Source organism: Pedobacter polysacchareus (assembly GCF_019802255.1).
GTDB lineage: Bacteria > Bacteroidota > Bacteroidia > Sphingobacteriales > Sphingobacteriaceae > Pedobacter > Pedobacter polysacchareus.
In genome coordinates this window covers 692,058-749,728 of sequence record NZ_JAHYSS010000003.1, presented here as the reverse complement: position 1 = coordinate 749,728, position 57,671 = coordinate 692,058, and the positions used below count along the sequence as shown (strand labels likewise).

Annotated in this window: 57 protein-coding genes and 1 pseudogene (2 of these 58 cut by a window edge); 45 read left to right on the top strand and 13 right to left on the bottom strand. The window is 37.3% G+C overall.

The features are described 5' to 3' along the window. Positions 1-206 carry the 3' portion of a hypothetical protein gene (locus tag K7X70_RS10865; protein ID WP_222537084.1) on the top strand. 25 nt of this gene lie to the left of the window's left edge, so the window shows 206 of its 231 coding nt (coding positions 26-231); the start codon falls outside the window, past its left edge; it ends in the stop codon at positions 204-206. 33 nt (positions 207-239) lie between these two features. On the opposite strand, the gene K7X70_RS10860 is transcribed toward K7X70_RS10865, so the two are convergent. Next, complete coding sequence (locus K7X70_RS10860; protein ID WP_222537083.1) at positions 240-587, bottom strand: helix-turn-helix domain-containing protein; 348 nt, start codon at positions 585-587, stop codon at positions 240-242. A gap of 244 nt (positions 588-831) precedes the next feature. Here K7X70_RS10860 and K7X70_RS10855 point away from each other — a divergent pair, with 244 nt between their 5' ends. After that, entirely contained in the window at positions 832-1,221 is a 390-nt protein-coding gene (locus tag K7X70_RS10855) for an amidohydrolase family protein (RefSeq protein ID WP_222537082.1), read from the top strand. A gap of 190 nt (positions 1,222-1,411) precedes the next feature. Here the strand turns inward: K7X70_RS10855 and K7X70_RS24595 are convergent. Then, positions 1,412-1,799: pseudogene (locus K7X70_RS24595) on the bottom strand (transposase); the annotation flags it as partial. Positions 1,800-2,824: 1,025 nt separating this feature from the next. On the opposite strand from K7X70_RS24595, the gene K7X70_RS10845 reads away from it, so the two are divergent. The 3 genes from K7X70_RS10845 to K7X70_RS24550 all read left to right on the top strand — a co-directional run bounded on the left by K7X70_RS10845 (position 2,825) and on the right by K7X70_RS24550 (position 4,797). Next, the gene (locus K7X70_RS10845) at positions 2,825-3,049 is read left to right on the top strand and encodes a hypothetical protein (RefSeq protein WP_222537080.1); all 225 of its coding nucleotides are present in this window, start codon (positions 2,825-2,827) and stop codon (positions 3,047-3,049) included. 603 nt (positions 3,050-3,652) lie between these two features. Further along, positions 3,653-3,811, top strand: a complete 159-nt coding sequence (locus tag K7X70_RS10840; protein WP_222537079.1) for a histidine kinase dimerization/phospho-acceptor domain-containing protein — start codon at positions 3,653-3,655, stop codon at positions 3,809-3,811. Between the two features lie 269 nt (positions 3,812-4,080). Then, positions 4,081-4,797 (top strand): ATP-binding response regulator, encoded by a 717-nt coding sequence (locus K7X70_RS24550; RefSeq protein ID WP_368388688.1) that lies wholly within the window; start codon positions 4,081-4,083, stop codon positions 4,795-4,797. A gap of 11 nt (positions 4,798-4,808) precedes the next feature. Here K7X70_RS24550 and K7X70_RS10830 read toward each other — a convergent pair whose 3' ends face one another. Next, a complete protein-coding gene (locus tag K7X70_RS10830; protein ID WP_222537077.1) occupies positions 4,809-6,257 on the bottom strand; it encodes a sensor histidine kinase in 1,449 nt (482 codons plus the stop codon). Between the two features lie 436 nt (positions 6,258-6,693). Next, on the bottom strand, positions 6,694-6,885 hold the full coding sequence (locus K7X70_RS10825; RefSeq protein WP_222537076.1) for a cold-shock protein: 192 nt from the start codon (positions 6,883-6,885) through the stop codon (positions 6,694-6,696). A 614-nt stretch (positions 6,886-7,499) separates the two neighbouring features. Here K7X70_RS10825 and K7X70_RS10820 point away from each other — a divergent pair. The 8 genes from K7X70_RS10820 to mobC all read left to right on the top strand — a co-directional run bounded on the left by K7X70_RS10820 (position 7,500) and on the right by mobC (position 16,336). Further along, positions 7,500-8,867, top strand: a complete 1,368-nt coding sequence (locus tag K7X70_RS10820; RefSeq protein WP_222537075.1) for a PAS domain-containing protein — start codon at positions 7,500-7,502, stop codon at positions 8,865-8,867. 470 nt (positions 8,868-9,337) lie between these two features. Continuing rightward, positions 9,338-9,778, top strand: coding sequence for a potassium channel family protein (locus tag K7X70_RS10815; RefSeq protein ID WP_222537074.1), 441 nt, complete (start codon positions 9,338-9,340; stop codon positions 9,776-9,778). Then, a complete protein-coding gene (locus K7X70_RS10810; protein ID WP_222537073.1) occupies positions 9,778-10,092 on the top strand; it encodes a helix-turn-helix transcriptional regulator in 315 nt (104 codons plus the stop codon). Before K7X70_RS10815 ends, K7X70_RS10810 begins: the two co-directional genes overlap by 1 nt. 243 nt (positions 10,093-10,335) lie before the next feature. Continuing rightward, entirely contained in the window at positions 10,336-11,673 is a 1,338-nt protein-coding gene (locus tag K7X70_RS10805) for a metal-dependent hydrolase family protein (RefSeq protein ID WP_222537072.1), read from the top strand. Positions 11,674-12,142: 469 nt separating this feature from the next. Continuing rightward, positions 12,143-12,505: a hypothetical protein gene (locus K7X70_RS10800; RefSeq protein WP_222537071.1), complete on the top strand. Its 363-nt coding sequence runs from the start codon at positions 12,143-12,145 to the stop codon at positions 12,503-12,505. A gap of 207 nt (positions 12,506-12,712) precedes the next feature. Then, on the top strand, positions 12,713-13,291 hold the full coding sequence (locus K7X70_RS10795) for a BfmA/BtgA family mobilization protein (RefSeq protein ID WP_222537070.1): 579 nt from the start codon (positions 12,713-12,715) through the stop codon (positions 13,289-13,291). 11 nt (positions 13,292-13,302) lie between these two features. Then, positions 13,303-14,247: a DUF5712 family protein gene (locus K7X70_RS10790; RefSeq protein WP_222537069.1), complete on the top strand. Its 945-nt coding sequence runs from the start codon at positions 13,303-13,305 to the stop codon at positions 14,245-14,247. Positions 14,248-14,275: 28 nt separating this feature from the next. Further along, the gene (mobC, locus tag K7X70_RS10785; protein WP_222537068.1) at positions 14,276-16,336 is read left to right on the top strand and encodes a conjugal transfer protein MobC; all 2,061 of its coding nucleotides are present in this window, start codon (positions 14,276-14,278) and stop codon (positions 16,334-16,336) included. A gap of 248 nt (positions 16,337-16,584) precedes the next feature. Here mobC and uraH read toward each other — a convergent pair whose 3' ends face one another. From uraH to K7X70_RS10770, 3 genes are all read right to left on the bottom strand, one after another. Next, positions 16,585-16,998, bottom strand: coding sequence for a hydroxyisourate hydrolase (uraH, locus tag K7X70_RS10780; RefSeq protein ID WP_222537067.1), 414 nt, complete (start codon positions 16,996-16,998; stop codon positions 16,585-16,587). 29 nt (positions 16,999-17,027) lie between these two features. Continuing rightward, positions 17,028-17,576, bottom strand: coding sequence for a heme-binding protein (locus K7X70_RS10775; protein ID WP_222537066.1), 549 nt, complete (start codon positions 17,574-17,576; stop codon positions 17,028-17,030). A 63-nt stretch (positions 17,577-17,639) separates the two neighbouring features. Then, positions 17,640-18,209, bottom strand: a complete 570-nt coding sequence (locus tag K7X70_RS10770; RefSeq protein ID WP_222537065.1) for a Crp/Fnr family transcriptional regulator — start codon at positions 18,207-18,209, stop codon at positions 17,640-17,642. 331 nt (positions 18,210-18,540) lie between these two features. Between K7X70_RS10770 and K7X70_RS10765 the strand changes: the two genes are divergently transcribed. From K7X70_RS10765 to K7X70_RS10745, 5 genes are read left to right on the top strand one after another with little or no spacing between them, the layout of a single operon-like run. Next, positions 18,541-19,812, top strand: a complete 1,272-nt coding sequence (locus K7X70_RS10765) for an aminotransferase class I/II-fold pyridoxal phosphate-dependent enzyme (RefSeq protein ID WP_222537064.1) — start codon at positions 18,541-18,543, stop codon at positions 19,810-19,812. Further along, positions 19,793-20,464 carry a TetR/AcrR family transcriptional regulator gene (locus K7X70_RS10760; protein ID WP_222537063.1) on the top strand — a complete coding sequence of 224 codons (672 nt, stop codon included), beginning with the start codon at positions 19,793-19,795 and terminating at the stop codon, positions 20,462-20,464. Before K7X70_RS10765 ends, K7X70_RS10760 begins: the two co-directional genes overlap by 20 nt. 36 nt (positions 20,465-20,500) lie before the next feature. After that, complete coding sequence (locus K7X70_RS10755; RefSeq protein WP_222537062.1) at positions 20,501-21,073, top strand: GNAT family N-acetyltransferase; 573 nt, start codon at positions 20,501-20,503, stop codon at positions 21,071-21,073. 27 nt (positions 21,074-21,100) lie between these two features. Next, the gene (locus K7X70_RS10750) at positions 21,101-22,060 is read left to right on the top strand and encodes a helix-turn-helix transcriptional regulator (protein ID WP_222537061.1); all 960 of its coding nucleotides are present in this window, start codon (positions 21,101-21,103) and stop codon (positions 22,058-22,060) included. Continuing rightward, complete coding sequence (locus tag K7X70_RS10745) at positions 22,057-22,650, top strand: cyclic nucleotide-binding domain-containing protein (RefSeq protein ID WP_222537060.1); 594 nt, start codon at positions 22,057-22,059, stop codon at positions 22,648-22,650. The genes K7X70_RS10750 and K7X70_RS10745 overlap by 4 nt, the downstream gene beginning before the upstream one ends. A gap of 397 nt (positions 22,651-23,047) precedes the next feature. Here K7X70_RS10745 and K7X70_RS10740 read toward each other — a convergent pair whose 3' ends face one another. From K7X70_RS10740 to K7X70_RS10730, 3 genes are all read right to left on the bottom strand, one after another. After that, a complete protein-coding gene (locus tag K7X70_RS10740) occupies positions 23,048-23,458 on the bottom strand; it encodes a hypothetical protein (protein WP_222537059.1) in 411 nt (136 codons plus the stop codon). Between the two features lie 10 nt (positions 23,459-23,468). Beyond that, positions 23,469-23,876: a hypothetical protein gene (locus tag K7X70_RS10735; RefSeq protein WP_222537058.1), complete on the bottom strand. Its 408-nt coding sequence runs from the start codon at positions 23,874-23,876 to the stop codon at positions 23,469-23,471. Positions 23,877-23,952: 76 nt separating this feature from the next. Beyond that, positions 23,953-24,366 (bottom strand): hypothetical protein, encoded by a 414-nt coding sequence (locus tag K7X70_RS10730; RefSeq protein WP_222537057.1) that lies wholly within the window; start codon positions 24,364-24,366, stop codon positions 23,953-23,955. A gap of 345 nt (positions 24,367-24,711) precedes the next feature. On the opposite strand from K7X70_RS10730, the gene K7X70_RS10725 reads away from it, so the two are divergent. Then, positions 24,712-25,188: a MauE/DoxX family redox-associated membrane protein gene (locus K7X70_RS10725; RefSeq protein ID WP_222537056.1), complete on the top strand. Its 477-nt coding sequence runs from the start codon at positions 24,712-24,714 to the stop codon at positions 25,186-25,188. A gap of 18 nt (positions 25,189-25,206) precedes the next feature. Next, the gene (locus K7X70_RS10720) at positions 25,207-25,539 is read left to right on the top strand and encodes a hypothetical protein (RefSeq protein ID WP_222537055.1); all 333 of its coding nucleotides are present in this window, start codon (positions 25,207-25,209) and stop codon (positions 25,537-25,539) included. Between the two features lie 67 nt (positions 25,540-25,606). Here K7X70_RS10720 and K7X70_RS10715 read toward each other — a convergent pair whose 3' ends face one another. Genes K7X70_RS10715 through K7X70_RS10705 form a run of 3 tightly spaced genes read right to left on the bottom strand, consistent with a single transcriptional unit; the run spans position 25,607 to position 31,685 of the window. Further along, complete coding sequence (locus K7X70_RS10715; RefSeq protein WP_222537054.1) at positions 25,607-27,094, bottom strand: TlpA family protein disulfide reductase; 1,488 nt, start codon at positions 27,092-27,094, stop codon at positions 25,607-25,609. Between the two features lies 1 nt (position 27,095). Further along, positions 27,096-28,475: a RagB/SusD family nutrient uptake outer membrane protein gene (locus K7X70_RS10710; RefSeq protein ID WP_222537053.1), complete on the bottom strand. Its 1,380-nt coding sequence runs from the start codon at positions 28,473-28,475 to the stop codon at positions 27,096-27,098. Between the two features lie 12 nt (positions 28,476-28,487). Further along, complete coding sequence (locus K7X70_RS10705) at positions 28,488-31,685, bottom strand: SusC/RagA family TonB-linked outer membrane protein (RefSeq protein ID WP_222537052.1); 3,198 nt, start codon at positions 31,683-31,685, stop codon at positions 28,488-28,490. A 604-nt stretch (positions 31,686-32,289) separates the two neighbouring features. Here K7X70_RS10705 and K7X70_RS10700 point away from each other — a divergent pair. The 25 genes from K7X70_RS10700 to K7X70_RS10580 form a co-directional block, all read left to right on the top strand. Beyond that, positions 32,290-32,775: a hypothetical protein gene (locus K7X70_RS10700; RefSeq protein WP_222537051.1), complete on the top strand. Its 486-nt coding sequence runs from the start codon at positions 32,290-32,292 to the stop codon at positions 32,773-32,775. A 443-nt stretch (positions 32,776-33,218) separates the two neighbouring features. Continuing rightward, on the top strand, positions 33,219-34,100 hold the full coding sequence (locus K7X70_RS10695) for an RteC domain-containing protein (RefSeq protein ID WP_222537050.1): 882 nt from the start codon (positions 33,219-33,221) through the stop codon (positions 34,098-34,100). A 95-nt stretch (positions 34,101-34,195) separates the two neighbouring features. Next, complete coding sequence (locus tag K7X70_RS10690) at positions 34,196-34,519, top strand: hypothetical protein (RefSeq protein WP_222537049.1); 324 nt, start codon at positions 34,196-34,198, stop codon at positions 34,517-34,519. Between the two features lie 115 nt (positions 34,520-34,634). Beyond that, entirely contained in the window at positions 34,635-34,925 is a 291-nt protein-coding gene (locus K7X70_RS10685) for a DUF4134 domain-containing protein (protein ID WP_255607097.1), read from the top strand. 2 nt (positions 34,926-34,927) lie between these two features. After that, a complete protein-coding gene (locus K7X70_RS10680) occupies positions 34,928-35,278 on the top strand; it encodes a DUF4133 domain-containing protein (RefSeq protein ID WP_222537048.1) in 351 nt (116 codons plus the stop codon). Then, entirely contained in the window at positions 35,272-37,743 is a 2,472-nt protein-coding gene (locus tag K7X70_RS10675; protein WP_222537047.1) for a TraG family conjugative transposon ATPase, read from the top strand. Before K7X70_RS10680 ends, K7X70_RS10675 begins: the two co-directional genes overlap by 7 nt. Before the next feature lie 46 nt (positions 37,744-37,789). After that, the gene (locus K7X70_RS10670) at positions 37,790-38,473 is read left to right on the top strand and encodes a conjugal transfer protein TraI (protein WP_255607074.1); all 684 of its coding nucleotides are present in this window, start codon (positions 37,790-37,792) and stop codon (positions 38,471-38,473) included. Beyond that, positions 38,457-39,113, top strand: coding sequence for a hypothetical protein (locus K7X70_RS10665; RefSeq protein ID WP_222537045.1), 657 nt, complete (start codon positions 38,457-38,459; stop codon positions 39,111-39,113). The genes K7X70_RS10670 and K7X70_RS10665 overlap by 17 nt, the downstream gene beginning before the upstream one ends. Continuing rightward, positions 39,097-39,744 carry a TerB family tellurite resistance protein gene (locus tag K7X70_RS10660; protein WP_222537044.1) on the top strand — a complete coding sequence of 216 codons (648 nt, stop codon included), beginning with the start codon at positions 39,097-39,099 and terminating at the stop codon, positions 39,742-39,744. Before K7X70_RS10665 ends, K7X70_RS10660 begins: the two co-directional genes overlap by 17 nt. 9 nt (positions 39,745-39,753) lie before the next feature. Further along, positions 39,754-40,950, top strand: a complete 1,197-nt coding sequence (gene traJ / locus K7X70_RS10655) for a conjugative transposon protein TraJ (RefSeq protein ID WP_222537043.1) — start codon at positions 39,754-39,756, stop codon at positions 40,948-40,950. Positions 40,951-40,979: 29 nt separating this feature from the next. Next, complete coding sequence (gene traK / locus K7X70_RS10650; RefSeq protein WP_182952635.1) at positions 40,980-41,597, top strand: conjugative transposon protein TraK; 618 nt, start codon at positions 40,980-40,982, stop codon at positions 41,595-41,597. A 257-nt stretch (positions 41,598-41,854) separates the two neighbouring features. After that, a complete protein-coding gene (gene traM, locus K7X70_RS10645; protein WP_222537042.1) occupies positions 41,855-42,919 on the top strand; it encodes a conjugative transposon protein TraM in 1,065 nt (354 codons plus the stop codon). A 12-nt stretch (positions 42,920-42,931) separates the two neighbouring features. Further along, positions 42,932-43,921: a hypothetical protein gene (locus K7X70_RS10640; protein WP_222537041.1), complete on the top strand. Its 990-nt coding sequence runs from the start codon at positions 42,932-42,934 to the stop codon at positions 43,919-43,921. A gap of 51 nt (positions 43,922-43,972) precedes the next feature. Continuing rightward, entirely contained in the window at positions 43,973-44,149 is a 177-nt protein-coding gene (locus K7X70_RS10635; RefSeq protein WP_222537040.1) for a BF3379 family histone-like protein, read from the top strand. Positions 44,150-44,502: 353 nt separating this feature from the next. Then, positions 44,503-44,976 carry a JAB domain-containing protein gene (locus K7X70_RS10630; protein ID WP_222537039.1) on the top strand — a complete coding sequence of 158 codons (474 nt, stop codon included), beginning with the start codon at positions 44,503-44,505 and terminating at the stop codon, positions 44,974-44,976. 103 nt (positions 44,977-45,079) lie between these two features. Next, positions 45,080-45,436: a hypothetical protein gene (locus tag K7X70_RS10625; protein ID WP_222537038.1), complete on the top strand. Its 357-nt coding sequence runs from the start codon at positions 45,080-45,082 to the stop codon at positions 45,434-45,436. 19 nt (positions 45,437-45,455) lie between these two features. Then, the gene (locus K7X70_RS10620; protein WP_222537037.1) at positions 45,456-45,905 is read left to right on the top strand and encodes a hypothetical protein; all 450 of its coding nucleotides are present in this window, start codon (positions 45,456-45,458) and stop codon (positions 45,903-45,905) included. A 10-nt stretch (positions 45,906-45,915) separates the two neighbouring features. Continuing rightward, the gene (locus K7X70_RS10615) at positions 45,916-46,626 is read left to right on the top strand and encodes an SOS response-associated peptidase (protein ID WP_222537036.1); all 711 of its coding nucleotides are present in this window, start codon (positions 45,916-45,918) and stop codon (positions 46,624-46,626) included. Positions 46,627-47,405: 779 nt separating this feature from the next. After that, a complete protein-coding gene (locus K7X70_RS10610) occupies positions 47,406-48,968 on the top strand; it encodes a type I restriction-modification system subunit M (RefSeq protein ID WP_222537035.1) in 1,563 nt (520 codons plus the stop codon). Position 48,969: 1 nt separating this feature from the next. Further along, entirely contained in the window at positions 48,970-50,190 is a 1,221-nt protein-coding gene (locus K7X70_RS10605; protein ID WP_222537034.1) for a restriction endonuclease subunit S, read from the top strand. Between the two features lie 15 nt (positions 50,191-50,205). Beyond that, the gene (locus tag K7X70_RS10600) at positions 50,206-53,073 is read left to right on the top strand and encodes a type I restriction endonuclease subunit R (RefSeq protein WP_222537033.1); all 2,868 of its coding nucleotides are present in this window, start codon (positions 50,206-50,208) and stop codon (positions 53,071-53,073) included. 37 nt (positions 53,074-53,110) lie between these two features. Then, on the top strand, positions 53,111-54,019 hold the full coding sequence (locus tag K7X70_RS10595) for a DUF5655 domain-containing protein (protein WP_222537032.1): 909 nt from the start codon (positions 53,111-53,113) through the stop codon (positions 54,017-54,019). 122 nt (positions 54,020-54,141) lie between these two features. Beyond that, entirely contained in the window at positions 54,142-54,594 is a 453-nt protein-coding gene (locus tag K7X70_RS10590; RefSeq protein ID WP_222537031.1) for a hypothetical protein, read from the top strand. A gap of 153 nt (positions 54,595-54,747) precedes the next feature. Then, positions 54,748-55,893 (top strand): hypothetical protein, encoded by a 1,146-nt coding sequence (locus K7X70_RS10585; RefSeq protein ID WP_222537030.1) that lies wholly within the window; start codon positions 54,748-54,750, stop codon positions 55,891-55,893. After that, positions 55,890-57,671, top strand: partial view of a phospholipase D-like domain-containing protein gene (locus K7X70_RS10580; protein WP_222537029.1) — the 5' portion only. The gene runs 180 nt beyond the window's last position; 1,782 of the gene's 1,962 nt are visible here — the first part of the coding sequence; its start codon is at positions 55,890-55,892; the stop codon falls past the right edge of the window. Before K7X70_RS10585 ends, K7X70_RS10580 begins: the two co-directional genes overlap by 4 nt.

The following is a 57,671-nucleotide window of genomic DNA, read 5'->3' as shown; positions in this document are numbered from 1 at the left end:
TTGATGAAAAGGATTATACCTACATTATTATTACCAAGGGGATAACCAAAGAAACCAGTGAAATCCAGATTAACTTGGATGGTATGGAGTATCAGCTAGTTTGCAATGTAAAGGGGGATTGGGATGTTGTTGATGCGACTATAAAGGATCATCCTGGGCTATTTAAAGCTATAGGAAGAAATATCAAACTTCGGTATCGGTTGTAAAAGCGAACAGAATCGTTGATCTTTTGAGATAGGTCAAATAAAGTTTTTATGCTTATTGAGCATTTTCATCTGCTCTTCAGCTTCTTTTCTGATTTCCATGGCTGTCTTTTTTCTTGAAGCTATGATCCATTTCTTTAACTCAGTTTTATTGAAGTATAACCTTTTGCCTGGTTTGCTTACCGGGATCTCGTGTCTGCTTACTTTTGTATATAAGGCGGGTACAGTGACCTTCAGAAATTCGGCAGCTTCATGAATCGTTAAAAGCTCATTTTCGTTGGGGGGCTGCGGCTGTAAATCCTGAAGTAATTCTTCAATGTGCTCTACTTTTTCAAATAGGATTCTGATCACTTCGGGAAGTTTTTCAAAACTAAATGGTTCCATAGGCAGATTTCTTCCTTTTCGTTTTTATTGTCAATTGAGTTGATTACAATGATTATCAATTTAAAAGATAAGAAGTCCCATATGGGATAAATAAGTTAGATTCTTGCTGTTGCATACAATTAAATTCTCGATTTGCGATTTACGGAATAGTTTTGAAGTATTAAAGTACAACATGGGAGTATGCGATCGCATGATGCATAATCCTTTGATGATTATCTCTTTAAGGAAAATAATTGGGTAAGCAATGGTATTTCTTTTTAGTTCTTCTGAGTTTCTTGATGCTTACAACCTTGCAAAGAAATATAAGGTGAATCTTGCTTGGGGGAGTGATCTTCTTTTTCAACCACAAAAAAATACTGAACAGAGTCAATTTGTAGTCAAAATGTCGCAGTGGTTTACGCCTTTCGAAATACTTAAAATGATTACATACGATAATGCCCAAATGTTGTTATTAAGTGGTGAGCGAAATCCCTACAAACAGGGTAAGCTGGGAGTTTTAGAAGAAGGGGCTTATGCAGATATGATTTTGGTCGACGGAAATCCTTTGAAAGACCTGAACCTGATCGGAGATCCGAAAAAGAATTTTGTGCTGATTATTAAAGATTGCTTGATCTATAAAGATTCAATTAAATAGAAACAATTGTTTTGTTATAATTATAGCCTGAAACAATATTTAAAAAGGCCGCTTTAAAAAAAAAAATAAAAATAATTCAAAAACTTCTATGGATGAACTTAAACCTTAAAAACGGATATTAATAATTCCCAGGTGTATGTAGAATAAACTTTCAAGGTGGTGATTCATTAGAATTACCGCCTTGGTCATTTTAATTCAAATGTAGCACCATCCGGTCAGGAAACCAAATTGCAAGTTTTTGTGCAGTAACACCCCAATTATTTAATGGCATTGTCCACTTCTGGCTGATGTTATTACGAGCCAGGTAAATTAGTTTTAGTAATGTCATATCAAAAGTAAATGCTCGCTTGGTTCTAGTCACCTTTCGAACCTGTTGGTAAAATCCTTCAATGGTCTTGGTGGTGTAAACAATCTGTGAATCGGAGCATCATATCGACATTAGCTGGTTAATTTTGGCCAATTATTCCTATAGGACTCGATTACCTTTTCATATTTCTTACCCCATTTAGCCTAGCCTCCAGATCATCCACTCTAAGTTCGGCCTGTTCAAGGGTGTCAGCTTTATTAACAGGCTTCAAGGCCCACCATAATGGTCGGGATTGCAATTCCTTTACTTCCGGAATAATCTTGTCTGTAATGTCCGATAACGTCGTTTGACTGATACCTATATCCATAGTTTTCTTAAGCCATTAACCTCGTTCAGTTTCCAAGAGCTCATCATAATTACACTCTATGAATTCAGAAACAGGATTGGCTGGAGTAATAGCTTGTTCATAAGCTATAGGTTATTGGCTCAAGCATTACTTTCCTGTAATGCTTGAATAAGCATCACTTCAGATGACTTTGTCTGATCTAATTAATGAAAAACTGATAAAAGCAGGGTTTGAAATCACTGATTTCGAGAGGTACAATATATAAGATGATCTGAAACACTGATTTCTATACGTTGGAAAGAATAACCTTGTTTACGTTAAAAAGTGTAGGTAATCATGAAGGCAGCTTTACTTCTGAGGTAAAGCTCTGCAGCTCAGGTTAGCTGGTGGATTAGTCTATATTAAAAATATTCATAGATATTTGCTATATTAAAGATAGTATAATGATTTCACTTTCACATGCCCACACTAAACACGAGAATTGTCGCCCAAATGTTGGCTAGAGAACTACATCCAAAGGGATGGCAGATAGGAGTTGGCGAACCGAATTGCATAATACTTTATCAACCTGTAGGTGTAAACCTTTCTACCCCTAAGCATTTCAAATACTTTTTGTTTAAGATAGTAACTGAATCGAAGATCAAGATAAATGAGAAAATGGAATTTCACTTCTATAAGGAAGGATCCTTATTGGGTGGAATTGTTTTAGATCCAGCAGAGATTCCAGGTAGGGATTACTCAATTAATTAAAGTTGATTCAAAAGTAGGTATCCAACTTAGGATTTCTAATTACTTATCCGAGCATGTAACCCTGCATTTTAAACGAATTATGTTTATTAATTTTATTATATTAGTAATAACTAAATTAACCTCCTCAAAACTTAGTTTGTTTTAGTTGGCAGATATAGAAGTCATTTTTAGAAGTGCAATACTATTTATAATCTAACGCTATGAATAATCAAAGATCACTACTAGAAGAATTGCAATATGATTGCTCATTAAAAGCTATGAATGTTAAAACAGCAACTGAAACCGCTGTACATGATGGGTTTAATAATAATTGGGTAATTAATAATTATATGTCCTGCTTAAAGGAAAGTGAACAAAGCATTAAAAGGTTGCAGGAACATTTAGAACAACGATCCACCGGTAAAGAAGACTCAGTCGAAAACTAATCTTGTTTCATTTAGTATTTATATTAATGGTGTAGGTATTATGATATTGTTTATTAAATTTAGGGGAGCGTTAAAGGGTGTACCGTAAGGTACGCTCTTTTTTTTTGAGAAAATGGTTGAGGCAGTTGCTTGATTCCATCATTGATTCATAAGGTTAACTATGGTTAAAAGCCGTTAAACCCATCTTACCTTATAAATGGTCGCGTTGGACTGCTCATAACTACCAATGTAATCAAATCCAATATCCACAATATGAACCTTTCCCTTACTTGAAGCAATTAAAACAAAACATGGATATTACCATATGGTGTCTGCTAACGAGAATCCAAATTTATAATATCTGTCATCATTAATACAACTTTTTTCTAGTTGTATTAATGATGACATGCCGCCCGCAGGGCTTTATACTCCATCGGAGTTTTACCATTAAGCGCCTCATGTGGTCTGGAGTAATTATAATCCTACATCCATTCTTCGGCTAATATTTGTACCTGCATCATATCCTCAAATCATCATTATTTTTTTCGTGCATTTAAGAAGACTAGCCGTAAGGAGCGGTTGTTGAATGCCAATCTTAAGAAATCGCTGCTTACGGCAGAAAAGATGGCAGCAGCGAAAACTAATTTCCTGACTACGATGTCTCATGAACTTCGCACCCCTTTAAATGTAGTGATTGGGATGACTAATATATTACTGGAAGACAATCCAAGTGATCGTCAAAGGAAAAATCTAAACATCTTAAGTTTTTCAGCAGAAACCTGATATAAACTGTTAATAATATACTGAGCTTTAATCTCTTGGATGCTGGAATGGAACAGCTGGAAAATACAAATTTTCGCCTGGACTTTTTATTAAGTAATGTGTATGGGACGCTAAAATTGCGGATTTTGAATAGTGATTTAGCCTTTTAGCTTGATATGGATGATCGGATTAAGGAGAAGTTAGTGATGGGGGATCAGATCAGGTTGACTCAAATATTATTTAATCTTGTGGGAAATGCCATAAAATTTATAAAATCAGGGTTTGTTTAAATTAAGGCTATTGATGTATCGGCCGATTCGGCTATACTTAGCATTAGATTTGAAATTGAGAATTCTGGGATCGGCATTGCTGAGACGCAGCAAGCTCGTGTTTTTGAACCTTATTTTCGCGCTGAACATCAAATCTTTAAGCAGTTCCAGGGTACTGATTTTGGCCTAAGCATTGCCCGAAGACTTGTGGAGCTTCATGCAGGGATGTTGAGCTTTAAATCTGAACAGGGGTTGGGAACGCTCTTTAGTTTTGAACTCTCCTTTGCTGAGCTTGTTAATAAAGGGCATCAGGTTATGTCGGATGAAGTCAGTATCGAAATTGGGCATTTGCGAATTTTGATTGCTGAGGATAATCCTGTTAACGCGATGGTGTTGCAAAAAACGCTGGCCAGATGGGGGCTGGTTGCTGATGTTGCAACAAAAGGCAAGCTTGCCCTTGACGCTGTAATAGCGAATTGTTATGATTTAATATTTATGGACACTAATATGCCTGTGATTAGTGGCTTTGATGTCAGTAGGAGGATTCGTGAATTGAGCGATCCACAAAAAAGCCAAGTCTGTATCATTGCACTTATTGCTTCAATCTGGATATCCTTAGAGGAACATCCTGAGCTGCGTTATTTGGATGATTTTTTGGTGAAGCCATTTTCTGTTGAGCAGCTGAAAGAAAAGCTAGAGCAAATTGTAAGAATGGGGCAGAGTAATTTCCAGGCTTAACAGTAACATATTTAAATCACATCTAGGTCAAAATAGAATATGGAGCCATTTTCTCCATCACTGATGATGCTTATTTGACTCTTGTGTGCTTTTATGATCTCCTGCGAGAGATATAAGCCCATGCCAAAACCATCTATGTTTCTGGCTTTTGTATGATTTGATCTTGAAAAACGCTTGAAAAGTTCTTGTTGATTTTTAAGAGAAATACCTATGCCGTAATCCTGAACTGATAGTCTTACAGTTTTTTTGCTTTCATCTACCTGTAGATTAAGGTTTATGATGTCCGCATCAGGGGAGTATTTTATGGCATTAGTTATTAAATTGGTGATCGCCTGAGCGATGCGAGCGCGATCTGCCATTACTCTGACGTCGCTGATTTCCTGAAGGATGATCTGATGATTGGCGTTTTCAGTTATTTCAGCAGCGATCTCCAGGACCAGTTCTAACAATACAAATGGTGCTTTATTTAGACTAATATTTCCAGCGTTAAAAGCGGAAACATCCAGCAGCAGTGAGGTAAGCTTATTGAGCTGGTCAGATTGATGAAGAATGCGTTTGAGAATTTTGCTGACCCGATCATTGCTTTTTCCTTTAAGTTCCAGACCTAGTAATTGTGTATAGGAGCGGATCACTGAGATGGGGGTTTTGAGTTCGTGGCTGGCGATGTTCATGAAATCTTCTTTCGCCTGTTCGAGTTTGCGTGCAAATGTGACGTCTTCAAATGTGAGTAGAAATTGGCCGATTGATTTGAAAGTTTGAAAAACCTTACGGCTGGAAACCAGTAGTATATGCTCTTCATCAGTCTCTTTTTGAGGATAAACTAGTTCTAGGTTTTCGAAACTGTCATAACTCTGCATTTGCTGTTGCAGCGCCTGGGGATCGAGCGATCTGGATAACACCTCAAATAGGTTTAGATTTTCGACCTCGGATTTGTCTAAATTAAAAAGCTTAAAAAAGGATTTACTGGCCGAATTGATACTCAAATCTGAATTTAATATGAGAATAGGTTCTTTAGAGGTTTCAACAATACTTTGTGCATATTTTCTGGCTTCTAAGACCTCTTCTTCTGCCTGCTTGCGGTTACTGAGGTTTCTGAGGATTTTGGTAAAACCAATATGCTTTTGGTCATTGTCATATAAAGGAAAAACTAGTCCGCTGGCCCAAAACAAACTTCCATCTTTTCTTTGATGATAACGCTCGTCCTGACCTCTACCTTTTTCCATTGCCTCTGTGAATTCATGCTCTGGAATTTCATTCTTGCGATCCTCATCGGTGAAGATGATCCTGGCAGACTGGCCGCATATTTCCTGTTCGGAATAGCCGAGCACATTTTCGGCTCCTTTATTCCAACTAGTCACAATTCCTTGTTTATCAGTAGTAAATACACCATAATCTTCCAGACTTTCTAAAATGTTTTTATGAAAATCAAGGCTGAAATGCGGATAGTTTATTGTGCTCATAGTTGTTTTTATAAATGAAGGCAGAAAATGGTCATACGATGTCCATTTTTCGCAAAAATACCGTTTTTATTTGATTCTTTCGCAGTAGCGGATTATGAGTCTTTGGCGATTTGGAATGCTAAAATTTCATTGGGTCTTCTGGATGGGTTAAAATGATTCCTCAAAGTTGAAAGAGATAATTTTTGAGCCCGTTCGCATTCTATTGTCAATATTGGTATTAGATGCTTTATTGAATTTCAGGCGGAGTTGGTTCCAGCGGTAACATGGTTGATTTCAGCAAGTATTTTTCCTGAATTTTGCGCATTAACCTCACAGGGCAACAGCACGATGGTAATCCCAGTTATTACCCCGAGATCTAAGTGTCTCATATATAATTAAACAAAAAAACACCCACCTGTAAAGGTGGGTGTTCTACTTATCTATGAAGAAAAGCTAATTAGCTAATTTTAACATTAATAGCATTCAAGCCTTTTCTACCTTGCTCGATGTCATAGCTTACTGAATCGTTTTCACGAATTTCTTCCATTAAGCTTGAAGAATGAACAAAGATTTCACCATCACCATTTGTTGGTACGATAAATGAAAAACCTTTTATCTCATTGAAAAATTTTACTATTCCTTGTTGCATTATATTGTATTTAAATTATACGCATATATAATAAAATCTATTGGAATGTCAAATAGAATTCTTTAAATCGAATATTTTTTAAAATAAAATTCGACAAATTTTTAAAATATAAAATTATTTTTTGCACAGGTGCTGTTTGGCTGTTCATTATTAACTGCCAGGAGGCGGGTTAGGGGCCTATTTAGAACAGGTCCTTGAAGACAGGTTTTGGCTCGGATAAAGTCTTTGATTGGCTACAAAAATTGTCTTAGCATCAATGGTACCAACGATTTATTATTTTAAGCCAATTTACCGCTTTTTAGCAACAAAGGTTCTTAACAATATAAAAATGTTGATGTTATTTGATTAAAACAAGAATGTGTGGGCCGATTTCTGAATTAAATTGCGCCTGTTAAAACAGAACAAAGATGTTCTATTCTAGATTTATTTTTAGGATAGGTTTAGCTTGATCCTGGATATTTAAGTGAATTTTCTGGTGAGGGTGATTAGTTATTGCTTTTTTTTATATGTTAGCAGAAAAGCGACTCTTTGAGGTTTATGGTAACATATTGAATATCCTGAATTTTTTTGCCCTTTACAATTAATGAACAATCACATCTATAAATCGAAGTAAAATGCAGGGTAAAATTGATCATATCAGTCTTGACAATCTATTCGATAAGTCGCCCTTACCAATGTGGGTCTTTGACATTAAAACTTTTTTCTTTCTAGAGGTTAATCTGGCGGCTATAAATAAGTATGGCTATAGTAAAAAGGAATTTTTGAATATGAAAATTACCGATATCAGTTCTATGGAGGATTTGGTTCTGGTAAATGATATAGTTCGGGAGGACGATCACAGTGAAGAATTTTATAAAACAGTTTTCCGGCATCTTAAGAAAAACGGCGAGCTTATTTTTGTTGAAATTGAAAGTAGTTTAATTGATTTCAATGGGTTAAAGTCAAGGCTGGTGCTGGCTCAAGACATTACCAGTAGAATCATTGCAGAGCAGCAATTGGCTTTAAGTGAACAGAGATTTAAGGCCCTGGTTCAAGAAGGTTCCGATTTGATTGCTATTGTTGATTTGGATTTGAACTATAAATATGTAAGCCCAACCTCCTTGGGAATACTGGGAATTGAGTCGACGGCTTTTATAGGTAGAAAAGTTTTGGATTTCATTCACCCTGATGATGTTGATCAAGTCGTTAAAGAAGCTGAAAAATTAAAAACAACTCAGCAGCTGCTGTTTTCTCCATTCCGTTTTAAGAATATCACAGGAGAATGGAGGTGGATCGAAACCCGTGCAAGGAATCTGATTGAAGATGTTTCTATTTTAGGGATTGTTTGTAATTCCAGAGACATTACCGAGAGGGTGGAGCATGAAAACCTAGTTTTTGAGAGTGTGGAACGCTATAAGATCGTGGCAAGGGCTACTAGAGATGCCATCTGGGATTTTAATTTTAAAACCATGAAAATCAGCTGGAATCTCGGACTCAGTGAAGTCTTGAAATACGAGACGGCTAGTTTAATGACAGACGCTTCTTGGTGGGAAAACAACATTCATCCTTATGACCGTCCAAGGGTAATGGAAAAAATCGAAATGCAAATTCAACAAGGGATTGAATTTTGGAGGGATGAATACCGGTTTTTGTGTGGCGATGGTGTTTACCGTGATATCATGGACCGTGGGTACATTGGATTTGACAAGAATCAAAATGCTTATAGAATGATTGGAGCAATGCAAGACATTACCGAGAATAAAAAGCAAATGAGAGCTATTGAAGAGCAGAACAATAAACTAAAGGAAATCGCCTGGTTACAGTCCCATGCGGTACGTGCTCCTTTAACAAAAATAATGGCGTTGGTAAATCTACTGCAATACAATTGTCTAGATCAGGAGAGTGAGGAGCTAATAAAACACCTCGCCAAATCCTCAGTCGAACTAGATGAGGTGATCACCTCTATAACCAATAAAATAACCAAGAGCTCATCAAGTGTCTAGATTGCAACTTAATTAAAAGCGTTCAACAACTACTTGTTTTTAGCAATACTGAGTAGCTACTTGGATTTAGGCGGATTCGATTTTTGACCTTCGTGTATGTTATATTGCTAAATTATTTGAAATTAAGTTGCAGCAAATGTTTAATTTACATTCTTTCAGCTCTAAATTCGTATATGCTCAACAAGCTGTTAACGCCGGCTCTTATTTAAATTCATATGAATCATACTGCCGTTGAAACGAATTATTAATAGTGTAAAGGATTATTGGCATTCAGACACCAGTTTTATCACATTATTTGTAATGCTCTTTTTTTATGCCCATTTTGTTAGAGGGAGAAGCAGTAGATATTTTGGTTTTAAATATGTTATTCCTCGCACTGTACTTTATAGTTTATTGGGATTTTTTCAAGCGAAGATAGGTGGAACATATATTTATCGTCATTTCTGTTCTTGGCGCATTTGATTTTGCTAATGATTAGATTTGACGATACGCCTAAGGAATACTATTTGGTGGAGCATTTAGTTGGGCTTGTGAATATGAGTTTGTTCATTTTTACTAATGTTAGGCTGTTGTTTCAAAATGCAGAGTGTAATATCTTCAGAGTGATAGGAGCAGTAAATGTTTATCTATTATTTGCCTTAATGGGCTCGTTTGCTTTTGAGATTTTGGAAATTCAAACCGGTAAATCAATTGCCGGAAATATAAATTTACATAATAACGATACTGATTATGCTGTTTATGTTTATTACAGCCTGGTATCGTTAACTACAGTTGGTTATGGCGATATTTATCCTGATGGAATGGCCTCACGTATGCTTTCAGTTTTGCTTTCTGCATTAGAGATATTATATCCTGCCGTGGTTATTGCCAGGTTGATTACCAATAATATGGTAAGTAACAAAAAGGTTTAGTGGCGATCGATGTAGCTAAAAATAAGATGTTTGAGGCTAATAATATTGTAGCTGATGTTGCCTACGAGCTAGGATTTAAGTACCCACAGCATTTTTATCAGACTGCTGAAAAATGGGTTCGCAGCACACCGCACGAGTGCAGCAGTCTCAACAAAGCTGGCGAGTATGGATTCGAACCTGGTGCTAAGATTAACGTTTTTACATCATCTGTTGGCTTTTGTAATTCAACTCCCCGAATAACGTGCGTTTTTCTTAAGAATATTATAGTTGCAATTGCTAAATCTAAATATATGTTTTTTTATTGGGGCGCATAATTATCATATTTAATTGACCCGTTAATAAGTTAAAAAAGTTAACTTTAATAAATAGAATTTTTAAAGCTTAATAAAGAATGGTGGTAGTCGAGAACGAAATGTCTTTCTCAATTCCCAACTTGACACACTAATGAAAAAGGATGCTCAAAAAGTCGGAGTTTGACTTGTTGAAATAATGATCTACATTTTATGTAGCCATTCTGCAAAAATAGGTTTATTTCTAATTCAGCTAATTCATAAGTTATGAAATACGTATTCACTATTACTTTACTAACAATGGCTAGTATTGCATTAGGACAGCCTAGAGCTATACTTATCAATAATGTAGAAATTTTTAACGGTAAAGATGAAAAAACCATCATCGGAAATGTATTGATCGAAGCTAATCTGATAAAAACCGTTTCTACCAGCCCTATTGTTATAGCTCAAAACGGCAATACTCAAATTATTGATGGTCAAGGTAAATTTTTGATGCCAGGATTAATCGATGCACATGCTCACTTAACAATGGAATCTATCCCATTACAGCTTGCAATGATATCAGATATAGGATATGTTAACCTTGTTGCGGCAGATGCAGCCACGAAACAACTATTTCGTGGATTCACTACAGCCCGTGATATGGGAGGAGCCTCATTTAGCCTCATGAAAGCGATAGATCAGGGAATAGTTAATGGACCTCGTATTTATCCAAGCGGTGCTACCATCTCCCAAACCGGTGGACATGGTGACTTTGGAATGCCTACAGATGTGCCAAAGCAGACAGGCGCACCGTTAAACTATATGGAAAAATCCGGTATGACGATCATCGCTGATGGTGCCGATCAGGTTTTAATGCGGGCAAGGGAACAATTGCGTTTGGGGGCCACCCAAATCAAAGTTATGGCCGGCGGTGGTGTGGCCTCTAGCTATGATCCTCTGGACGTGTCCCAGTTTACAGAGGCAGAAATTAAGGCAGCAGTGGATGCAGCCGATAATTGGGGAACCTATGTCGCTGTGCATGCATATACACCAAAAGCTATTGTGGCGGCGGTACATGCCGGTGTAAAGTGTATAGAACACGCGCAATTGATGGATGATGCGACAGCGAAACTCCTTGCACAAAAGGGGGTATGGTTATCTTTGCAGCCGTTTTTGGATGATGCTGATGCCAATCCCCAGCCTGAAGGATCAGAGAACAGAAAAAAGCAGTTGGAAATGACCAAAGGAACAGACAATGCATACGAGCTCGCAAAAAAATATAATATAAAAACTGCCTGGGGCACCGATTGCCTTTTTGATGCAAAACTGGCTACAAGGCAAGGTGCACAGCTTGCCAAACTTGTACGTTGGTACAAACCCTACGAAATCTTAAGAATGGCTACATCCACCAATGCGGAGTTGCTTGCTTTATGTGGTAAGCGTAACCCATATTCTGAAGGAAAACTCGGTGTCATTGAACAAGGCGCTTATGCTGACTTGCTACTAGTGGATGGAAACCCTTTAAAAAATATCAAATTAATTGAAAATCCTGAAAAGAACTTCATTTTCATTATGAAAAATGGCATTATTTATAAGAATATGGTTTCGAATAAGCATTAAAAGCTCTGTTATCCATGAGTTGCTATTTAAAAATAAGAAGGAATATTACAACCTTCTTCGTGACTAACTAGAATTTCATTCTTTAAATTAATATTATAAGCTTTATGTATGAGAATAGGTGTTTTGTTAACTTTGGTTTTGGGATTTATGGGCAGTTTTTGTATTGCACAGAAGAAAAGCAAAGTTCTTAACACAGTACATTGGAAAGTTCAATCTCCTAATTCTGAAAAGGTCTCTTATTAAAAAAATGCGACAGTTGATGTAAAGTTTCCATAGTATCTGCTTTTTTATGCAATAGTAACTATTAATTTGAAAACAGAATTCCATAATAGATTAAAGGATCATCAAAAGCTTAAAATGAAGTAGTTCTTAATCACGCCCATGTGACCAAATAAGGGTAATTATTTTTCCCATATGGGAAACAAGGAGTTTCAAAAACTCAAACTTTGGGTATACAAATACTTAAACGATGAATAGAGAAACTACTGTGATGGGGTTCTTTCCGGCTATAGAAGCAGGTTACGAACCAAAAAATTATTCCTTCTACAAAGAAGATGTACCTACAGGAAATTACCTGGCTAAGCTCGACTTTTTGTTATGGTCTAAGACTTTAATGGCCATCAATTGTTTTTTTACCATTAAAGATTCCGGCAAAAAAATCAGCCTCTCAGTTTACAAGAAGGCGGGAGAGCTTGACTTGTATTTGGCTGGCGAAACGGAAATTCGTTTTGTTTCCTTTGGCACTATGATGCATTTAACTGTGGAATCCAATCAAAATGGCAAACCTGTTTTAAAGGATGCAGTTGTTGAGGGGAACCTGTTCGGTGATTGAGCCGAATGTTCAGACTGCCCACCTGAATTTATTGCAGCCAATTTGGTGCTAATCAATTGCCTTTTCTCTTCAAAGAAAAGGAGCAAGCGGAAGTTAGGCAGCGCCTTACTTTTCCCCCTTGGCGCTTTCGCTAAGGGGGGTTGGAATATACTCCGGGTATATTTCTCCTTCTTTATGCACGCTAAAACCTTTAAAAGAATATGTACGATGGATATATCCAAAAGCAAAAGCGTTAAAAGAAACAGGCCTGCTGAGAAATCTATACGCTTCCCGATATCAGTGCACAGCGAACTGTTGAAGCTTTCTGAGAAGTTCGGGCGAAGCCAGAGCCGGCTGTTTGTGCAAATGGTGGAGTACTTTTACCGTAGTGGAAAAGATCCGCTAGACATAGGGGATGAACAGCTTAAAAAAGCATTGTCCAGAAATCATGATGCTTATGTCAGTTTTATCAAATCCCAGGAAAAGGTATTACTGATACCCATGCGTGTGGAGATGGAACGGATGATCAAAAATCAGGAACAAATTGTAAGCTTTTTTAATGATCAGGTATTAAAGGCAAACCAATTATTACTTGAGAACCAGGATGTTCATTTGAGGCGAATTAATGAGTCTATAGCTATGATTAAAGTGCTATACGAGGTTAAAGAAATCAAAAGGATACTTCAGCAAAAATTTCTGATCATACTGGATACTTATATCAAAAACAGGGAAAATTTGGGAAGCTTCAAAACCAAAGAAAAAAACGAGCTGGCTGAACTGGCAAGAAAACAAATCGAAACGCTGTAAAAATCAGTCTTATGTTTATCAACATTACTGATAGTGATAAGGGAAATAATAAAGGTAGCTGTGGGGAGTTGGTGCATTACCTGGATAAGGAAAATAGAATGTCAAAAGACCTAAAGCCTGAACTGTGGTTTAATGGTACAAGCGATGCCATTCCATCCTATTTGGTTAAACACAATCTGGATCAGAACATTGCAAAGCTATGTAAGGATGATGCTAAGTTTTTTCTACTCAACATCAGTCCTTCACAGAAAGAGATCAGTTACCTCAAATCGCTTTATGGAGAAAAAGGAGTGGAGAATGCTTTAAAGGAATATGCGGCTGGGGTAATGAATGAATATGCCTGTAATTTTAAAAGGCCCGGCGTTAATGGTGAAAAAGACCTATTGTGGTATGCAAAGTTGGAACACTACCGCTATTACAGCTACAATGATCCTCAGGTTAAAGATGGTACCGTAAAAAAAGGAAGCCCCAAGCCTGGAGAGCAGTTGCATGTTCAGGTCATCGTGAGCCGCAAGGATATCACCAATCGCATTAGACTAAGTCCGATGAATACCTCAAAAGGTAAAAATGCTGCCCATTCCCAAAAGCTTGGTCAGTTTGATCGGTCTGCTTTTAAAGCATGCGGAGAACGTTTGTTTGATCAGCAGTTTGGATTTGATCGAGGCCTGGAGGATACCTTTAATTACGCTAACACCTTGAAGAATGGTAATCTACAGGAGCGGCTGGAAATTCAGCAGCAAGGGGAAAGAATATTGGAACAGGCAAATACCCAGGATAAATCCAGGAAACCAACTACTGAATTAAAATTGGAGTTGTCAAGTTATCTAAAGGCCATCCCAACAACAAATTTTCTGGAAATCGCTTTAGCAAAAAGTAATGATTGTCCGGCTCCGAGCAACAGGAGGAAGAAGCGTCGCAAAAAAGGCAAAGGCCAGCAGCAAGGACTCAGTTTGTAAAAATTCCACCAATAAACATATTGTGCTTATGAATACAGGAGAGGATCTAACTGCCCTTAGGAAAATTGTAGACTTTACCCGCTACATCAGCATTTTTATACTTTCTGTACATTTTTACCTGAGCTGTTATGTCGCTTTTGAAAGCTGGGGCTGGACTATGATAATTACCAACAGAATCATTGAAAATATTGCTAAAACGGAGTTCTTTGACGGATTTTTAGTTGCGAAGGTGTCAGCTCTGCTTTGTCTTTTTATTTCACTTTTAGGTATAAAAGGCAGAAAGGAAGAGGGCATCCAGGTAAACAAAATTACAGTCTATTTGATTTTAGGTCTACTCTTGTATTTCTCTAGTGTAGTATGCTTTTATTTGAATGCAGCGGCTGAAATTGTGGCTGTTTGCTATATAGGCCTGACACTTACTGGTTATTTGCTACTGCTTTCCGGAGGAACCTTGTTATCCAGGCTGATAAAAGACAGCCTGAACAAGGATGTATTTAATACAGAAAATGAAACTTTCCCGCAACAGGAGCAGCTCATAGAGAATGAATATTCTATTAATCTGCCGGCAAAGTACCAGTTAAAAGACCGGATCAGAGATAGCTGGATCAATATCATTAATCCGTTTAGAGGGATATTGATTGCAGGGAGTCCTGGAGCAGGAAAGAGTTATTTTGTGATTCGCCACATCATAGATCAGCATCTAGCTAAGGGCTTTAGTATGTTCGTTTACGATTTCAAATACGATGACCTTTCCATGATTGCCTATAACAAGCTGCTGAAATATTATCACCTTTATAAGGTTAAGCCCAAATTTTACATCATTAATTTTGATGATCTGAGTCGTACCCACCGCTGTAATCCTTTGGATCCGGTGAGTATGGAGGACATCACAGATGCAACAGAAGCCTCGCGGACCATTATGATGGGACTGAACCGGGACTGGATCAAAAAACAGGGAGATTTCTTTGTGGAATCTCCCATCAATTTTTTAACTTCAATCATTTGGTATTTGCGATGTTATGAAAACGGCAGGTATTGTACACTGCCTCATGTGATAGAGCTGATGCAGGTACATTACGATCAGCTCTTTGCAATTTTAGTGACCTGTGAAGAGATTCAGGTACTGATTGACCCATTTATCTCGGCTTATCAGAATAATGCCAAGGCTCAGCTGGAAGGGCAAATTGCCAGCGCTAAGATAGGTCTTGCCAGATTAGCCTCACCTCAGTTATATTATGTGCTCAGTGGTAATGATTTTACCCTGGATTTGAACAATACTCTGGAACCAAAGATTGTTTGTATGGGGAATAATCCCCAAAAGCAGCAGACTTATGGAGCAGTTCTTTCTCTATACATTTCTAAGATGATCAAACTAGTTAACCGCAAACGCCAATTGAAATCTAGTCTGGTCTTCGATGAATTTCCCTCGATTTTCCTAAATGGTACCGATTCCTTATTGGCAACTTGCAGATCAAATTTGATAAGCGTGTCTTTAGCGGTTCAGAGCCTGGAACAGATTCGTAAAGATTATGGCTCAGAACAGGCTTCGGTGATCACTGGTATTGTTGGAAATATTATTTCTGGTCAGGTCAATGGGGATTCTGCTAAAAAGTTCAGTGAAAATTTTGGTAGGATCATGCAAGACCGTGAAAGTAGGAGTATTAGCAGTAGTGATATTTCTATATCTAAGTCTTTACAATTGGAGTCTGCGATACCGGCCTCTAAAATTACCACTCTTTCTTCTGGCGAGTTTGTAGGGATACTTTCAGATAATCCTAATCAGAAAATGAAGCTCAAGATGTTCCATTGTGAAATTCAAAATGACCACAAGGCCATTAAACAGGAGGAGGCTGCTTATCAGCCGATCCCGGTAGTAGAAAATGTAACTCCATATGATGTAGAACAGGTGTACCAGAAAATTAGAACGCAGATAAGGGATTTAGTGGCTACTGAACTTCAGAAGTTAACTGATCAGCCGAGTGTTGTAGATAAAGAGCCTAAGGAAAAACAAGAAGTTAAGACTATAGTTAACAGCGCAAATCGGCAAAATAAACCAAAGAAACCCTTAGATCAGATCAACCCAATTTGAGCTTTAAATCGTGCCGCAGTAAATTCCGGCAGGTTGTTTTCATCTGTTAACCTCCATGAGCTATGGATTTAAATATATGGGTCAAAATGTATAAAAACTTATTTGTAATAGCTGTAAAAATATATGACAAAAAGCGTATTTAAAGGGTATTCTGGCCTGAATAAGTTAAATTCTTCAGGCCAGAATGATAAATTCAGGTTTAAACACAATACACACTCGAATGTTATTTTTATACAAAAACAGTATTACTAATTACCCCTATAAGTGGAGTAACCATAAGGTGATAAGGTGATGGGTACATGGTAATGTTTCTCGTCCCTGATTTCAAAAACAACTTCGATGAAGGGATAAAAGGAGGCAGTGTTTTTTTGCTTAAAGTAATCAGCAATTAGAAATGTAAGCTTAAAAATTCCTTTTTGAGATGTATTGGTTTCCAGAAAATCTTTGATTCTTCCATTTTCATCGGTGTTTTTCTGATCTATTGACAACCATTTTTTAGTTTTCTCATCCAGCTTTTCAAGTTTAACTGGGACCCCTTGTGCAGGAAGTCCTGTGGAAACATCAAGGATATGACTTGATAACTGATAGCTTGGTTGCTGTGCGTAGGCGAAACTAGAGAACAAACCCAGTATCAGTCCTAGAATTATTTTTTTTATATACATAATCTTAAATTTATTGGTGATTGGATGTTTTATCTGGCGATTAGATTAAGGCTTAATATCTGTGCTGCTCTTGCAATTAGGTCATCGTTCTCAGGACTTCCTCCGCCTGCTACACCGACTGCTCCAATTAATTTGTCGTTGTAATAAAGGGGAACTCCTCCTCCGAGTAGCAAAAGTTCCGGGAGCTGTGCTAAATTTTCGGTCGAAGAGTTCATTTTTGCGTTTTTAGCTAGCAGAAGTGTAGCCGTTTTAGTAGAAACAGCGGTAAATGCTTTTCGTCTGGCTGCTTCGGTATTGTGAGGACCTACACCATCTCCGCGATTTATTACAATGATTTGTCCAGCCAGGTCTACAACTGCAATGGAAACTACTCTGTTAAGTTCATACGCTTTTTTCTGGACTAAACCGCTCAGTTCAGTCGCAGCCAGTAAGGTCAGTTGGTCTATTTTGCTGACATAAGAAGTATGTAAGTCTGGCCTTAAATTCTGGAAAGGATCCTTTGGCAGACCAGTTTTTTCTTTTAATTGTCCATAGCAGAATATGGGTATAAATAGGAACAGTTTTAGATATTTTTTCATAGTACCTTTTTTCTCAAAGTTACATTTGGGACTTGCCTAGAACGTTGAAATAGGTCAACGTTTTTAAATCTTTCGTTTAACGCGGCTTAAGGTGGAGGGAGACATACCAAGGTAGGAGGCTGCCATTTTATTGGATACCCTGGAAAGAATTTTAGGATAGTAGTTGTTGATCCACTTCACTTTTTCTATAGCATCAAAACCCTGGAAGCCATAGATTCTCTTTTGCGCGGTAATAAATCCCAGCTCTAAGATATTTCTGTATACCTTAGCAAATTCAGGGATGGTATCCACTAAGTGATAAAAATCTGCTCTTTTTATGGTCAACAATTCAGATTTTTCAGTGGTTTGTAAGTACTCTTGTGCAGGCTGCTGATCGATTAGACTGGGTAAAGCCGTTCCAAATCCACCCTCAAAAGCAAAGAAACGAGTAGTTTCCTTGCCTTCTTTATTGGTCGTGAAAACTCTAATACACCCTTTGTTCACAAAATAGTGGTTCCTACATACTTCATGGTAGCTAAGTAGTATCTGGTTCCGTTTTGTGTTTATCAGCTTAAACTTGCTAAATATAAGTTCAAGACTTATTTGATCTATTTCGCTTTCTTTTCTAAGGTACTGCTCTAATAGTTTAAACATATCGGTAGTAAGTCAATTAAAGAACCCAGTTGAAAATTATTTACGAGCTGAATATACAGGTTATATAAATAAACCCATTCTGGATTTTTAACTGACCAATAAAATGATTGGTGTTACACAATTCAAAAAATTGAACTGTCCTTTTAAATCAAATCAGCTTATTTTAAAATGTTCGTAAATTATAGGTTCATCTGTTTCTTTTGTATGTGCTTGTTGTTTAGTGTGTTGAGAAAAATAGCTCTTGATAATTAAATTTATACTACTTACATTAGTGTGTCTATTTTTGTAAAATCAGACACATGATGTTTGTTAACCCTAACCTGATAAGATCATGGACTATTCTAAACTAAGTTTTAAGGACTTTGAAAACATTCCCGGCCTTAATATGATGGAAAGAGCAATTTCCTTTAATAGGTATCTAAATTATCTGGATGATAAAGGCCATCTTAATTACCGCCTTGAAAATTTATCAGGATGCGGTCCCGAACTTAGTTTGAATTTAAAAGGTAAGGCTAATGACAAAAGGTTTGTGAACTTTGTGTCTAATGATTACTTAGGTTTCACCCAGCATCATAAAGTTAAACATGCAGCTATGCAGGCTATCGAGCAATATGGAACAGGGGCGGGAGCATCTCCAGCGATTGGTGGGCATTTTTGTTTTCATCAGCAGTTAGAGGACAAAATAGCCTCCTTTTTTAAGCGTAAATCTGCAATGCTTTATACTACCGGATATACTGCAAATAGCGCAACGATTCAGGCTTTATTAAAAAAAGAGGACATTGCGATATTGGATATGGCTGTACATGCGAGCGTGTATGAAGGCTGCCTGAATACCAATGTTAAGACTTTTCTTCATAATAACCTGGAGCAGTTGGAGGATGTCTTAAAAAGAGTGAAAGACCAGTACCGAACAAAATTGGTAGTCATAGATGGGGTATACTCTCAGGATGGTGATCTGGCGCCGCTCAAAGAGATGGTAGTATTGGTGCGGAAATACGATGCCTTCATTTTAGTGGATGACGCGCATGGGATAGGAGTGCTTGGAAATACCGGTCGTGGCTTGATTGAAGCCTGCGGACTTTTTGGCGAGATTGATATCATTACCGGGACTTTCAGCAAAGCCTTTGCTGGCCTAGGTGGTTATGTGGTCGGGGATCCAGAACTGATTCGTTTCCTGAAATTTCAGTCCCGTCAACACCTTTTTTCCGCGACAATGCCACCAGCTACAGCCATGACGGTAATTGCTGCGATGGATGTTTTAGAAAATGAGTCTCAGTGGATGTCAAAACTTTGGAGCAATATACACCATTTTAAAAAGGGTTTACTGGATTTGGGCTTTGATATTGGAGATACTGCCTCAGCAATAATTCCTGTTAAGCTTGGTGATCCTGCGGTAACGGCTGAAGCAGTCAAAATGCTACTGAAGACGGGGGTGTATACCAACTGTATCATCTATCCTGCGGTATCCAAAAAGGATGCCCGAATTAGAATGGCATTAATGGCTACCCATACCACCCACCAACTGGACAAGGCTTTAAATGCATTTGAATTTATGGACAAAAAACTTAAAATTTCCCGGATATATGACAAAGATACCAGATGAAAAAAAAGAAGTAAAAAATGTTAAGGATAGGGTTGTAACTGAACGTAAATTGATTGCCGCTATTGGTGTGATTTTAAAGGAAGATGGATACCGCGGTTTGGGATTGAACCGGATCGCTAAAACTGCGGGAGTAAATAAAAACCTGATCTACCGGTATTTTGGAGATGTAGATACCTTGGTGGAAACTTATATTAGAGAGAAAGACTTTTGGCTGGCTGATAATAAAGAGTTTCCTGAGGTCTTTCATCCTCAGGCTAACAAGGAACAGATTGTTGCCAGTATTGCTGAGCTGCTGAAGAATCAGCTCAACTTTTTTTATAACAGTGAAGAGATGCAGCACATTATTCTGTCTGAAATATCTGAGGACAGCAACATTTTAAAGCGGCTCAGTAGTTTAAGAGAAAGCATGGCTGAGCCATTTTTCTCGTATACGGATAAGTATTTTGAAAAATCTGAACTGAATTTCCGGGCATTATCCGCTATCATGACTTCAGGTATTTATTATATGGTACTTCAATCCAAAAAAAATGAAGCTATTAATTGCGGGATTAACATCAGAACTGAACAAGGAAGGGAAATGATTTCCAAAACGATCCGGCAAATGTTAGAATGGTCTTTTAATGATCAAAAAGGTCGATCAGACATAGGTTGATCTCAACTGCTTGAAATATAATTTAAATGAAAGGATATGGTAAAAACGCTGAATAATGATAAGAAACACGTCGTGGACATCTTAGCTAAGGCATTTGAGCATAACCTGAGTGTGAATTATATGCTAAAGCAAGATCATTTACGTTCCCAGCGGCTTATTGAGCTGATGGATTACGCTTTTAGGGTATGTACTGCTTATGGGAAAGTTTTTGTTTCAGCAGATGGTCGCGCCTGTGCCTTGGTCATGCTTCCGGATAAAAAAATGTGTTCGTTGAGTATGTTATTTTGGGATCTGAAACTCATATTTAGGGTAATTGGTGTTAGCCAGCTGTTTAAAATAATGAAAAGGGAATCCTTAGTTAACCACTCCAAGCCCATTGTAAAGATGTATTACCTCTGGTTTATTGGTGTTCATCCCCGGGCTCAGAACCTGGGTCTTGGTACTGAATTACTAGAGGTTTTAATTGCTGATGCCAGGGCGATGAACAGGCCTATTTTTTTGGAAACTTCAGTTTTGAAAAATGTGCCTTGGTATGAAAAATTTGGATTTAAGATTTATCATGAAATCAACCTTGGTTATAAATTATACTTCATGAAAATGGAAACTTAAACAATATCATTTTACAAATGATCTGCTATGGTAGTTTTTGGCTCCGAGATGCATGTGATCACTTATGTTTTTGTGATCTTCGAACTAATGATGCTGGCTGTTCAGCTGTATCGTTATTTGTCCTGCCCTGAGGATAAGTCTTTACTATGGTATTTGATCTTATTAGGACTGCTGATTTTTTACAATGTGAGTTCTGGTCTTTTTCCTGATCCTGAATTTTCTCTTTCCATGGTTACTCAGAATATTATCGCCTATGGTGCTGGATTTTTAATGGCTGCTTATTTCCCCTTTTATTTCTATAAAAGTTTCGATTTGAAGTTGCTGCGCTTTCAGGCTTTTTATGGGGTGCATCTATTTTTATTACTGCCTTACTGCTTGTTTTTTGTGCTGATTTATGGCAAGAGTGGTGATCTCAACTTTGCCCTTCGTTATGGATTAATTATTCCTTTTGGTTATTCTATTTACATGATGTGGGCAATCTTTGTAGCGATCAAGGCTAAGTTTAAAGCTAGGCAAGCTTCCATTTATTGTTCTGATAGTGTCGAGCTGATTGGGGTGTATTTCGCGGTATTGCCTTGGGCTTGTTTGAGTTTATTCGCTTATTTTAACATCAGTCAATGGATAGAGGTGCTGGTCACTAATTTGGGTTTTTTGTTACTGACCATATTGTTTATAGCACAGTCGGTTTTAAAAGCAAGGGTAGAAGAGGAACAGAAAATGACTGGCTATGTGAACAAGCAGCACAAATTTTTGAAGCGCTGCGATAATTTTGGACTCACCCCACGTGAAAAAAAAATTGCCGAGCTGCTTTGTAGTGGACTCATGTACAAAGAGATTGCTGTTCAGGAATTTATTTCTGAAAAGACTGTTGATACGCACATCAGGCATATTTTTTTTAAAACCGGGGTGAACAAAAAGATTGAACTCATGCAAAAATTAGGTTTTGCCGATGAGTCCATGTTATCCCATAACCCTTTGTACTCATGAATCCTGTAACTGATGAATCTTTCGATCACTTGATCCGAATCTTGGAGCAGTACCATACTCTGAACTATAGTTTTCGGACGATGTTGAGAAGTAAGTTGCAGGAAACTACCTACAAAAAGGGAAGTAGGATATTAAATTTCCATGAGAAGCAAAAGATCGCTTGGTTTATGCTGGAAGGTCTAGCCAGGGAGATCAGGGTAAATGGGGAGACTTTTGAAGAAAAAACTATGTGGTTTTGGTCTGAAACGAGTTTTTTATATACTACTCCAGGTTTTTTTAGCCAGCAACCATCGGAGTGTACCATCGAAATATTAAAAGATTCTAGGATGTTGTTGATAAGTTATCAGGATTGGACTGATTTGAAGGAAGGCTTTAAAGAAACGGAGTTTATTACTGAAAAGATCAGGGGAACTTATGATAAGCTCAGACAGGAACATATCGATGATATCAAAAACTTAAATACGGTGGATCGTTATCTGAAACATAAACCGGTTTTACTTCAGTTATTGGCGGCTACTAAGTTAAAATATGTTGCAGAGTATATGAGTATGTCTGCCGATAGGCTTGGCAAGCTCAGAAAGAATTATTAATTATGATTTCTTAAAGTAGGAATTGGAATAATGTCTTTGTTTTATGAATTGCTCTTAAAATTAACATACTTCTTTTGCATTCGGACCATGCAAAATGAAGCGACTAATGTTGAAATTTTAACATACTTACTTTATTTTTCCATATTCCTTTTCTATTTGTTTATCTCCCCATTCCTTTAGATGATTCTAAAAGTGGGATTAATTCCTGTCTAACAGATGTTAACAATATGCAACCTTGGGAGGTACCTACTGGTATATTTTTCTGTTTACTAACTTGTCGTCTTCTAATTCTGTTAGCGTTTTCTTTAATGAACAGTAAGGTTTTAAGAATTGATTCCATTATTATTGGGATCTATCTGGAATAATAACCAGATAAGTATATCTAGATATTCAAAAATTATCCCAAAAGGGCTAATTCTACTCCTGTTAATGCAAAATATAGATTCTGTAGTTGGTGAATATAGTTTATTTGATTTCTATAAATAGGGATATCGACTTGTTCCTTAGTGGTCCATATATGAAATGTACTGCTAAAAAGCCTGATTTCTAATTCTCCATTTTCAGGTAATAGAATAAGTGAATCTTTAAAGCCAAACTTATCAAGCCAGATTTTTGTCAATGGGATGGGGTAAAGCTGGATTGGCATAACTTGGAATGGCCTAATTTCAGAGTGAATCCGGTGGTTTTGACTTAAATAGGTGATATGCTTTGTATCTATACCAATAACGATCACAGGAAGATGATGCCCATTTTCAACCTCTGTTTGGGAATAAACCAGATTTCCAATTCTTAGCTCATTTGCTTTCATATCCGTATTCTTAGTTGATCATCATAGTGCGTAATCGCTTTTTCACCTCTTTCAATAACATAAAAACAAATTGTTTATGATCTTCACTGATAAAGGCGTGGTTTTTCACTCTTTTCGTTAGTTCATCAAACCTGGTTTGTGCCTCATCAGATTCGTAATCGAAATTCACAAATTCATATAATAACGTAACTTTAGGATCTTCTTCAATTTTAATATTGCCAATTAAAACTTGGTGATCAAAGTTGACAGAAGTGAAGCCATCCCTTGATCTGTCGAAATCCGAGATGTAAAAGTTATATACTTTTCGAAGCGTGTCCCTTTTATCTTTGTTGGTGTAACGGCCAGCTTCTCTGCAGGCGTCAATTGTGTTCTTTATTAATATTGCTTCTTCAGGTGTAAAAACGGATTTTCCTTTCATAATTTTAAAAGTTTTCGTGTCAATAGTAAGGATACTTTTGAAAGTAAAAATCTAAGTTACTTTAATGATTTTATTTTTATAAATCTATTAAATTTAATTCATCACCTGTGATAGCGTGGTAAAGATTTTGCAGCTCGTGAACGTTATTGATATTTAATCCTGAATCGATCAATTCATTTTCGCTATTAAACGGATGAATAATATATGTATTTGAATCTAAACAGACCTCCAGCTCGAATTCCGCTGGCAAAGTGAGCCTTGAATCCGTAAATCCAAACCCTTCTAGCCAGCTGCTTGATAAAGGAATAGGGGTAATTTTCTTAGGTATAATGCGAAAAGGTTTAAGTTCACAGAAGTACTGATGCTTTTCACTGACATAGGAGACATGATCAGCATCAATATCAACAACTAAAACTGGGTAACGGCCATAGGTTGCGGTAGTACTTGTGGTATAAACGATATTTCCTTTTCTTAATTCATTTAATTTCATGCTTCGAATAACTATTTTCGGCTACATGAACAACTGTCAATAGAAATCGTTTTCGATAATGAAATTTTCTTCGAACTCAGGAACCAATATTATCCCACCTTGCCATTTGTCCCGTTATCTCTCCTGATTTTAATTTTTGATGAAATCCGGTTTTGGCCGGATTTTTTTTAGTTATAGACCCTTTTTTTTAGTGGTATTCACCGCATTTATTTTTACGGATAGTTCACAACTTAGGGTTGTAGGATTTATGTTTTATAAAAAGAAAGGAGAGCGGTGACAAAGAGTATTGAAGTTTTGTGGACCAAAGGTCTACTGTGGAGGAATCCACAATTAATAATATTTTGAATGATCAAACCTATTACAATGGATATTACAACCGCTAGCAAGTGTAGATTTTGGCTTACAGCGCGTAGCAAAGAAAGAATTGCATTTTTAATAATTCTTGTTTGTTTATTCCTGTTTCTAATTTCTGCGTATGGCAAAATTGAAGACCATGAAATTTTCAAAAGTGGCTTAACTAAAGTTAAGCTTATTGGTACTTATGCAACCTTGATCTCCTGGATGGTACCCATATCAGAGATAGTAGTTTCATTGCTACTGATCATCCCTAAAACTTATAAATGGGGATTATATGGTTTTGTCAGTCTAATGGTTGTTTTTACGGCTTACATTCTGAGTATGTTACTCTGGGAAGAAAAGTTGCCTTGTCATTGCAATCTGATCATTCAAAAATTAAGCTGGACGGCACATTTGTGGTTTAATATGGGATTTATTGCTCTTGCCCTGTGTGCAATATGGCTAATGAAAAAACAACATTCTTAAAAATTTAAAAAGCATATTATGAATACGATAATTTCAAACATCAAAAAAATCGCTTTGAGCCTTCTGGTAGTTGGCTTGGCGGTTGGATTTAGTGCTTTTAAAAGCACTATGACAACTCCATCTGCAAAATTTGCAATTAGCTATTACGGCTGGAATGATGACTTGCAGCAATATCAAAAATTACCAGGTGCCCCATCTGATTTAAGTCGCTGCCAAGTGGTGGGCATCCAAAAATGTGCAGTTTACCTTGATTCGCAGGCTAGTAGTCCAGAAATTATTCCTGTTGCGGATTTGGGAGATTATACTTTAACTCCCTATTCTACTTCTGGAACGGGAAGTTATTTTAATTAATTTTAATTGGGGCAGCGTTGTTATCGCTGCCCCATATTTAATTATTCCCTAATCGTTTAAAAGAAGATCAATCCTTGATTTCTGAAACACCCATTTCAATTAGTCTGATAAGCTCTGCCTGTGCAGCCTCATCTGTAGGAAAGGGAGGCTTTGTAGTGATGAGATTTCCTTCAGAATTTATCAATAAAAGTGTTGGATAGGTGGTGATATTATAATATTTAATGAGTTGTCTCTCTTTATCAGACAGTAGGTTGATGCTATTGGTATGGGTGTAGACTTCTTCGTTAAGAGATTTTAACCAAATTTCTCGATTTGAATCAATACTCACGGAAATGAACATAACTTTTTTATTGTTTTTAAAGTGGTCAAAAACTGGAGTCATCATTTTGTTTAAAATGGCGCATCCCCTGCAGCCGGTAAACCAAAAGTCTATTAATACCACTTTTCCTTTGAAATCACTAAGGCGATGAGACCTCCCATTTGAATCCAATAATGAAAAATTATAGGCCTTAGTATTTGGGGTAAATGCAAGTCTAATTTGTTCGAGAATTTCATGGTATGGTGAGTGCTTTGAAGTCAGAGAATTCCTTTGTTCTAGATAGGCATCAGCATCATTGTAACTTTTAGGAAGGTCGATCATCGCTGTTATCAAGAGCTTTTCCCTTGTTAAACCCTTGTAGCGGTAAGAAATTCGGTCCAGGAGCCGATTAGCGCCTGTCTTGTTAAATCCATCTTTATTAAATTCAATTTCATATTCCATCTTTTCCTTTCTAAATAGAAAGTCCGTAAAATAGGAAGCTTCATTTGCAGCGTCAGAATATCTTATAATCGTATGTTTTAGCTTTTGGTGGTAGTAGTCAACTGCACGTGCTCTTAAATCAGGCCCAAGATCCCTAGATACGGTAATTAAGCTCACGCAATGGTAGTGTTTGAGGCCTAAACATTGAAAATAAAGATAATCGTATAGTTCCACGCTCAATTCATTTTTGTAACGAGCTAAAAGCGCAATTTGGTCTTGGAATTTGCCTTCATATTTGCTGGTCTCTGTATCAAAATAAGCCGGGTCAGATTGAGATAGCTGCTTTTTTGAATGAGCCCTACTTGGTACATCAAAAATTATTGATTGGATATTCATTTTCGCCGCATCTGGTCCATAAAATACTAAAGAATCTTTGAAAAATTTGCATTCAAAAACATCGCCTGCCTCAACCCTGTAGATCCGAGTTGGATTTAAATAATATGAACTGAATTTTCCATCCACTGAATAGTTAATTTTTAAATAGGAGATTTCCGATGGAACTGGTATTTTTCTTCTCATTGTTGGATCAAGATTCGTGAAGTTTACTTTAGAGGAGTTGAACGTAATTTGATAGTTAGAGTAGGTCTGAAATATATCAATTGAGCCATTGAATTTGCTGGATTCATTTGGCTGATCAAATGAGGTAGTTATGGTGATAGCTAAAGGATGTTCTGTTTTACTTCCTTGATGCGCATGGCAGTAGGTAGGGTTTTGAATTGCAAAGAAGGTGATGATAATTAGTAGGATCGTTTTCATATTATCTTGGGTTTTGTTGAATTCCACTTAAGGTTATTTCTTGATTAGGGATTGGAAAGACATATCTAGGGTCGCCTGGAGGAAGTGTATAAGTCACATTATTTATAGATCTTGTTAAAGTGATATTTGCTCCATCCCGATTTAATCGTTTTAAGTCCGACCACCTCAAGCTTTTCCATAGGAGTTCTTTTCTGCGCTCATTTAATATCTTTTGCAGTGCATCCGCGGGGGAGGCAGCTGTTAGTGGTAAAAAGAGATTAGTTTTATAACGGTTTATTAACAATTGATTCAGTTTGTCTATTGCCGTTATTGCGTCCCCTTTTCGTGCGAGACATTCTGCTTTAATTAGATAAATTTCATCTGTAGCCAATCCTGTAAAAGGATAGGATCCTGCGCCTATATAACCTCTTTTTATATTGATTTTACCTAAGGAATTGGTCCTGAAAAAAATGGATTTCCTTAGGTCGTTTTGTTCAAAAAGATGATAAACTTCTGGATTCACCTCAATATCTAACCGGTTTCCCGTTCCTGAGGTTGCTGTATAGGCAATTAGGTGGGTGGTTTGATAAATCACCTCATCAGCATTATATCCAAAGGGAATATCCGATGTGGTGCTCACATTGTTGTAGTTAATTAATTTGTTATGATAGGTTATGGTGCTATCTGCATATACTTCTGCATTATTATAATCTCCCATGTACAAATAGATCCTTGATTTCAGGGCCATCACTGCCGCTTTTGAAGGTCGGTTTTTATTTAAAGGTGGTACATAGGGGTCAAGTACTGAGGCCGCTATATTTAAATCATCAAAAATTTGGTTAAATGTTTTTTTTAAGGAAGACCTTTTTTCAGAAACATCAACATCAGGTTTTAATCGCAATGGAAGTCCTAGATCTGTATCGGCTGTTTCCGGCTGATAGACTTTACAGAAGTTCCTAGCTAAGTCATAATAGGCGTAGGCTCTGACAAAACAAGCCCAGCCACGAATGATTTCACTTTCTTTCTTGTCTGTAAAGGAGCTACGGTTAAGGACATCTAGCACACTGTTTGCATAGAATATTTGGCGAAATGGAAGGTTCCAATCATTGACTTCCTCTCCATCATATAGTTCTTTACTCCATATGTATCCATTTCTTTGAACAGCATTGGGTAATGCTAGATAGTTGCTTGTAGATACGATCAGGTATTCATCGGCAGAAATCTGTGGTAAACCACCAGTAAAACTAATTATATCCGAAGCCTCCAGTAAGCTGCGGAGTTCAACTAATGTGGTTGGGGTTAGGATGTTGGAGGAAGGTTTTTTATCCAGGAATTCTTTTTTACAGGCTCCGCATAATAGAATCATGAGGAATAAGCATGGGTATTTGTATATAGATTTCATAATTACTAAGGTTTAAAATGTTGCACTGATTCCAAAAGAAAATGTCATAGGATTTGAAAGGCTCCCTAGGGAGGTCCCGGAATGATCGGGGTCAATTCCATACTTATTGGCTTTCCATAAATAGCCGAATTCGGTGATGTAGGTGTACACTTTTAGATTTGAAAAATACTTTGCTAATGGCATTATCTGCTTAAGGTTATATCCAATATTTAGATCCTGGAATCTTATGTTGTCTGCCTTGACAACCAAAATGTCTGAATTCGTATAAATGGCGCCCCTTTGAGATATATTTGGATAAACCAGTGCGGGTACATTGGTGAAAGCTTCGTCTCCTTTGTTTTGCCAGCGTAGGTTGTAATCTATATTGCTTTGGAAACCGTTTGCTCCAAAGATTGAAGCATTATTTAGTGAGACTCTTCTGATGAAATAATTAAGCCGATAAGTGATATTGAAGGAGAGATCGAACTGCTTATAGTTGAATGTATTTCTTAAGCTCCCAAAGGTTGTTGGAACAGCGGATCCTATTAGCTTCAAGTTGTTTCTATCTAATGAATTGCTAATACTTGAATATGCTTTGCTTGGATTGTTGTCTAGATATGCCAGTGGATCTCCATCTGAATTAAGTCCAGCCCACTTGTAACCATAGATGCTAAAGTAGGGGTTGCCTTCTACAGGGTTGTTATAGCTTTGGGCTATCAGATTAGAATTGGGATTACGGGAAGCAGTATAAAGGGTAACCTTATCTTTCACCATACTAAAAAGTAATGTTGTATTCCATTTTAGTGTTCGGTTTAGATTAACCGTGTTTATTGTTAAATCCAGTCCTCTGGTTTTTGTATTGGCAAAGTTTCCCTGATAGGTAAGAAGGCCTGTTTGTGGTGCTAAATTCGTGGTTCCAAAAAGGTCTAAACCATATTTAAGATAGGGCTCCAGTGTCCCGGATATGATATTGTTTTTAAAGGCGAAATCTAAACCCAGATTAATCACTTTAACTTTTTCCCATTTTAATGAGGGATTGGGAGGGTTGACAATTAAGCTAAATTGGGAACCATAAGAGTTTGATCCAATAGCTGAAGCTGTTAAATAGGCACTTATGTTTTTGCTCACATTACCCGAATAACCAAAACTTCCCCTGAGTTTCAAAAATGGTATCCAAGGAAGGTCATAAAACTTTTCTTTGCTGATCTCCCATGCAAGTCCTGTAGACCACAGGGGTACACCTTTTTGATTTGGTTTTACCCCAAAAATATTAGATTCGTCTTTTCTAGCACTGACCGTGAGTACATATCGATCTTTAAAGGCATAATTGGCATTCGCATAATAAGATACAAATCTGTCTTGAAGGTAACTACTGGTCTGACCAAGGTCTATTCTTGTTGTACTAGTTGGATCATAAAATAAGGGATAATCATTTGTAAAATTGATCACGCTGTTTGCATGGGTGCCCGTAGAAGGATTATAGCCATAGACTTTTTGCGCAAGGTTGTCTGTACGTCCATCTCTAACCTCCAGACCGCCTATAGCTGTGATTCTATGGTTACCTGAAAGTGTTCTGTCAAAGTTGAGCTGAAACCTTCCGTAATTAGCCACGTATTGAGCTCCGCTATTTGTGAAAATATCTCCATAAGGAACAACTTGTTGTACCGTACCGGTAGTCTTATTGATAGTAGATAAACGATTGATGTAATCTCTGGTGTAATAGGAATCTGCATCATAATTAATTTTTGACACACCGTTTTGTTTTTGGTGTTGATACAAAAAAGTAGCTTTAAAGCCATTGAATATAGTGTAGTTAAGCCCAGCATTAAACGTGTAATTTGTCGTTTTGTATTGAGATCTACTTTGATTCTCATCTAATGGGCGGTAATGCCAATCCAGCAATTTTCCTTTCCCAACAGTATCTACATAGGACAGTCTAAAGAAATTTTTTACAGCGAGTGAATTGCCCTGATCATCAGCTAATCGGTCATAAGGTGATGTTGGAATGTAAGTGTCTCCGGTTTCTGAAGTACTCGAAGTAAAGGATAGACCAGTACTGATCTCCAGTTTATCATTTAATAATAGATAGGAATGATTTGCTGATAGGGTCAACCGATTGTAACTATCGGTTATTTTGGTCATTAGATTCTTATCATACCCAATGGATACAAAGTACTTATTTTTGATTCCGCCTCCTTTAACATTTAATGCATATTGCTGGTTTAAACTAGGGCGGTATAAATATTTCAACATTTCATCCCTTACATCATTTTGCTTCAGTTGATTAATCAGCTTTAGTGAATCTGCTGATGAGATCTTTTTATTTTTTGCTTGATTAAATATTTCCACGGCCGCTGATATGGCAGCGTAACCATTGTTGATCGTTGTATTGTATCCTCCTTTATCATAAATGAACTTTTCTTGCTCGATCCAATCTGATGCGGAAAACCAAGGCATTTGGTGTAGATTAGGTTTATTGCCTACAGTGATATTGGTATTGAAATCAATCTGCTGTTTAGTGGCATACTTCCCCTTGTAAGTGGTAATTACAATTACCCCATTGCCAGCTCGTGTACCCCAGATTGAAGCGGCGGCGGCATCTTTCAATATGTCAATGGTTTTAACATCATTTGGATTAATGTTACTTATTTCACCTTCATAAGGAAAGTTATCCAGGATGATTAGTGGCTTATCCTCCCCATTAATGGTGCTTCGGCCTCTTATATTTAGATCACTTTGTCCACCTTGAGTCTTATTTCTATTAAACAATAAGCCGCTAGCAATTCCATCGAGTCTTTCGAGGATGTTGGTGCTTGTTTTTCGGTTTAATAGGGCACTATCTATGACCACAAAGCTACCAGTAACTCTGTCTCTCGAAATATTCTGATATCCAGTACTAACAATGGAAACCTCGGTTAAGGCATTTGCTGATTCTTGGAGAATGATGTTGATATATCTTGCCTTATTAATATTAAATTGCAGTTCTTTAGTTTGGTAGCCAAGAAAACTTACGATCAATGTGCCGGCGTCGAAACTTGTTTTTATAGTGAAAATGCCATTTTCATCGGTTGTGGATTTCGTAGTTTCTGATTTGATTTTTATAGTGGCACCGGCTAATGGTTTGCCTGAGGTACCCGTGACTTCTCCCTTGAATTCAGTCGTTTGCTGCGCAATAACCTTAATATTTAGGCATAGCATAGCCATTACGAGTAAGTATATCGTTTTTTTCATACAGTTTTTAGGAATAATAAATGGTTAGGTTTTAACGCTTAGGATATAAATATTCGGTACTGTATGGTTATCAAATAGGGGCTTTGGGTTTGATTGAAAAGAGTCGTTCAAGTGGGCTGATTCCACTAAAAGTACAATGTGCATTGACAGTTAATTCCATCTTTTTCAAGATAGAAATGTCAAAGTGAGATTTGGTTTTGTTTTGAGCATTCATGGCTTGTGAATTAACAAGCCTCGCTTGGGTAGCAACCAGAATAAGTGTGGGGCTGCATCCCATGACCCCATTTTGGTTCTCAGGCCTAACGTTACCATGGGTGAACAGCAGACCCCACACTTATCAGTAAGTGCACAAATATAGCACTTCTCTTGATAGTGTCGGGGATTAAATTCTGCTGCCTTGCGTGTAACGGCCTGAGATGGGTCGCAAGACTTTAAATAGCTTTTAATCTTATTTTAATTGTTCCTATTACATAAGTTGATTTATATATACTCAAATATACAAAAATTGTTTCTATTAAAACACAATAAACGGTAATAAAAGAAACTAATCGCATGATAATTGTCTTCCCATGTATGAGAAGGTATTTTTAATAAAAAATATCATTTGAAGAAGATAGAAGAACCTAATGAATTAGGACCGTACTTGGCAAGTTTTAAAATTAGTGGAGCAGAAATTTGCTCTAAAACGGGATTAAGTAAATCTGATTTAAGTAAATTATCTAGTGGAATAACATCTCGATTAACGGCGGATAAGTTTTACCTAATTAATAAGGCAGTCAAGGCTGATTTAAAGAACATGTTAATGGAAGTCTTCCCAAAAGCTAAACTCGTATTAGATTGGAAGAAGGATATTGCAAACAAAAAGCAAGAAAAAACATCAACTCCTCTAGGTTTTTTATTATTAAAAGAAGAAAATAGTAGAGCTATTATTTCAGCTAAAACTGGTATAACTATCGATCGATTAAGAAACCTATCTAACAAATCTAATTCTGAATTACTTGCTATAGAACTGTATTTGATAGAAATGGCCTTAAGTAAAGTTCCAGGAACTATCTTTGAAGAAATTTTTGGTGATAAGGAAGTGATGTAATTTTTTTACCTGTAATAACAGGATATAATTTTCATAAATAAAAACACCATCCTTATTTGGTGAAGAGCAAGCATCAGGAGCTCTCTTATTTATCATTATTCTAGTGTTTGAACTCTTAGCCTCAAGTTTACTAAAAATTGTATTGTTCCAGATGGGCTTCAATTTTTTTTATTCGTAAATAAATTCTAATGGACAGAAATAAGCATTTCCGTCACAAAAATAGCTTTTCATCAGGTATTTTGAATAAAATGAATTATTCAAGGATATTCAAAAAATAAGTCCAAATTGGTTCTAAGGGTTTTCCCTTATTTTATGCAAATCAAGGTTTTCCCTTATAGGGTGCTGTTGCTGTATTGCACATTTTTGAACCATCATTTCACCTGACCTCGTGAAAAGTTGTCGCCAGTGAACAGGCAAGTCAGGCTTAATCAATCTATATTTCTATGAATGATGGCATGAATGAAAATGCGCTTAGAGCGTTTACAGTTTTAGAGGAGGAGTTGAAAATCCTCTCACAATCTAAAGGACATCACAACGCTATTTTGCGAGATCAGGAGTCACAGATTTTCTCCGTTTTAGGAGATTTAAGGATTCTTCATCCTTTTGATGATCCAGTATTGGAGATCAATTTCCACAAACACTTGTATCCTAGTTTTAGAAGTTTGTTGATTTATTACCAGGAAAAGCACTTGGTATATTCGGCGTTACCTCATGATAATTTGTGTTTGCTTAAAAGGCATTACCAAGCGGAACTTCAAAGGATTGCCCGCTTTTTTGACGCTTATGCTTTTCATTACAAGTATTTCAGTTTAAAAGGCCAGGAGCTTGATGTTCTGTTTTTTACGGAGAATGCAGATCCTCAAAATGTATTGCTTCCGGTTGTGCCAGCTTATGAGCCTGCTGATAGTACGGTAACTGCGGAGTTGTTTGCCAAATTCATGGCTTATGAGCGGCTACGAACAGACCTACTGTCGTTATTGTATGAACTCGAACCTAAACGAAGCTTATCCAGTACCACGGTAGACAGGTTTGGTAAATTACGGAAACCCTTTAAATGGACCGGTGAGACAATCAATTTGATCGAGGTTGCCCATGCCATTCATTTAAACAAACAGATTAATGAGGGAGAGATTGGCATCGTCGAGTTTTTTGAAGGACTCGGTGAATTTTTCGGGGTAAACCTGGGTGTTCCTAAGAAAGGTTTTGATAATATGAAGTCCAGGAAGCGGCTGAGTAGGACACAGTTTCTGGATCTGATGCGTGACTCGGTTATAAAAAAGATGGACGATGAGGATGACTGGGGAAGCGTAAGAGGCCTTTTGTAGGCTATTTATCCCATATGGGAAATGAAGTTTTGTAATCTCTGAACCTTTGCTTTTGTATTCCCGGCACAATGGGGTGCCGGGAGAAGTAAAGGTCTATGATACTACAATATTTTTCATGGCAGGGAGTACTGGTTGTCTTTCTTGTCTTTTCAATTGTATGGTATGCGGCTGTCTTGTTGCTGTTTTACCGAAAGGATTTGTCTGTGTTTTTTAATTCTAAGATTCTGGCGTCCAGTATACCCTTACAACAGCCGGCCTCTGCCGATAAAAAGGTTGGTGTAGTTTCTGTGGAAATAGATACAGCTGACGATAGGGAAGCTGAAATAATGGGAAAGAGTAGGCTACCAGAAGGGATGAGCATTATTAGTGCTGATTTGATCAGATTCTCTGCTCAGGTGGCAGCTGCAAGCCCAGGGTAATTTATTCTTGCTTTTCGATTACCAATTCAAGGTCCTTTTTCCACGCTATCTATAATCCTTCCATATGAGTTTTCCTCCATCTTCTAAAAAGAGAATGCTGGCCAGTTCCTGGCTAATGGCCATCGTGCTTTGTGTCTTAAATGTGTTGCAAAGCATGATACTTTACGCTCAAAGTGGTACTGCAGGTATTCAGCAGGCCACCACCGAGGTCAAAAGCTATTTCAATTCCGGGACTAACCTGATGTATGCCATTGGCGCTGTTGTGGGACTAGTAGGTGCAATCAAGGTATTCAATAAATGGAATGCTGGTGAGCCTGATACTTCGAAAGTGGCTTCTGCCTGGTTTGGCTCATGTATTTTTCTGGTAGTTGTGGCTACCGTTTTAAAGTCTTTTTTCGGGGTTTAATCATGGCTAGCATCTATCATATCAACAAAGGGGTTTCTAAGCCTATTGAATTCCGTGGGCTAAAAGGGCAATACATTGCATGGCTTGCGATAGGTTTGGTGTTGCTGCTGATTGCTTTTGCAGTCTTGTACTTGTTGCGAGCAGGCCTTATCGTGATTTTACCAGTAATACTGGGCTTAGGAAGTTTGCTTTTCTTTATGGTTTTTCGTTTAAGTCATCGGTTTGGTGAGCATGGGTTGATGAAGCTTATGGCAAAACGTGGTTTACCTAAGAGCTTGATCTTTCGTTCCCGCAGGTTATTTACCGGGTTAAAAAGTTCAGCTATTCATTTAGATAATAAGAAATCATGGTAGAAGCAGCAGATATTTTTCCACTTCACAAAGTGGAACACAATGCGATCATTTCCATGCATGGGGATATTACCATTGCTTACAGGTTGTCTCTACCAGAGATTTTCACATTATCTGACAGAGATTATGAGAATTATCACCAAAGCTGGGTAAAGGCCATACGGGTATTGTTACCGCATACGGTTTTTCATAAGTCTGATTGGTTTTTTGAAAGCGCATATCGGGCAGATTATGAAAAGGCTGGGAATGATGTACTTTCCAGGAGTAGTGAAGCTTTCTTTAATGAGCGGGAATTTATGGAGCATGAATGTTTTGTGTTTCTGACCATGAAACCATCTGCAAGGAAACTTTCAAGTTCGTCATACAGTAATATCCTTAGGAAATCTATTGTTCCAACACAAGTGATGTCCTCTGGTTTATATGGAGATTTTTTGGATGCTGCGGGGCAGTTTGAGCGGATATTAACTGATAGTGGTTATGTGACTTTAGAGCAGTTAGGTGATGATGCCCTTTCTGGGACAGCGAATCAACCCGGGATTATTGAACGTTATTTATTCTTATTGCCTAAAGACGGGGCTGCTGGAATCCGGGACATTCATATCGATAGTGGAATCAAAATCGGTGATCAGTATGCCGATCTATACAGCCTTTCTGATACGGCCGATTTGCCAGCAATGGTGGGGAGCAGGATTAATTACGATAAGTATAGCACCGACCGTACTAAGTTTTCTGTTGGTTATGCTTCACCTCTGGGAGGACTTTTGAACTGTAATCACGTATTTAATCAGTATCTATTTATTGAGGATGAACAGAAGACTTTAAAACGGCTTGAATCTAAGAAACTTCGTTTGCAGTCTTTATCTGCTTACTCCCGTGAAAATGCCATTTCAAGAGATAGCGTCAATGATTTTTTAAACGAAGCGATTGCCTTAGGAAGACAGCCTGTTAAAGCCCATTTTAACCTTTTAGTTTGGGCAGATGAGGCGTTCAAAATGAAAAAATGTAAGAATCTGGTTAGTGCAGCAATGGCGCAATTGGATGGGGTAGCCAAGTTGGAGACTGATGGAGCTGCACAGATATGGTTTGCAGGTTTGCCGGGAAATCAGGCAGATTTCCCGATGAATGACACTTTTGACACTTTCATTGAGCAGGCCACATGTCTTTTTAATCTGGAAAGTAATTACAGGTCTTCTTTAAGTCCTTTTGGAATTCGTCTTGGGGATCGTTTGACTGGGAAACCGGTACATGTGGATATTTCTGACGAGCCCATGCAACTGGGATGGACCTCAAACCGTTCAAAAATGCTGATCGGTGGCTCTGGATCGGGGAAATCCTTTCTGGTAAACCACATCATACGCAGTTACCATCAGCAGGGAGCTCACTGTGTGTTGATTGATATTGGTCATAGTTATAAAAGTCTTTGCGAGCTGCTAGGAGGTTATTACTTCACCTATTCTGAAGCTAGCCCAATTCAGTTCAATCCCTTTTTTCTAGCAGAAGGAGAGGCGTTGGATACTGAGAAAAAAGAGAGCATAAAGACCTTACTGTTAGCGCTTTGGAAAAAGGATGATGAGCCTTATCGTAGATCAGAATATGTAGCGATTTCAAATGCATTGACTGGCTATTATGCTTATTTAAGCCAGTACAACGATGTTTTTCCTTGTTTCAATTCCTTTTATGATTACCTGATGAATGAATATTTAAAGGTATTGGAGGATGGTAAGGTTAAAGAAAAGGATTTTGACATCAGCAATTTCCTTTATGTGTTAAATCCATATTACCGTGGAGGAGAATTTGATTATTTGCTCAATGCCTCCCAGAACTTGGATATGCTGCATGAACGCTTTATTGTCTTTGAGCTGGATAATGTAAAGGATCATCCGATCCTGTTTCCTGTGGTGACACTGGTCATTATGGAGCTCATCATTTCTAAAATGAGGAAGCTTAAAGGGATTCGAAAGGTGGTACTGATTGAGGAGGCCTGGAAAGCGATAGCTAAAGAAGGAATGGCCGAGTACATCCAGTATTTATACAAAACCATGCGTAAATTTTATGGAGAACCGATAGTAGTAACACAGGAAATCGAGGACATCATTTCTTCACCTATTGTCAAACAAGCCATCATCAACAATTCCGATTGCAAGATCCTGCTGGACCAGAGTAAATATCAGAACAAGTTTGACCTTTTACAGGAGCTTTTAGGTCTGGATGATAAACAGAAAGCGCAGATTTTATCGATGAACAAAGCAAATGATCCTACTCGAAAGTACAAGGAAGTATTTATCGCTTTGGGGCAGCAGCACAGTAAAATTTATAGAACTGAGGTTTCCATGGAAGAGTACCTCTGCTATACCACCGAAGAAAAGGAAAGGGTGATGGTACAGGAGTATGCTCATAAGTACGGTAGTATGCAAAAGGGGATACTGATGTTGGCTGAGGAGCTCAGGGCTAAAAACAATAAACATTAAAGAGGTTGTAAATAATCAAGTTTTGGATATGAATATAGTTAAGCTTATGAAACAATATATGGTCATTCTGCCATTAAGTACGATGACGCTATTTGTGGCTTTGCCCAAAGGCGCGACCGCACAGGTAGCTGTCCTGGAAGTAATCCGGGCAGGGGTAAAGAAGGTAATCAAAGCTGTTGATTTGAAGATCCAGCGTCTCCAGAATGAAACCATCTGGCTGCAAAATGCACAGAAGGCTTTGGAGAATCAACTCTCTAAGCTAAAGCTCGGAGAAATCGCAGACTGGACGGAAAAACAGCGTGATTTATATCAGGGCTATTATCAGGAACTCTGGAAGATCAAATCTGCCATCACCTATTACAAAAGAATTAAGGATCTGACTGGGCGGCAGGTGGCCATCATGGATGAATATAAATGGGCCTGGAACCTGTTCAAAAAAGATAAACATTTTACTGCGGCCGAATTAGATAATATGGAAAAGATTTATGCTGGGATACTGGAGGAGAGTATAAAGAATATTGATCAGGTTCTGCTGGTGGTGAATTCCTTTAAGACTCAGATGTCTGATGCTAAACGGCTGGAAATTATTAATGAGGCAGCTGAAAAGATGGATGTCAATTATACTGATCTCAAACAATTTAATGGACAAAATATTGGTCTGAGTATCGGGCGCGCTAAATCATTGGATGAGATCGTGACTTTAAAGGAAATCTATGGCATCGAAAACTAAACTTTATGGGTTGGCGTTATTGCTTGCCTTCGGATTGTCTGGTTTTTCAGGGACAGTACTGGGGCAAACCTTTGGAGAGTTTTTTAAGCAAAAGAAGACGCAAAAACGATACCTTTTACAGCAAATTGCCGCGCTACAGTTTTATATCGGGCAGGCCAAAAAGGGCTATGAGTTAGTGGGATATGGTCTTAATACCATCAAGGATTTTAGTAATGGAGAATTCGGATTGCATCGCACTTTCATATCCTCATTAAAGCTGGTTAGTCCTCAAATCTCTGGCCATTTTAAAGTAGCAGAGATTATTGCCGATCAAGCTTCGATTCTAAAATCCTTTAACCGGATTAATGGGAATGGGTTATTGACGACAGAAGCTAAGTTGTATGTACGGGAAGTACAGGCGGGTGTCATTGAGGAATGTTTGAAAGATCTGGAGGAGCTTGCTTTAGTTGTGGTTTCAGGAAAAGTAGAAATGACCACTGACCAGCGGATTATTCGGCTTGATAAGCTATCTGCGGCCATGCGGGAGAAGCTGGAGTTTAGCCAGGATTTTTGTCAGGAAGTTTATGCATTTGTTCAGGCCAAGGAAAATGAAATTATATCTATTCAAAAGTTAAAATATCATTATGGGATCATTGAATAAATCAAAACGGCTATGTGTTTGCTTTGGACTCATGCTGCTATTGCTGAGTGCACCTGTTCAGCTGAAGGCACAATCTACCGAGGTCCAGCAACTGCTTCTGAATGTAGAGAAACTAAGCCAGTTGAAAAATATTCTTCAGGACATGAAAAAGGGCTGGACTGTAGTTAGTGGGGGCTACAACCTGATTCGGAACATTTCTAAGGGTAATTTCTCTTTGCATGAGTTTTTCCTCGATGGTTTAATGTTAGTCAGTCCGGAAGTGAAAAAATACAGAAGGGTCGCCGACATCATAACCTACCAGAAGAACATCATTACTGAATATAGGGCTGCTTTTGTTCAGTTCAGGTCTTCAGGTGCCTTTAACATGGATGAGTTGGAATATTTAGGCAGAGTTTATCAGCAGTTATTTGAGGAAAGTGTGGATCACATCGATGAGCTGTTAATGGTGATCACTTCCTCCAAACTGCGAATGAGTGATGATGAACGGCTTCGGGCTATCGACGAGATTTTTGAGCGGGTACAGGATAAACTGATGTTTCTGAGAAGCTTCAATACCGAGACTAGTTTGCTGGCCGCTCAGCGGGAAATTCAGCAGCGAGAGTTGCGCGAGGTGATGAGTTTATATCCTTAAATCTATTTTATGTATACAAGAACGCTTATTTGTTTATTAATGCTGCTGGGAATTTTCGGATTTCCAATTGGAGTGTATGCCCAGGGAGCTGCAGGCTATTTGGGTGGGTTACAATCGGTACTGGATAAGGTTTATGCGGAGATGATTCCGCTTTGTTCGGACATGATTAGTCTAGGGAGAGCTGTAGCTGGCTTTGGCGCCCTATGGTACATAGCCAGTAGAGTTTGGCGACAGATTGCCTCCGCTGAACCAGTGGATGTATATCCTTTGTTGCGTCCTTTTACGCTTGGTCTTGCTATTTTATTGTTTCCTGTACTGCTGAGTGTAATGAACGGTGTGCTCAGTGTAACTGTTGCCGGAACATCAGCAATGAAACTGAATTCTGATTCCGCGATAAAGGCTTTGCTGAAAAAGAAGGAATTGGAATTGAAGAAAACAGACAATTGGAAGGCTTATGTGGGCACAGATGGGGGAGGTGATAGGGCAAAATGGTATAAACTCAGTCATCCTAACAAAACCTCCGGAACTGATGAAGGCTGGATGGAAAGTATTGGAAATGACATCAAGTTCTGGGCTGATCGGCAGGATTATAAAATGCGACACGGCTTTAAGCAGTTTATTTCTGAGGTGTTGGAATTGCTTTATCAGGCTGCAGCACTTTGCATCAATACCATGAGAACCTTTTTTCTGATTGTCCTTGCCATACTTGGGCCTATTGTTTTAGGTTTAGCAGTCTATGATGGTTTGCAGCATACATTAACGGTTTGGATCGCCAGGTATATCAATATTTTTCTATGGCTACCAATCGCCAATATTTTTGGTGCCATTCTGGGAAAAATCCAGCAGAACATGTTAAAACTTGATATTTCAGAAGTCCAGCAGAGTGGGGATACCTTTTTCTCTAGTACGGATACCGCTTACTTGATATTTATGATCATTGGAATCCTGGGTTATTTCTCTGTGCCAACGGTAGCCAATTACGTGGTACATGCAGGCGGTGGTAACTCGATGTTGAGCAAAGTCAATTCTATGGTAGTGAGCACTGGAGCTGCGGCTATGGGGACGGTGAGCGGAATGGCCGCCTCAAAAGGAAAATCTGGGGGCATGGTTGCCGACAGAAATGGAGATGGCCATCGCAACACTGCCTATGGAATGGCAGAAGGATCCGGTCAGGATTATTTTCGTGATAAGCTCTCGGGCAAATAACTATCATTCTTTCATCAAATCCATTTATCATGTTTACACAGTTTAAAAATATTGATACGGCATTTCAGCACATCAAAAGGTTCAGCATTTATCTGATCCTGGCTAATGTGCTTATCCTTTGTTTTGGCATTTATAAAAGTTATGAGTTTGCCAACAAGGCTCAGAGCAGGATACATATTTTGTATAATGGTAAAGTTCTGGAGGCCATAGCAGCAGACCGGAAATCCAATATCCCTGTAGAATTACGCGACCATATCAAAACCTTTCACCAGTATTTTTTTAGTATGGATCCTGATGAAAAGGCCATACTGTCCAACATGACAAAAGCACTTTATCTGGCGGATGAATCAGCAAAGAGACAATACGACAACCTTAAAGAATCAGGTTATTACAGCAATTTGATTTCAGCGAATATTAGTCAGGAAATTGAAGTGGATAGTATAGCACTTGATTTAAATGCATACCCATATCAGTTTAGGTGTTATGCTACTCAAAAGTTGATCCGATCCAGTAGCACGGTATTGCGGAAACTGGTAACAACAGGGGAAGTCAGGGACTTAAAAAGCCAGACTGATAACAATCCACATGGTTTTCTGATCCAGCGCTGGGAGACGATCAGTAATTTGGATGTACCCTTAAATCTTTAAGGCCATGAGATTCTATAAATCAATTCGCAAAAGCATTATTCCAGTTCGTCCCTACCTATTTAAGCCTGGTATAGCTAGGAGAATACATGTCTTTCAACGGAGTATTGCTGATGCTTTGAATCATAAAATTAACGGTCGTTTCAGGAGCTATTGGATCTACGCCTTATTGTTGACTCTATTGGTATTCACTACTTACTGTGCCTGCCTGTTGATAACGGCTTTAATGAATCTTTTTAATCCATTTTAATCATTTAAATATGAACACAAAACAAAAGGTAACAAAGCGGAAGATCCTGCTCTTTCTTCCGCTGATTGTTTTTCCCCTGCTGGGGTTAGGGTATTACCTGTTTTTTCTCAGGGATGCCGAAAGGGAAAAACAATCCGTAAAAAGAGGCATCAATAGGGACTTACCTGATGCTGCTTTTACCAGCGAGCAGCCACAGGATAAGTATGGTTATTATCAGCAATCCGACAGGGATTCTGCGAAAATTAAAGATAATGGGCTTCAATCAGTAGCTGGGCGATTAGGTTTTAAAGGAAATCAGGAAGATCCTCAGACTTTAGCCATTACTCAAAAGCTGTCTTTATTGGATAGGGAATTGAATAGGAAAGAGGAACCTTTAGTTCCCCCTATGGTTTTAGGAAGTACAAAGTTGCAGCAGGATCCTTTAAAAGGGGATGTTGACCGGTTGGAGGGACTTATGAAATCCATGCAGGAGAATAAAACTGCTGATCCTGAAATGGAGCAGCTGAATGGAATGTTACAAGGGATTTTAGATATACAACATCCTGGCCGTGTTCAACAACGACTGGAGCTAACGAAATTGTTAAAATCCGATAGCCTGTTCAGGGCTATTCCAGCCATCATTGCAAATCACCAAAAAGCCGTGCAAGGAGCAACTATTAAACTTGTTTTACAGGACAGTGTGACTCTTGCGGGACAGCTATTTTTCAAGGGCCATGCGATATTTGGCATTTGCCAGTTGATGAACCAAAGGTTATTGCTAAACATTAAAAATATCAGGCTTGGAACTTCTATTGTTCCCGTTGATCTGACTGTTTACTCACTTGATGGCATGGAGGGGATTAATGCGCCTGAGGCGGTATTTGGGGATGCAGTCTCTGGTGGAACAGATAATGCCTTGCAGAGCATGCAGTTTTTGAATATAGATCAGTCCATTGGCGTGCAAGCTGCTGGCGCTGGGATCAACACTGCAAAAAATCTCTTTTCTAAAAAAGTACGGAGGATAAAGGTCAAGCTGGAAGCAGGCCAGCCGGTGCTGCTACGTAATAATAAATCCAATCAACAGAATTTTAATTAATAAAAACGCGGTATGAATTTAAACAATCTGGAGAATTTGAAACAAGAAATGAAAGCCCTGGGATTTAGTGATAAGCTGCAGGTGCTCATGGAAGAACAAATGAGAAATGACATTCCGCAGTTTCATCTTAATGATAGCATTGCTGCGGATAAGGGACAGGTTGACTTCACTTTGCACTTCAAGCAATCTGGCCAATCGGATTATTACTACTTGAATCGCTATGAGGTGGCTCATAATAAAGGCAAAGGTCTTGAAGAAGGTCAGAAATACATGGTCATTGTAGCTGGAGCGGATGGAAAGAACACAGTCAAGCGAATTGAAAATCTGACCGAGGCGATTGATCATTTCAAATCGCAAAATGGCGCTGCTGAACTTTCTGTTGGAAAGGATCCCCAACATCGAAAAATAATCGCCAATATGGAAAATGGTAAGGTAAACTTTATTAGTAATGAATTTAGAAATACCTATTTCTCTAAACCTGTAACACAGAATATATGGGTGGACAAGGGGAGGGGCTTCACTGCACAACAATCAGCCAATTTGATTCAGGGAAGGTCGGTTTACCGCGATGATTTAGTAAAGTATAATAGCGGGGAATCTTATAAGGCATGGGTGAAGTTAGATCTGGAGAAGGGTAAAGATGATCGTGGGAATTTTCAGATGCAGCAGTTTATGGATCCCCAGTATGGTTATGATCTAAAACATGTGCTAAACGAATACCGAATCAAAGAACTGGATGATCCTTCACAAAGGCAAAAATTAGAAGCTGAGCTGAAAAATGGTGATCGTGCGCTTATCTCCGCGGTTAAAGACGGGAAGGAGGTTAAATTGCAACTGGAAGCCGTTCCACGCTATGGAAATCTTAATTTCTTTACAATGGATGGCAAGCTTGAAAAGCGTAATCAGTTTGAGAAAGTTCAGGCCAAAGAAAACACCTTCGATTTGAAAGTTGGGCAGTCGAAAGATAAGGAGCTTTCAACAGGTCAGGAACTTTCGAGATAAGTGGCTTTAGGCTTAACAATTCATCATTTTTCACATAAATACTTAATTACCATGGAAAAGTTTAATCAGATTAAAACGCTTATCTCTCAAATTGAGGTTGATGCGGATAAATTTTATAACAGAGGAAATTCAGCAGCAGGCACTAGACTTAGAAAAGGAATGTTAGCTTTGAAAACCCTTGCTAATCAGCAACGTAAGGAAGTCACAGCAATAAAGCATAACAAGTAATTAAATAATAGGGGAGAGGAAATGCATTGATCCAGCATTAACGCATATTGCCTGGGTTATTAAATGTGTTTCTGGGCCATATCCTTTTGGGTATGGCTTTTTTTATGCAGGAAAGATTTTGAATTATGGTTCGTTTTATAAGGTTTGAAATTTAGTCCATATTGATTTTCAAAGAATTAATTATTCAGCGAAGTTCTCCATCGTGCTGAGCATATGGGTGCGCTGCGCCAAAGTAGTATTCAAAAAATGGGTATCCCTTCGGGAGCCTCCACATTTTTTGAATCTCCACTTTGCCCATGATGCCAGCCGCTGGAGAAAGGCTTCCATAATTAAATCTTTAAAAATCTGAAATTATGGAAACCCTGAAAATTCAAAATGACCTATCAAAAATCGCAGAAATTAAAATCAGTTACCTGCCTAAATTTAAAGCCTATGAAAGACCACAAATTACTTCCTCAATGGATGGATATAAGGCGCTTTATAGTTGCTGGGATAAGAATACAATTGCCCTTCGGGAAGAATTTAAGATTTTGCTATTGAATTATAATAACAGGGTTCTGGGCTATTTTAACGTGGGAACAGGAGGTGTATCGGCCGTTGTTGTAGATGCTAAACTGATTTTCGGAGTGGCCTTAAAAGCAAGTGCTAGTGCAATTATTCTAGCACATAGCCATCCTTCTGGTAATCTTGCTCCAAGTCCTCAAGATATTACCATCACCAAATCATTAATTGAGGTTGGAAAATTTCTTGACCTAAGGATTTTGGATCATTTGATTCTGACTCCTGATAATGGTTATTATTCTTTTGCAGATGATGGGTTGATTTAATTTAACCCAATCTAAAAGCCATAATACTAGATAGAAGATCTTTTCTAGTATAAAATTAGAATAGGATTTTAATTACTAATATTTTTAGTAATTTTGTGGTGTTATGGGGATTAGTTATTTTGGTCAGCAGAAGGGGAGTTTTACCAGTTTGCTTCCTTTATATAAAGAAGCAATAAGATGTGGTTTTTGGCTATATAGTAAAGAAACAGGAAAATGGTACACGCCAGAGGAGTTTTATCAGGAATTTAAGAAGGAAGAATATACCAACCATAGGATTACCCTGATATTGGAAAACGTAGTTATCCGGGATCCTATAGGCGGTATTGAGGCTGGCCATAAACAGCTTCACAGGCTTAAAGAAAAAAATCGTGTAGTTGAGGAAGATTTAGAAGCGAAGTTGGAAGCCTTTAGTAAAAAGGCTATCGATTATTACCAGAAAAAAGGAATAATTAGAAGCTAAAAATTTAGTAAATTAGGATATGAGATCCTTGGTTGATATTCTAAAAGAAAGTTTTGCTGAAACCATCTTAGATGTTAGCGGTACTCCTTATAATGTTTATTCAATCATAGTCACTTCGGATACTGATTTAACCGAATTTGCAGGGATTTTGGAGGATGTACTGCCTCATCATTTTCCGAATGAGGATTATATTTCAATATACCTATCTAAAGAAGGGGAGAGCAAGGAAATACTTGTTGAATTAAATTTACCATCAATTGAACTGCTAAGTATGGAGCTATTTATTGATGGAAAACAACAGACCGTTACAATCGTTGACGAGCCAGGTACAAGAGAGACCTTCGCTGTAATCGATGAAAATGGTAATTCATTGGGTGCAATTTGGTGTGAAAATGAATGGGAATGTCATGAAGAGATACTCAAACCATACGTTGAAATAATAGGTAAAGCAATCGATAATCGTTTATAGACCAAAAACTATGTGTTATCATACGACCCAAAAAGCAGAAGTAGAAGAGCTAAAGAAAGCATTTGATTTACCAATGGTAGATGAATCAGAATACACCAAGCATTTCCATGCAAATGGGTTTGCACATCCAAAATTGGCGGTTATTGCCAATGATGGGCAGAAGGCTCTATTCAACTATAATTGGGGCTTAATTCCATTTTGGGTCAAAACGCCAGAGGATGCTAAAAAACTGTCTAACCAAACTCTAAATGCAAAAGCTGAAACTATATTTAACCTTCCGTCCTTCAGAGATTCAATTGTAAAAAGGAGGTGTGTTATTCCTGTCAACGGTTTCTTTGAGTGGAAACATGTTGGAAAAGAAAAGATCCCTTACTTTGTTCATCCTAAAGAACATCCGTTTTTTTTATTAGCCGGTATTTATAGTCATTGGAAAAATCCGTTGAGGAACGAATTAATAGGTACATTTTCAATTATTACCGCAGAGGCAAACCCTATGATGGCAGAGATACATAACACAAAACTCAGGATGCCATTAATGATAGAACCAAGAAACTTGGATGCCTGGATTGATAATAGTCAGCCAAAGCAAGGTATAATTGAATTATTGCAGCCACAAGGGGATGAAGATATGGTGGCTTATACTGTTTCCTCATCTTTGAGTAGCCCTAAAGTTAATTCTGATGTTCCTGAGATCTTAAAGGAAGTTCCCTATATAATTTAAACTTTTTTTAAGGTATTTGCTAGAACTTAAACCCACTTTTCACAATTTGCATTCGACATTGTTACATTGCTCAAGGGCACTTGTCTACCGTACACGTAATCAAGCATGTATGGCTTTGGCACAACAGATTGGGAAGGCGGCAGCGCCTTTAGCACAATGTACGCAAATCCAGTGGAGGTTAAAAAGTATCGGGAAGAGGTAGAGAAAATTTTCGGTAGTGGTTTTTATAATGAATAGCTGATTGATAGGCGGACGGAGTAACTTTTTAATGTAAGCTACCTTGTGGTTATCTTTGCCCTGAGATGAAAAGGCAGCACATTCCGGATACTTTCGGAAATATTGATCAGTTACTTGACCAGTTGATCAAAGTAACTGATCAATAATCATGTCAAATGAAGAAGCAAAATCCTGATGAGTTTTCAATTTGAATAATAGATCAATCGCTAAACTTTTAAGCCCCTTTCTTCTGATTAGTCCATGTGAATTAAAGTACAGTTCAAATAACATTCTATTAACTAAATAAAATTTTCTACTACTGCTGGTAAAGATTTCAGTCATAACATAGCAGTGGGTGGCGGTATCTGCAGAAAATAAAAAAAACGGCGATTAGATATCCTTACTTTAATTAGCTAATAACCAGTGATATTATTGTTGTCCAGAAATGTTTTATAGGTTCCTGTATTAATTACTCGTTAAAAAAACAGTATTTTGGTGTATAATGCCCTTTTTTATATTGATCATTCGTATAAAATACCATTAGCCCATAATTTACAACCATAATGTCAGAAAATCAAAAACAAAAACTAGAGCAAAAGCTTTGGGATATTGCTAATACCTTAAGAGGAAGAATTAACGCAGACGAATATCGTAACTATATATTGGGTTTTATTTTTTTTAAATACCTATCAGAAAAACAACATCATTATGCTAATACATTATTAGCTGATGAACCTATTAAAGAATATACGCTAGTTAATGATGAAGAAACGTTAGAAGCTGTTAAACAGGAATCTCTTCATACCTTAGGTTATTTCTTAGCGCCAGATCAATTGTTTGATGTATTGACGAAGTTAGGGACGGAGAAAGGGGCTGATAACTTCATCATTGAAAAGGTAGAAGCAGTGTTAAATCACATCGAGCAAACCACAATGGGAACTGAATCTGAAGATGACTTCAACGGATTGTTTCAGGATATGGATTTAGCTTCTCAGAAATTAGGAAAAACACCTGACAAACGTAATGAAGTTATTGTTGAGATTTTAACAAAGCTGAACGAAATTGATTTCCAGTTAAAGGATGTCGATGCCGATGTTTTGGGTGATGCCTATGAATATTTGATCTCTAATTTTGCCGCTGGAGCAGGGAAATCGGCAGGCGAATTCTATACGCCTCAACAAGTCTCTACCATTTTAGCCAAAATTGTAACCTTAGGAAAGGATAAAATCCGTTCGGTGTATGATCCAACTTGTGGTTCGGGATCGTTGTTGTTACGCGTAGCAAAACAAACCAAAGTGGCTGAGTTTTATGGACAAGAATTAAATCCAACTACCTACAACTTAGCTCGAATGAATATGATATTGCACGATGTGCATTTTTCACGTTTCAACATCGAGCAAGATGATACTTTAGAAGAACCACACCATATTGAAAAACGTTTCGAGGCTATTGTCGCTAATCCACCATTTTCGGCAAACTGGAAAGGCGATACTCATACCTTAAATGCTTCTGATCCTCGTTTCAACCAATTTGGGAAGTTGGCACCAAAAACTAAAGCTGATTTTGCTTTCTTGCAACACATGTATTACCAGTTAGCAGATAATGGTACAGTAGCATCGGTGTTTCCGCATGGAGTTTTATTCCGTGGTGCAGCAGAAGGGGTGATTCGTGAGTATTTCATTAAAGAGTTAAATGCCATTGATGCCGTCATTGGTTTACCCGCCAATATATTTTACGGAACTAGTATTCCGACCTGCATTGTGGTCTTGAAAAAATGTCGTAAAGCGGATGACAATATTGTATTTATTGATGCCAGTGGTGAAGGAAATTTTATCAAAGAAGGAACTCAAAACAAACTGCGTGACGAAGATATTGAACGCATTGTTTCTGCTTATGCCAACAGACAGTCCATAGATAAATATTGTCATTTGGCAAGCTTAGCAGAGGTTGCCGAAAACGATTACAATTTGAATATTCCACGTTATGTAGATACGTTTGAGGAAGAAGAGACCATTGACGTAAAACAAGTAACAGAACGTTTAGCAGCTATTAATCAAGAAATGCTTTTAGTAGATGAAAAATTAGCAGTTTTTTGTGCAGAACTAAACATTCCTAAACCTTTTTAATATGCAGGGAACATTACAGCCGAAATTGCGTTTTCCTGGGTTTATTGGGGATTGGGAAAAGAAAAGAATAGGTGATATCGCAACTTTTAAAGGCGGAGGTACGCCAAGTACTAATAAACAAGAGTTTTGGAATGGGACTATTCCGTGGATATCTAGCTCAGATGTACTCGAAAACGATATTTTTAAGATTAATATAACCAGATATCTTACAGAATATGCTGTAGCTAATTCAGCGACGAAAATTATTCCAAAAGGAAGCCTCTTAGTCGTTTCAAGAGTTGGGGTCGGTAAATTTGTAATTACCAATGTAGATATTTGCACTAGTCAAGACTTTACAAACCTAATTCTGGATAATAAAATTGTTTCTAATTATTACCTAGGTTATTTCTTATATAAAAATAGAGATATTCTTTATTCTATCTCTCAAGGAACCTCAATTAAAGGGTTTACAGGGGCAGATCTTAAAGTAATAGGGATAAAACTCCCATCCCTTTTCGAACAACAAAAAATAGCTGATTATTTATCAAGTATCGATCAAAAAATCAATTTGTTAGAAGAAAAGAAAATCGAACTATCACGTTACAAAAAAGCGATGATGCAAAAACTCTTTTCACAACAAATTCGCTTCAAAGACGAAAATGGGAATGATTTTTCAGATTGGGAAGAAAAGAGATTGGGAGAGGTTTCTTATAAACCGAAATATGGACTAAATTCATCTGCCAAATCCTACGATGGAGTCAACGGCTATTTAAGAATAACGGATATTGATGAATTATCTAATAGGTTTATCAAGAAAGGGATAACATCACCTGATAAATTTTCAGATGAGTTTTTATTAAAAATGGGGGATTTATTATTTACAAGAACAGGAGCAAGCACTGGAAAAACTTATTTGTACTCTGAGTCTGATGGTAAACTGTTTTTTGCGGGATTCTTAATTAAATTCCACATAAAGAAAGGGTTTGATTCGAGATTTATTTTTTATCAAACTAAATCGGATAATTATAAAAAGTGGATAAGAATTATGTCAATGAGATCTGGACAGCCAGGCGTTAATTCGGAGGAATATTCGAATTTTAAATTTTTTACACCTTGTTTTGATGAACAACAAAAAATAGGAGATTTCCTATCAGCCATCGATGAAAGCATTGATAAAGTCAATGAACAAATAATGGAAACACAAGCTTTCAAAAAAGCTATGTTGCAACAAATGTTTGTATAATTAAAAAATAGATTAATGACCTCACAACCCGAACAACTTTTAGAAAATAGCTTAATCAATCAATTGGTTTATTTAGGCTATGAACGTATTTCTCTTCGTGATGAAAAAGATGTAGTGGCTAATTTCAAACAACAGCTAGAAAAACATAATAAAGTTTCGCTGACAGATGCAGAATTGAACCAAATTCTTATCTACATCAATAAAGGAAACACCTTTGAACGTGCTAAAACTTTACGTTCTCGCATTCCTTATGTCAATACATTAGGCGAAAACAAAACCATTCAATTAATTGACCAAAAAAAATGGTGTAAGAATGAGTTTCAGGTAGCGAATCAAATTTCGATGAAAGGGAATTATGACAACCGTTATGACGTAACTATTTTGATCAATGGTCTGCCATTGGTTCAAATCGAACTAAAACGTAGAGGGATTGAGCTAAAGGAAGCTTTTAATCAGATTAATCGTTACCAAAAACATTCTTATGGAACCGGATTCGGCTTGTTCCAGTATATCCAATTGTTTGTGATCAGTAATGGAGTCAATACCAAATATTACTGCAATGGTCGTGTAAAAGATCGTTCGTTTAAACAAACGTTTTATTGGACGGACAAAGCAAATGAGTTGATTACTAATTTATCTGGATTTGCTGATGATTTTATGAGTCCGTGTCATTTGGTAAAAATGATTACGCAGTATATCGTACTTAATGAAACACAAAAGGCGTTAATGGTACTAAGACCGTATCAATATTATGCAGTTGAAGCAATCATTAACCAAGTTAAAACAACTGATGATTACGGATACATTTGGCATACTACAGGATCTGGTAAAACCTTAACCTCTTTTAAAGCAGCACAAATATTAACTGATATTCCTGAAGTATATAAAGTGGTTTTTGTAGTCGATCGAAAGGATCTGGATACACAAACTGCTAAGGAATTCAATAGTTTCAGTAAAGGAAGTATAGATTCTACCAACGATACCAAAACATTGGTGAAACAAATGGCTGGTAACCAAAAATTGATAGTGACCACTATTCAAAAACTGAACAATACCATTTCTAAAAGCTATTATTTAAAAGACATGACTGCTTTAGAGAATAAACGGATTGTGTTTATTTTCGATGAGTGTCACCGTTCTCAGTTTGGTGAAACGCATGAGAATATTAAGAATTTCTTTAAAGGTTGCCAGATGTTTGGCTTTACAGGAACGCCAATTTTTGCAGCCAATGCAGGTACCAATGAATATGGTAAACGTACTACCCAGATGTTGTTTGGTAAGCCTTTGCATAAATATGTGATTACTGATGCCATTAAAGACGGAAATGTATTGCGTTTTGCAATAGAATACATTCGTACATTTAAACAAAAAGAGGAGATCCAGGATATTGAGATTGAGAAAATTGATGAATCTGAAGTAATGCAATCACCGATTCGTCAAAAAGCTATTGTCAATCATATCCTTCAAAACCATCGTCAAAAAACGCATAATAAGGAATTTACGGCAATGTTTTGTGTAAGCAATACAGACGCAGCCGTTGCTTATTATAAACTGTTTAAGGAGGCCAAAGAAAGTGGATTACACGATTTAAAGATTGCAACCATTTTCACTTATGCAGCCAACGAAGAGCAAAAGAAAAATGAGGACTGCAATCTGTATACGGATGATGATGAGCTTAGTATGGTCACTGAAGAAACGGTGCCATTTTTAACAAAATACAAAAGGGAAGAATTAGACGATTTTATTGAAGACTACAATAAAATGTTCCAACGTAATTATTCGACAAAGGATTCTACTTTATTCTATCAATATTACAACGACATCGCCGATAAGGTTAAAAATCAACAAATTGATATTTTAATTGTGGTTAACATGTTTTTAACCGGATTTGACAGCAAAACCTTAAATACCTTATACGTTGATAAGAATTTACAATACCACGGTTTAATTCAAGCGTATTCACGTACCAACCGTATTCTGAACGAAGTGAAATCTCATGGCAATATCGTTTGCTACCGTAATCTAAAATCAGCGACTGATGATGCTATAGAATTGTTTGCGAACAAGAATGCTGTTGCTGAAATAATTGAACCGCCTTTTGAAGCTTTAGATATTAAACTGCAAGAAAAGTACAATGAACTTATTGCCATTACACCGTCTGTAGACAGTGTGAATCAATTGCGAAACGAAGAGGAGCAAGCGGCATTTGTTCAAGCTTTCAGGGATGTGATGCGTTTAATCAATAAAATGAAGCAGTATAGTGATTTTAGTTTTGATAACATGCCCATTACGTTACAAGAATTTGAGGATTATAAAAGTAAGTATTTAGACCTGTACGAACAAAATAAAGGTTTAAACGGTGGTGGTGATAGTGGTCAATCAATTTTAGATGATCTGGATTTTGAATTGGAGCTGATCCATCGTGATGAGATCAATGTTACCTATATCATGAACTTATTGATTCGTTTGCAAGCGGCACCAGCCCCTGAAAAGGCAAATCAGGTAAAGATGATTCAAGATCTATTAAATTCAGATATTCAATTGCGCAGCAAGAAGGATTTAATTGATAAATTTATGCGAAAGAATTTGCCATTAATTACTAATTCTGATGATGTGATGGAAGTATTTGATAATTTTATTCAGGCTGAACGAAAATTAGCTATGGAAGCCATGAGCTCGGAGGAAGAATTGGATGCCAATAAATTGGAACATATTATTGGTGAATTTCTTTTCACTAATAGACAACCACTGCGTGATGATATCGTGGGTACGATGCTTGTGAAACCAAAATTGTCGGAACGCTCTTCTAAGATAGAACGTGTGACACATAAGATCTATGATTTTGTGAATACGTTTGTAAGTGGTTTTGCGGGTAGGGTGTAGACAAATAATTTAGGTGATTAACCATTAGAACTGATCTATGCAGCTTTTTATCAAACTTAAAAATCATTTGTCTAATCTAAAGGAAATACCTTTTAAGTTAGAAAAGGATATACAGAATTTATTTGAGTGTAATTTAGAAAATATGACTCGACTAAAATTTATCAAGACAGAATTTACAATAAAAGCACAGCGTTTTGATACATTAGCTTATGATGAAGAATCTAATTCATTTGTTATTATTGAGTATAAACGCGATCGTAGTTTTTCTGTAATAGATCAAGGAGTCTCTTATTTGAATTTGATGCTCGAAAATAAGGCTGACTTTATAGTTGAATATAACGAGTCTCAAGAAAATTCGTTAAAACGAAGTGATGTTGATTGGTCACAATCAAAAGTAATTTTTGTATCTCCTAGTTTTACAGACTTCCAAAAACAAGCTTCAAACTTCAAGGATCTACCTATTGAGCTATGGGAAATTAAACAATATGAACAGGATATTGTATTGATTAATCCGATCAAAAAATCGAAGGCTGCGCCAACAATCAAAACGATTCAAAGCCCTGCTAATAGCAAATTGAATAAAGTGACAAAGGAAGTGAAAGTTTATTCTGAAGAGGAGCACTTAGATGGGAAAAGAGATGAAATTGTTGAGCTATATTGTGCTTTTAAAAACGCAATTTTGGTTTTAGACAATAACATAGATATCAAACCTAAAAAAATGGAAATTGGATTTTTGAAGGAAGGAAAGATATTTACAGATATCTGCCTTTTAAAAACTAATTTAAAAATATGGATTAATCTTAAACATGGCTTGTTAAATGATCCTAAGAAGCTTACACGTGACATGTCTAAAAAGGGACACTGGGGGAATGGGGATTATGAGATAGCGGTATCTGACACCAAAGATTTAGAGTACATAATGAGTTTGGTGAAACAGGCGCTTTAACTTATATTCATGAATAATGTATTATATTGATAAGTATAATACTACTCTGTGTGTCAGCCAATTTTGATTTTTTTGTTAAAAACAACTCGTTAAATAAAATTTTATTGGTATTTTAATTTATTATGATGGAAATAATATCAAGTTTGATTATTGGATTATTTGCGATGGGTATAACATGCTATTATTCTTCCTATGCTAAAAAGATCAGCCAGGATGAGATTTTCTACGCTTTATACTCCAAATTTAATGAGCGATACGATAAGATTAATGGTGAGATCCAAAAATTATATAATCAAAATTTGGTCACTGAGCTTAAGCTTTTAGACCTTAAGAATAATGAAGTTCAATACCGTGCGGTTATTGATTTTTTTAATATCTGTGCTGAGGAATATTATTGGAAGAATGAAAAAAATCGAATTGATCCTAAGGTTTGGTTTGCCTGGGAGTTTGGGATGAATTTTTGGTATCTAAATATCAAAGCTGTAAGGGAACTATGGCAGGAAGAGATTGCTGGTGATAGGTATAAGTCCTATTACCTTCAAGAAGGAGATAACCTTTTTAAAAAAATAGACTAAGACTGGATATCAAAAAAGTCTTTTACAATTTGATCTGTAATTTTCGGTTTTTTAAAGTTCGATGAAGTGCAAGTTGTTTTAGAATTGATCTAGGACTTTAGTGTCGAGCTTCAGTTACCTTTAAGAGTAAGTGCATTTAACCCATTAACGCTCATGTATTTTTTAACACTCCAGGATCCAGACTATATGGTCAAGGGGTCTCGTGATCCTTTAGGTTTTCAGGTTTTATGGCAGGCGGCTGGCAGGCAACTGATCCCATGCTTATCAACGGTTTCCATTAGTATTCGCGATTTTCAGTTGATGTCAGTAGCACAGTATTGTAAAGAAAAATATAAGATCTCTGATAGGGATTATGGAGTTTTCTTTACCTGCTTAGAACAATTGATGGCCTATTCTAGATTCAACTATTTTAAAGGAGATGATTCTTTTAATGGTATTGATCGGGTTCGAAAGGTTCTGTCCGATAACCGTACCAAAATTCAAATCGGGGAAAAATTTCAATTGCTTTCAAATCAAAGGAGTTATGGAATATGGGGTAAATACAATCGACCTTTTTCTGATTTGGGGATTGCAGATGACAAGCTCTTTAAACAGGTTCAAGCGGAAAAACTAGCAAGTAACGAGCTCTTAAGGATCAATATTGAATTGTTGATTAAGTGTAAAGGTGCTGAAGTATTAGTTTCTAAAGAAATTCTAGAGAAGTTAGGGACTATTTTTGAAGTGCCATCAAACCAGGAGAAACAGTGTTATATCCAGTATTTGCTAGGAGATCATTTTGGGGGTGAGTTACTGCGGTTAGTAGAAGGACATCCAGAGCTGATGAAACTGAATTTTTATGAAAAGCTGGAGTTTTTGATACTGCAAACCACTGATGTTCGTTTTGCCAATTATTTAAAGAGGTTAAGCCATACTGAACAGGTGTTGTCTCCGCTGAACCGTATTTTTCGGCATTTGCAAACTAAAATCTGTTGGACTCAAGAATCCATAAATAATAACAAATTCATAGATTCTTGTAGAAATAACCAGCCTTTAAGCCTACTGGGTCATATTCCTGCTAAATTAGAGCAGTTGCTTAGGCTGCCTAATTGGGAGCTCGTAATGGGCCTAATAGAGGTGAATACGAAGGTGTGCAGTAATAGGGGGTCAGGTCCTTGGATGACTAAAACTGCAGTAGGGTTGGATGTCAATCGCTTGGAAGGAGGATATTCTAATGATAATTATCTTCCTGCTCGAGACAATGATCATGGTTATTTCCTGGATACTTGGTTTAGCTTATACAGTCAATTGACCAAGGCATGAAACGACACATACTAAAGGAACAATTTAGTCAAGCTATTGGAAATCGGAAAGTATTAGCGGCATTGTTTTACACCTTTAATTTTGATCCAGTTTTTTTTGAGAACTATGTCATGCCCTTGCTAGTCCCAGAAAAAAAATTCAAGAATGAACAGATTTATAATACAATTTTATGGCGTAGGTGTTCTAAAGAGGGAATAATGCCTGCTATTACGGTGTATTGCGACCATTATGCAAAAGATGGAACTTCAGCGCCTACTTTAAATTATGAGATGCGTTGTATTCGATTACCTGCAGCCCGTCATGTATTGGTTAATTTTCATCCTAAAGAGAGTTGGATTTTATTGGATGATGGTACTTTACTGCAATTTAATGGGTCTGCTAATATTACCCAGTCAGGTTGGTGTGAGAATTTGGAATGTGTTTCACTAACCATTCTGACTAAGAATCAATGGCCTAAAACCTCTAACGTTAATCAAAAGCAGAGGGTTATTCAGGGGATTGCACGTCTATCTTCGCAAAAGAAGCTGAGTGATGCGGAATTAAAAATTTTTGATTTTCTGAAGTATACAGATCCAACAACACATTTTTTTTCAAGTATTGAAGTTTCTTTTGAGGAGGTTTTGTCCGATTTGATTACCGTTCATGGGATCTGCTCCATAGAAATTATCTCACCCTATATGTATGGTGAAGCGAATCTGATTTCATTTTTACAACAAAGAGGAGTGACTAAGATTTTTTGTCTTATTCCTGCGTTGAAAAATAATGAAGTATTGTTAAGTAGAGAAACCTTTGAAGCCATGAAGAATAAAGGGGTGGTTTGGTGTAATTGGACAAGTAATGAGGTTAATGATGAGCCAAGGAACTTACATGCTAAAATGTATAGGCTATATGGAGTCAATAAAACCATCACCATAACTGGATCTATAAATTTCACTAATCCGGCTTGGAAAAAGCTTCAACCAGACCGTTTTAATCAGGCCAATGTAGAATCAGGGATTATCTATACCGAAGAGATTCAATTACCACTATTGATACCTAGGCTAAATCTAGATATTGATCAGATGTCGTTTATCGAAAATCAAAATATCGAGGCATCAGAATGTACAGATGCAGCAGGTAGAGGTGCTCCCGAACTCACTTTTACCATTGATTGGGGCCAAAAAAAATTGTCTTTCTGTGGGAAAATTGCTAAAGGAGATCGGGTTATTTTTTCTCATTTATTAAATCATGCGGAACTGCTCAAAGGAAATGGATATTTTTTACTGAGTGATTTTGACCTCAAATTACTCAGTAAAAAATCATTGATTGAATTGAAGGTTGATCACCTTGGAACTATAAATTTTTATTCCTATTATCCCAGTCAAATCGCTATTGAATCTCGCCCGTTAAGTTTTAAGATGGGCCCAGAAACTATTCTAAGGTTTTGGATGTTAGGTGATGATGAATTCAGGGAAGAAGAGTTGACTGAATACATTGCCGAACACATTACCAATGAATCTGGTGAGATTGACCATACCCGACTTGATAAGTCTTCCTTACTTAATGAAATGGCACAGCATTTTACTGCGCTGGTTCGATTGGAAAAACGGCTTTTTAGAGAAGATATCACAGATAAAGAATACCAGCTTCGGGAGATCAGATACTTTTTGCTTTCAGAAAACTTGGAAACGATTCCATATTATTTGAAAAACTTGCAGCAATTGGCCGGTGAAGGAGCAGTTAGTAATAGTTTTTTTTGGATGGTTTTGCAGATCATTAATGCGAAATTTTATCAGGCT

What these genes read in the sequence shown, in the direction of transcription:
- K7X70_RS10860 (WP_222537083.1), bottom strand. Translation starts at nt 587, where the DNA reads ATGGAACCATTTAGTTTTGAAAAACTTCCCGAAGTGATCAGAATCCTA.
- K7X70_RS10855 (WP_222537082.1), top strand. Translation starts at nt 832, where the DNA reads ATGGTATTTCTTTTTAGTTCTTCTGAGTTTCTTGATGCTTACAACCTT.
- K7X70_RS10845 (WP_222537080.1), top strand. Translation starts at nt 2,825, where the DNA reads ATGAATAATCAAAGATCACTACTAGAAGAATTGCAATATGATTGCTCA.
- K7X70_RS10840 (WP_222537079.1), top strand. Translation starts at nt 3,653, where the DNA reads ATGGCAGCAGCGAAAACTAATTTCCTGACTACGATGTCTCATGAACTT.
- K7X70_RS10830 (WP_222537077.1), bottom strand. Translation starts at nt 6,257, where the DNA reads ATGAGCACAATAAACTATCCGCATTTCAGCCTTGATTTTCATAAAAAC.
- K7X70_RS10825 (WP_222537076.1), bottom strand. Translation starts at nt 6,885, where the DNA reads ATGCAACAAGGAATAGTAAAATTTTTCAATGAGATAAAAGGTTTTTCA.
- K7X70_RS10820 (WP_222537075.1), top strand. Translation starts at nt 7,500, where the DNA reads ATGCAGGGTAAAATTGATCATATCAGTCTTGACAATCTATTCGATAAG.
- K7X70_RS10815 (WP_222537074.1), top strand. Translation starts at nt 9,338, where the DNA reads ATGATTAGATTTGACGATACGCCTAAGGAATACTATTTGGTGGAGCAT.
- K7X70_RS10805 (WP_222537072.1), top strand. Translation starts at nt 10,336, where the DNA reads ATGAAATACGTATTCACTATTACTTTACTAACAATGGCTAGTATTGCA.
- K7X70_RS10800 (WP_222537071.1), top strand. Translation starts at nt 12,143, where the DNA reads ATGAATAGAGAAACTACTGTGATGGGGTTCTTTCCGGCTATAGAAGCA.
- K7X70_RS10795 (WP_222537070.1), top strand. Translation starts at nt 12,713, where the DNA reads ATGGATATATCCAAAAGCAAAAGCGTTAAAAGAAACAGGCCTGCTGAG.
- K7X70_RS10790 (WP_222537069.1), top strand. Translation starts at nt 13,303, where the DNA reads ATGTTTATCAACATTACTGATAGTGATAAGGGAAATAATAAAGGTAGC.
- mobC (WP_222537068.1), top strand. Translation starts at nt 14,276, where the DNA reads ATGAATACAGGAGAGGATCTAACTGCCCTTAGGAAAATTGTAGACTTT.
- uraH (WP_222537067.1), bottom strand. Translation starts at nt 16,998, where the DNA reads ATGTATATAAAAAAAATAATTCTAGGACTGATACTGGGTTTGTTCTCT.
- K7X70_RS10775 (WP_222537066.1), bottom strand. Translation starts at nt 17,576, where the DNA reads ATGAAAAAATATCTAAAACTGTTCCTATTTATACCCATATTCTGCTAT.
- K7X70_RS10770 (WP_222537065.1), bottom strand. Translation starts at nt 18,209, where the DNA reads ATGTTTAAACTATTAGAGCAGTACCTTAGAAAAGAAAGCGAAATAGAT.
- K7X70_RS10765 (WP_222537064.1), top strand. Translation starts at nt 18,541, where the DNA reads ATGGACTATTCTAAACTAAGTTTTAAGGACTTTGAAAACATTCCCGGC.
- K7X70_RS10760 (WP_222537063.1), top strand. Translation starts at nt 19,793, where the DNA reads ATGACAAAGATACCAGATGAAAAAAAAGAAGTAAAAAATGTTAAGGAT.
- K7X70_RS10755 (WP_222537062.1), top strand. Translation starts at nt 20,501, where the DNA reads ATGGTAAAAACGCTGAATAATGATAAGAAACACGTCGTGGACATCTTA.
- K7X70_RS10750 (WP_222537061.1), top strand. Translation starts at nt 21,101, where the DNA reads ATGGTAGTTTTTGGCTCCGAGATGCATGTGATCACTTATGTTTTTGTG.
- K7X70_RS10745 (WP_222537060.1), top strand. Translation starts at nt 22,057, where the DNA reads ATGAATCCTGTAACTGATGAATCTTTCGATCACTTGATCCGAATCTTG.
- K7X70_RS10740 (WP_222537059.1), bottom strand. Translation starts at nt 23,458, where the DNA reads ATGAAAGCAAATGAGCTAAGAATTGGAAATCTGGTTTATTCCCAAACA.
- K7X70_RS10735 (WP_222537058.1), bottom strand. Translation starts at nt 23,876, where the DNA reads ATGAAAGGAAAATCCGTTTTTACACCTGAAGAAGCAATATTAATAAAG.
- K7X70_RS10730 (WP_222537057.1), bottom strand. Translation starts at nt 24,366, where the DNA reads ATGAAATTAAATGAATTAAGAAAAGGAAATATCGTTTATACCACAAGT.
- K7X70_RS10725 (WP_222537056.1), top strand. Translation starts at nt 24,712, where the DNA reads ATGATCAAACCTATTACAATGGATATTACAACCGCTAGCAAGTGTAGA.
- K7X70_RS10720 (WP_222537055.1), top strand. Translation starts at nt 25,207, where the DNA reads ATGAATACGATAATTTCAAACATCAAAAAAATCGCTTTGAGCCTTCTG.
- K7X70_RS10715 (WP_222537054.1), bottom strand. Translation starts at nt 27,094, where the DNA reads ATGAAAACGATCCTACTAATTATCATCACCTTCTTTGCAATTCAAAAC.
- K7X70_RS10710 (WP_222537053.1), bottom strand. Translation starts at nt 28,475, where the DNA reads ATGAAATCTATATACAAATACCCATGCTTATTCCTCATGATTCTATTA.
- K7X70_RS10705 (WP_222537052.1), bottom strand. Translation starts at nt 31,685, where the DNA reads ATGAAAAAAACGATATACTTACTCGTAATGGCTATGCTATGCCTAAAT.
- K7X70_RS10695 (WP_222537050.1), top strand. Translation starts at nt 33,219, where the DNA reads ATGAATGATGGCATGAATGAAAATGCGCTTAGAGCGTTTACAGTTTTA.
- K7X70_RS10690 (WP_222537049.1), top strand. Translation starts at nt 34,196, where the DNA reads ATGATACTACAATATTTTTCATGGCAGGGAGTACTGGTTGTCTTTCTT.
- K7X70_RS10685 (WP_255607097.1), top strand. Translation starts at nt 34,635, where the DNA reads ATGGCCATCGTGCTTTGTGTCTTAAATGTGTTGCAAAGCATGATACTT.
- K7X70_RS10680 (WP_222537048.1), top strand. Translation starts at nt 34,928, where the DNA reads ATGGCTAGCATCTATCATATCAACAAAGGGGTTTCTAAGCCTATTGAA.
- K7X70_RS10675 (WP_222537047.1), top strand. Translation starts at nt 35,272, where the DNA reads ATGGTAGAAGCAGCAGATATTTTTCCACTTCACAAAGTGGAACACAAT.
- K7X70_RS10670 (WP_255607074.1), top strand. Translation starts at nt 37,790, where the DNA reads ATGAAACAATATATGGTCATTCTGCCATTAAGTACGATGACGCTATTT.
- K7X70_RS10665 (WP_222537045.1), top strand. Translation starts at nt 38,457, where the DNA reads ATGGCATCGAAAACTAAACTTTATGGGTTGGCGTTATTGCTTGCCTTC.
- K7X70_RS10660 (WP_222537044.1), top strand. Translation starts at nt 39,097, where the DNA reads ATGGGATCATTGAATAAATCAAAACGGCTATGTGTTTGCTTTGGACTC.
- traJ (WP_222537043.1), top strand. Translation starts at nt 39,754, where the DNA reads ATGTATACAAGAACGCTTATTTGTTTATTAATGCTGCTGGGAATTTTC.
- traK (WP_182952635.1), top strand. Translation starts at nt 40,980, where the DNA reads ATGTTTACACAGTTTAAAAATATTGATACGGCATTTCAGCACATCAAA.
- traM (WP_222537042.1), top strand. Translation starts at nt 41,855, where the DNA reads ATGAACACAAAACAAAAGGTAACAAAGCGGAAGATCCTGCTCTTTCTT.
- K7X70_RS10640 (WP_222537041.1), top strand. Translation starts at nt 42,932, where the DNA reads ATGAATTTAAACAATCTGGAGAATTTGAAACAAGAAATGAAAGCCCTG.
- K7X70_RS10635 (WP_222537040.1), top strand. Translation starts at nt 43,973, where the DNA reads ATGGAAAAGTTTAATCAGATTAAAACGCTTATCTCTCAAATTGAGGTT.
- K7X70_RS10630 (WP_222537039.1), top strand. Translation starts at nt 44,503, where the DNA reads ATGGAAACCCTGAAAATTCAAAATGACCTATCAAAAATCGCAGAAATT.
- K7X70_RS10625 (WP_222537038.1), top strand. Translation starts at nt 45,080, where the DNA reads ATGGGGATTAGTTATTTTGGTCAGCAGAAGGGGAGTTTTACCAGTTTG.
- K7X70_RS10620 (WP_222537037.1), top strand. Translation starts at nt 45,456, where the DNA reads ATGAGATCCTTGGTTGATATTCTAAAAGAAAGTTTTGCTGAAACCATC.
- K7X70_RS10615 (WP_222537036.1), top strand. Translation starts at nt 45,916, where the DNA reads ATGTGTTATCATACGACCCAAAAAGCAGAAGTAGAAGAGCTAAAGAAA.
- K7X70_RS10610 (WP_222537035.1), top strand. Translation starts at nt 47,406, where the DNA reads ATGTCAGAAAATCAAAAACAAAAACTAGAGCAAAAGCTTTGGGATATT.
- K7X70_RS10605 (WP_222537034.1), top strand. Translation starts at nt 48,970, where the DNA reads ATGCAGGGAACATTACAGCCGAAATTGCGTTTTCCTGGGTTTATTGGG.
- K7X70_RS10600 (WP_222537033.1), top strand. Translation starts at nt 50,206, where the DNA reads ATGACCTCACAACCCGAACAACTTTTAGAAAATAGCTTAATCAATCAA.
- K7X70_RS10595 (WP_222537032.1), top strand. Translation starts at nt 53,111, where the DNA reads ATGCAGCTTTTTATCAAACTTAAAAATCATTTGTCTAATCTAAAGGAA.
- K7X70_RS10590 (WP_222537031.1), top strand. Translation starts at nt 54,142, where the DNA reads ATGATGGAAATAATATCAAGTTTGATTATTGGATTATTTGCGATGGGT.
- K7X70_RS10585 (WP_222537030.1), top strand. Translation starts at nt 54,748, where the DNA reads ATGTATTTTTTAACACTCCAGGATCCAGACTATATGGTCAAGGGGTCT.